Here is a 57,671-nt window from a genome sequence, read left to right as displayed (position 1 = left end):
TGTGTAACCCTCCAAATGTCTATAGATTTTATCCATTGTAATAATGTTTATCATCATCGCTACCTTTGTATTATACACTGTATTGAATACAAGCATAAATGTAAAAATAAATTTTCTTTTGGTTGAAAATAAGGTATCATAGTTGTGAGTATAATTGAGGAGGATTAGGATGAAGATTGCTGTCTTGACAGATTCAACGAGTTATCTATCTCAAACATTAATAGACAAATATAATATCAAAGTTGCACCACTTAGTGTCACATTTGATAGTGGTGAGAATTACGTTGAGAATGCATCCATTTCAACAGACGAATTTTATGAACGTATGAAGACCTCAGCTACAATTCCAACAACGAGTCAACCTGCAATCGGAGATTTTCTGGAGAATTTCGAGCAACTTCGCGAAGAAGGCTATACAGATGTCATTTGTGTATTTCTTTCTTCTGGAATCAGTGGGTGCTATCAAACTGCGACACAAGCAGGTGAAATGGTCTCAGACATTAATGTCCATACGTTTGATTCTAAATTAGCTGCGATGGTTGAAGGTGGATATGTCCTTAAAGCGATAGAAATGATTGAACAAGGCTATGAACCTAAAGCTATCATTGAAGCATTACATGCAATCCGTGAAGTAACAGGTGCAGTACTCATGGTAGATGATTTGAAAAATTTACAAAAAAGTGGTCGAATTACAGGTGCGCAAGCTTGGATTGGAACGATGTTGAAGATGAAGCCAGTGTTAAAGTTCGAAGATGGCAAAATTGTTCCAGATGAAAAAGTAAGAACTAAAAAACGTGCTTTGCGTAAAATGGTTGAAAAAGTGATAAATGAAGTCAAAAATCTAGATGAAGTTACGTTATTTGTAATTGAGGGTGATATTCCTGAAGATTCAGATTGGATTCAACAAGAATTAGAAACTAACTATCCTCAGTACAATATTTATCGTTCTAGCTTTGGACCAGTCATTGCTGCACATTTAGGATCTGGTGGTATTGGTTTAGGGTATATTGGAAGTACCATTCGCACAGATTAAATTAATGAATAAATTAGAGACATGTCACGCCTATTGGGTGTTACATGTCTTTTTTTGGAGGTAAGGCAAATAAAATATTATGGTCGACTTATGTTAGATAAAACGTTACTGACCGATGAAATCATTGATAAGACTTCAACTGGCATTATAAAAAAACATAATCAATGGCAGTGTATGCAATGTCATACGAAAGAACCGCGTCATTTTTATAATTATTATTCAACTATATTAAAAAAAGAAATAGTCTATTGTAGAAATTGTATCAATTTAGGAAGAATGGATAATATAAAGCCAATCTTTATTACAAAATCTAAAAATGTTGCGTCTCAGGGCATATATCAGTTAGATTTCAAACTGTCTGAACAACAAACTTTTGCATCGATAGCAATTCTAAAGGCAATTAAAGATTATGAAACTAAAATTTTATATGCAGTCACTGGTGCTGGAAAAACAGAAATGATATTTGAAGGTATTCATTATGCGCGTAGTAGAGGGGATAATGTCGCGATTGTATCCCCTAGGGTAGATGTTGTGATAGAAATTAGTATGAGGATTAAAAAGGCATTTTCTTCAGATCAGATTGATGTACTTTACCAAGGTCAAACACAGCGCTTTGATGGGCACTTTATCATTTCAACCGTACATCAATTATATCGATTCAAGCATCATTTTGATTTAATTATTGTTGACGAAGTAGATGCATTTCCTTTAGTAATGGATCATTCATTACAAGAAGCGATTACTCATGCATCAAAAGCGACACACTGTCATATATTTATGACGGCTACACCGCCTAGACATTTATTAAAGAAGATGAATCCATCTGATGTCATCACACTACCTGCGAGATATCATAGACAGCCATTACCTGTACCGCGTTTTAAATATTTCAAATTAAAGCAACATAAAATACAATATGCATTGCTGAAGATACTAAAAAAACAAATCTTAACAGAGCGTTATACACTCGTGTTTTTCGATAATATCAATTTAATGAAAACAGCATATCATCGCTATAAAAAGGAAATAACGTCATTAACTTATGTATATAGCGAAGATGCCTTAAGATTTGAAAAAGTCAAAGCTTTAAGAAATGGGGATTACCAAGTCATTTTTACTACAACAATATTAGAAAGAGGATTTACCATGGCCAAATTAGATGTCATCGTCTGTAATAGCCAAATTTTTAATAAGAGTGCGTTAATACAAATCGCTGGTAGAGTTGGAAGAAAGATAGAGGAACCAACAGGGCTCGTATTATTTTTACATGAAGGTATTACTTTGCCTATGTTAAAAGCTCGAAAAGCAATTATAGATATGAATCAGTTAGCACTAAAAAAGAAGTGGATTGATGGCTAGATGTATACAATGTGATGCCAAGTTAACAGAAATGTTCGATGCGCTTAATTTTTATAAAAAGCCTGTAAAGATGTGTGTAAATTGTATAGAACTATGGGAAGAAAACAAAATCGTATTGGAAGGGCGTTGTACAAAATGTCTAAAAAAACTTGATCAAGGGGAGCATAAATGTCTAGATTGTGCGTTCTTAGCAGTTAAATTTCCGTTAATGAATCAATTATATTGTAATTATCAATATAAAGGCGTAGTGAAACAACTGATACATCAATACAAATTGTTAAAAGATGTAGCAATTTGTGAAATTTTGGCAGAACAACTCACACTACCGAAACAGTCTTACGATTTAATTATTCCAATTCCATCTCCTGTAGAAAGAGATATCAATCGCACCTTTAATCCAGTTACTTGTGTGTTAGATAAACAGCAAGTACCATATGAATCTATACTTCAAACTAAGGTGAGGCCTAAACAATCATTATTAGGCAAGCTACATAGAGCGCGACTTGATAATCCATTTGAAGTATCAAAAGATATCAATTTAGAAGATAAAAGTATTTTACTTGTGGATGACATTTATACTACTGGCTTAACGGTTCATCATGCGATTGAAAAAGTATATGTTAGAAAAATCAGAAAATTCGATGTGTTTACGTTTGCACGGTAGACTAAACGTGGTATTATATTAGTAAGCAATATTACCAATATAGAGGTTTTAAAGGAGTCGATGATTATGATCAGATTTGAAATTCACGGAGAGAACCTCACTATTACTGATGCGATTCGCAACTATATTGAGGAGAAAATTGGTAAATTAGAGCGTTATTTTAATGATGTGCCAAATGCAACAGCACACGTTAAAGTGAAAACGTATCAAAACTCAGCTACTAAGATCGAAGTAACAATTCCATTGAAAAATGTTACATTAAGAGCTGAAGAACGTAACGATGATTTGTATGCAGGTATTGATTTAATTAATAACAAACTTGAAAGACAAGTTAGAAAATACAAAACACGTGTAAATCGTAGAAATAGAAATCGTGGTGAGCAAGAAGCGTTTGCTTCACTACCAGAAGAAAAAGAAGCAGTTGAAATTCAAAATGATGAAAATGAAGCGGATAATGAAATCGAAATTATTCGTGCAAAAAATTTCAGTTTGAAACCAATGGATTCTGAAGAAGCAGTGCTTCAAATGGATTTATTAGGACATGATTTCTTCATCTTTACGGATCGTGAAACAGACGGTACTAGTATTGTATATAAAAGAAAAGATGGAAAATATGGTTTGATTGAAACAACTGAATAAGACGTTTGATGTAAGTTAAGTAGCATTTATACTATAGCGTTCACGATGATGTTAAATCGTGGACGCTTAATTTTTGCTATGTTACTATGTAATAATTTGAAAGTGATATAGCTATTTGTGTATATTTTTATTGAACAAGATTATAATCAATTATTTTAAAATAAATAGAAATGTAAGTGGACAAGAAATATAATTTCAATGTAAGACACTTTAGACAAGTCAATAAGTGTAAATTTAAGCTTATAAATGATATCATAAGTTGTTGTAAGCGAAGAGTTAAAAAGCTAAAGGAGCGAACAGAATGGGTTTTTTATCAAAAATTGCAGATGGCAATAAAAAAGAAATAAAACGCCTTGGTAAATTAGCCGACAAGGTCCTCGCACTTGAAGAGGATATGTCGATATTAACTGATGAAGAAATTAAAGCCAAAACAAGCGCATTCCAAGAAAAATTACAGAGCGAAGAAGATATAAAAAAACAAAACAAAATATTGGATGATATTTTACCGGAAGCATTTGCACTAGTACGAGAAGGGTCAAAACGTGTGTTTAATATGATTCCTTACAAAGTGCAAGTTATGGGTGGAATCGCGATTCATGGCGGCGATATTTCCGAAATGAGAACAGGTGAAGGTAAAACGTTGACAGCGACAATGCCCGTATATTTAAATGCGTTAACTGGTCGCGGTGTACATGTCATAACAGTCAATGAATATTTATCAAGTGTTCAGAGTCAAGAAATGGCTGAACTGTATGAATTTTTAGGACTTTCTGTAGGTTTAAATTTAAATAGTAAAACAACTACTGAAAAACGTGAAGCATATGCGTGTGATATTACGTATTGTACAAATAATGAATTAGGTTTCGATTACTTGCGTGACAACATGGTAAATTATGCAGAAGAACGTGTAATGAGACCATTAAACTTTGCGATTATCGATGAGGTTGACTCCATCTTAATTGATGAAGCACGTACACCTTTAATTATTTCTGGTGAAGCAGAGAAATCGACATCACTTTATACACAAGCAAATGTGTTTGCAAAAATGCTTAAGAGTGAAGATGATTATAATTATGACGAAAAAACAAAAGCGGTACAATTAACTGAACAAGGTATCGATAAAGCAGAGCGCATGTTTAAAATTGATAATTTATATGATGTAAATAATGTAGATGTTATCAGTCATATCAATACGGCACTACGTGCGCACGTGACATTACAAAGAGATGTTGACTACATGGTTAATAACGGTGAAGTCCTTATTGTAGACCAATTTACGGGTCGTACAATGCCTGGACGTCGTTTCTCTGAAGGCTTGCACCAAGCGATTGAAGCTAAAGAGGGTGTGAAAATTCAAAATGAATCTAAAACAATGGCCTCAATCACATTCCAAAACTATTTCAGAATGTATAATAAGTTATCTGGTATGACAGGTACAGCGAAGACCGAAGAAGAAGAGTTTAGAAACATTTATAATATGACGGTTACACAAATTCCTACGAACAAACCAGTGCAACGTGTTGATAAACCAGACTTAATTTATATTAGTCAAAAGGGTAAATTTGATGCAGTTGTTCAAGACGTTATTGAAAAACATAAAGCTGGCCAACCGGTATTACTTGGTACAGTTGCAGTTGAAACCAGTGAATACATTTCAAATTTATTGAAGAAAAATGGCGTGCGTCATGATGTTTTAAATGCTAAAAACCATGAACGTGAAGCCGATATTGTTGCAGGTGCTGGTCAACGAGGCGCAGTAACTATAGCTACCAACATGGCTGGTCGTGGTACGGATATCAAACTAGGTGATGGTGTTCAAGAACTTGGTGGTTTAGCTGTTATCGGCACAGAACGTCATGAGTCACGTCGTATTGATGATCAATTACGTGGTCGTTCAGGACGTCAAGGTGATAAAGGGGACAGTCGTTTCTACTTATCACTTCAAGATGAACTGATGGTGCGCTTTGGTTCAGAACGTTTGCAAAACATGATGAACCGTTTAGGTATGGATGATTCCACACCAATTGAATCTAAAATGGTTTCACGTGCGGTTGAATCTGCGCAAAAACGTGTTGAGGGTAATAACTTCGACGCACGTAAACGTGTACTTGAATATGATGATGTTTTACGTAAACAACGTGAAATTATTTATGGTGAACGTAATAGTATCATCGATAGTGATGAAAGTGGTGGTTTAGTTAATGACATGCTACGCTCAACACTTGAAAGAAGCGTGAACTACTATGTAAATGAAGAAGCGGACGATCCAGATTATAAACCATTCATTAACTATGTAGACGATGTATTCTTAAATGAAGGCGATATAAAAGTTGAAGATATTAAAGGTAAAGACAACGAGGATATCTTCGAATTCGTTTGGAATAAAGTTGAAATTGCATTAAAAGACCAAAAAGAAAAAATTGGAACACAATTTGATGAATTTGAACGAATGATTTTACTTCGTTCTATAGATACGCATTGGACAGATCATATTGATACGATGGATCAATTAAGACAAGGTATTCATCTGCGTTCTTATGGTCAACAAAATCCTTTACGCGATTATCAAAATGAAGGTCATCAACTTTTCGATACGATGATGCAAAATATCGAAGAAGATGTTAGTAAGTATATCTTGAAATCGGTTGTTTCAGTAGAAGATGATCTTGAAAGAGATAAAACAACAGACTTTGGTAAAGCAGAGCACGTTTCAGCCGAAGATGGTAAAGAAAAAGCTAAAGCAGAACCTTATGTGAAAGATGAACATATTGGTAGAAATGACCCTTGCCCTTGTGGAAGCGGGAAAAAATATAAAAACTGTCACGGTGCATAGTTCATAGTGACAGGTTATAAAACCGGAAGTTTTGATGAGCAGTCATTAACTTTCGGTTTTATTTTGTAATTAAGTTTGGTTAGGTATTTATTTGAATTAGATAAAGTTGTAATTAAACCGCAAACTTCTGTAGAATAGAGTTATTAACTTCAAATAAATGAAATACGTTATAGTTTATTATTTCATTCAAATAATCATAGGAGAGATGCATGATGGAATTGTCAGAGATAAAACGTAATATAGATACGTATAATGAAAAACTAGAACAACTTAGGGGGTCTCTTTGACTTAGAAGCAAAAGAGACGAACATACAAGAATATGAAGAAATGATGACCGATCCAACATTTTGGGATAACCAAGAAAAGGCTCAGGACGTTATTGATAAGAATAATGCTTTAAAATCAGTAGTGAATGCATATAGAACATTAGAGTCTGAACTTGAAGATATGGATACTACGAGAGCTTTGTTACTCGAAGAAGATGATGAAACGATGAAGCAAGATTTAGAGCAAAGCGTTCAAGATTTTAAAAATGAATTAGATCAGTTCGAGTTACAATTATTACTTGATGGGCCTTATGACGCGAATAATGCCATTATGGAATTACATCCAGGTGCAGGCGGCACAGAGTCACAGGATTGGACGAATATGCTCTTGAGAATGTATCAACGTTATTGTGAACAGAAAGGATTCAACGTCGAAATTGCGGACTATTTACCTGGTGATGAAGCAGGTGTTAAAAGTGTGACGCTTATCGTTAAGGGACATAACGCATATGGTTATTTAAAAGCTGAAAAAGGCGTGCATCGTCTTGTGCGTATTTCACCTTTCGATTCATCTGGTCGAAGACATACATCATTTGCATCATGTGATGTTATACCTCAATTCAATAATACTGAGATTGAAATTGATATTAATCCAGATGATATCACAGTCGATACATTTAGAGCTTCTGGTGCTGGTGGGCAACACATTAACAAAACTGAATCAGCGATTAGAATTACACACCATCCAACAGGGATCGTAGTAAATAACCAAAATGAACGTTCACAAATCAAAAACAGAGAAGCAGCAATGAAAACATTGAAATCTAAACTATATCAATTAAAAATTGAAGAGCAAGAACAAGAAATGGCAGAAATTCGTGGTGAGCAAAAAGAAATCGGCTGGGGTAGTCAAATTAGATCTTACGTATTCCATCCTTATGCTATGGTTAAAGATCACCGTACAAACGAAGAAACGGGTAAAGTAGATGCTGTTATGGATGGCAACATTGGTCCATTTATTGAAGCATTCTTACGCAGTCAAATGGATCAACATGAAAATGAAGGTTAAGTAGCCATTAAACAGCTATTTTAATGAAACATAATATAAGAAAGATATATTTAAATATGTAGAGTCAGCGCGCAATCTTATTAAAAGTTCAGATTGTGATCTGGCTCTTTTTGTTTGATAAAGGACAGATAAATATTTAATTAAATATGTAAAATGCAATTTTTAATATTACGAGTAAGTTTTCAAATCTATCATATCAAACATGTTAAATACTTTAATGGCAAGGTTTGTGGCGTTTTTATCGACTTGTAATATAGGTGTTTGAAATATAAAGTTGACTGTTATGTTACAAAACCATAACAATAGAAAATCTTTGTTTTTATTATGCTATAGTATGTTTGATTAAAATTAAGACAGTAAAGGATGAAAACTTAATGAAGAAAGGTTTAACATTTTCTATCACCTCGGCAGCCTTGTTTTTTGGTTTGAACCATGTTGCATCAGCAGACCAAATACACACAGTAAAAGAAGATGCTAATTTGACAGATATAGCACAAACATTTGCAACTACTACGACAGAAATACAAAATTTAAATCACTTACAGAATAGAGACTATGTTCAAGTTGGGGAAACCATCGTATTACCGGATTCTGACATTGTAGAAGTTAAGGATGGAGATACGATTAAAGCAATTGCTGAAAGACATCAAATGACAATGAGTCAATTGTATCAATTGAATCCAAATTTAGGTGAAGTCATTTATCCAGGTCAATTAGTTGCGGTATCAGAAAAAGGTTCAGCGCATCTTAATAACCAATTACAGCAAATATTTAATAGTCATGAAGCAGTTCAACCAACAGCACAAATAAATCATGACGAACACAATACAGCAGAAAATAATACTATGCGTAATGTGCGTACGTCAGGGAATATCACGCCAAATGCAACGCAAACATGGCAGAACAATGATTATTCCGCTTCGGATAGACAGCAAGTTTCGAATACAACTGCAAATGAACAGGTAACTTCAAATTATCAGTATAGCCCAGTGTCACACGCATCTAACGGAAGTAACTATTATGATTGGGGCCAATGTACATATTATGCTTTTGATCGTCGACAACAATTAGGGAAATCAGTTGGAAACTTATGGGGAAATGCGAATAATTGGGCTTCAGCAGCACAGCAAAGTGGCTATCAAGTGAACAATACGCCTGAAGTAGGTGCTATATTCCAAAGTACTGCAGGTAACTATGGTCATGTAGGTGTTGTTGAAAGTAAAAATGCAGATGGTTCAATTGTCGTATCTGAAATGAATTGGCAAGGTGTAGGTCAAAAATCATATAGAACAATCCATAACACAGGCCAATATAATTATATTCACTAAAACAAATCTATCCTTCTATGTAGAAAATGATTTGATTTGAAGTGACGCTATCTAAATAAGAGTTCGGGATATGAGGCAATATCTCGAACTTTTAATGTATAGATAACAAGCAGAGTAGCTTAAATAAACGATTGTAGCAGTCTTTCAATCAGCATCGTTTTTGATGCGTCATCAATCACCAACGTCATAGAAACAAATCCAATATTTTTGTACTACGCCCAGACTATACCTAAATCATTGATAACTATACCGTTGAAATATAACCTATTTTTATTATATGAGTTAAATTAAATGATTATTATTTTTCAATGATATTGATAAGACATTTAACGCGTTGAATGATATTATAAAATCAAGAATAATCAATTTTTAATAAACTAGGAGGCGATGTCATGGGTGTACATCAATATTTTAAACGTTTATCTGATTTGGAAAAATTAATTAGATTGCCGGGTAAATTTAAATATTTTGAGCATAACGTCGCTGCTCATTCATTCAAAGTGACAAAAATCGCTCAATATTTAGGTACTGTAGAGGAATATCATGGTAATGAAGTCGATTGGAAAAGTTTATATGAGAAAGCATTAAATCATGATTTTGCCGAAATATTTACTGGCGATATTAAGACACCGGTGAAATATGCAAGTGGAGAATTGAAAAAATTATTTTCTCAAGTAGAAGAAGAAATGGTAGACCATTTTATAAATGAGGAAATTCCAGAGCCATATCAAGCTATTTATCGTGAGCGATTACAAGAAGGTAAAGATGATTCCTTAGAAGGACAATTGTTGTCGGTTGCTGATAAAATTGACTTATTATATGAAACTTTCGGAGAAATACAAAAACGTAATCCAGAACAGTTATTTTTTGAAATTTATGAAATGTCACTAGAGACAATCATGCAATTTGATCATCTTAGCTCAGTTCAAGATTTTATCGAGAATATCATCCCAGAGATGCTAACAGAGAAATTCATACCAAGATCTGAATTGCGTGAAACAACAATGGCAATTTTAAATAATAGGAATGGGTGAACTCCATGATTTGGTATATATTGGCATCCTTTTTCCCATGTGTTTTTGTTATATTGTTCAGTGTGCTAACAAGAAGCAAATGGGTAGGTACAATATTGACTTTAATTTTAATAGGTGCATCAGTTGAAAAGGGGTTCTTTCATAATGAATGGATCATTTTCATAGATGTCGTTTCATTATTAGCGGGGTATCTTATCATCGACCAATTAGAGTTGCATAAAAAAGATGATGATTGAATAATAAGCATTGAGCAACCTAATTGCTATAATTAAATAAGAGATTTATAATAATATAACTTCAAAAATAAAGAAGTTTTTATGATATAAAATCAAATGGATGCAAACATGGTGACATACTATGTTTGTTTTTTCTTTATAAAAAGAAGTATTAAAACTACGAACAAATGTTTGTTTTTGTATTCATAAATCTGTTAATATATATAACGAGTATAGAACCATTCATCTGAATAAATGATATGTAAAGAATCAATATATGAACGTTTTAAGATAAACAAATTGTAATAGGTTCGAAATAAGAGATATAGACTTAATTAGGAGGCATGTGTCGCCATGGAACATTATCCGTTCAAACTGCATTCTGAATTTGAACCTCAAGGGGATCAGCCAGAAGCAATTCAAAAAATTGTAAATGGTGTTAATGAAGGGAAAAGACACCAAACGCTATTAGGCGCAACTGGTACTGGTAAGACATTTACGATGAGTAATGTAATCAAACAGGTTGGTAAACCAACACTGATTATCGCACATAATAAGACCTTAGCAGGCCAATTATATAGTGAGTTCAAAGAATTTTTTCCTGAAAATAGAGTGGAATACTTTGTAAGTTACTATGACTATTATCAACCAGAAGCCTATGTGCCTTCAACTGACACTTTTATAGAAAAAGACGCTTCAATCAATGATGAGATTGACCAGTTACGACATTCAGCTACCAGTGCGTTGTTTGAGAGAGATGACGTGATTGTGATTGCCAGTGTCAGTTGTATCTACGGTTTGGGTAATCCAGAAGAATACCGTGATTTAGTCGTTAGTATACGTGCTGGCATGGAGATGGATAGAAGTGAATTACTTAAAAAATTAGTGGACGTCCAATATACAAGAAATGATATAGATTTTAGACGCGGTACGTTTAGAGTTAGAGGAGATGTCGTTGAGATTTTCCCTGCATCTAGAGAAGAAATGTGTATCCGTGTAGAATTCTTTGGTGATGAGATTGATCGTATTCGTGAAGTAAATTACTTAACTGGAGAAGTATTAAGAGAACGCGATCATTTTGCAATCTTCCCAGCATCTCACTTCGTAACACGTGAAGAAAAAATGAAATCAGCAATTCAAAGAATTGAGAACGAATTAGAAGAACGTTTAGCTGAATTAAATGCAGAAAATAAATTGTTAGAAGCGCAACGTTTAGAGCAACGTACCAATTATGATTTAGAAATGATGAGAGAAATGGGATTCTGTTCGGGTATAGAAAATTATTCCGTTCACTTAACATTACGTCCTATGGGGTCAACACCTTATACATTACTTGATTATTTCGGAGATGACTGGTTAGTCATGATTGATGAGTCGCACGTAACTTTGCCGCAGATTAGAGGTATGTATAATGGTGACCGTGCTCGTAAACAAGTATTAGTCGACCACGGATTCCGTTTGCCGAGTGCACTAGATAATAGACCTTTAAAATTCGAGGAATTCGAAGAAAAAACGAAACAGTTGGTTTATGTTTCAGCCACACCAGGACCATTTGAACTTGAGCATACAGATGAGATGGTTCAACAAATCATACGTCCAACCGGTCTGTTAGATCCTAAGATTGAAGTGCGCCCTACAGAAAATCAAATTGATGATTTACTTGGTGAGATACAGGATCGAATCGATCGAAATGAGCGTGTACTTGTTACAACGTTGACTAAGAAAATGAGTGAAGATTTAACGACATATTTAAAAGAAGCAGGCATCAAAGTAAATTATCTGCATTCTGAAATTAAAACACTCGAACGTATAGAAATCATTAGAGATTTAAGAATGGGTACGTATGATGTCATTGTTGGAATTAACTTGTTAAGAGAGGGTATTGATATACCAGAAGTGTCTCTTGTTGTTATTTTAGATGCTGACAAAGAAGGATTTTTACGTTCTCAAAGATCACTTGTTCAGACAATTGGACGTGCCGCACGTAATAGTCGCGGGGAAGTTATCATGTATGGAGATAAAATTACTGACTCCATGCGCTATGCGTTAGATGAGACGGAACGTCGTCGTACGATACAAGAAGCATATAATGAAAAATATAACATTACGCCTACTACAATTAATAAAAAAATACATGACGTGATTAGTGCTACTGTTGAAAACGATGAAACAAATGAGCAACAACAAACAGAAGTACCGAAGAAAATGACGAAGAAAGAACGCGAAAAAACAATTGCAAATATAGAAAAAGAAATGAAGCAAGCCGCAAAAGATTTAGATTTCGAAAAAGCCACAGAGCTTAGAGATATGCTATTTGAATTAAAAGCAGAAGGGTGACACAAATGAAGCAACCATCCATTGTAGTTAAAGGGGCACGTGCCCACAATTTAAAAAATGTAGATATTGAAATACCAAAAGATAAATTAATAGTTATGACAGGGCTTTCCGGTTCAGGAAAGTCATCACTTGCTTTCGATACAATATATGCAGAAGGTCAACGCAGATATGTTGAATCTCTCAGTGCCTATGCACGACAATTTTTAGGTCAAATGGATAAACCGGATGTCGATACGATTGAAGGTTTATCACCAGCGATTTCAATTGATCAAAAAACAACTAGTAAAAACCCAAGATCTACTGTGGCGACAGTCACAGAAATTTATGATTATATTCGTTTACTATATGCGCGTATCGGTAAACCTTTTTGCCCTAACCATGGTATTGAAATAGAATCACAAACAGTTCAACAAATGGTTGACCAAGTGATGAAATTAGAAGCACGTTCTAAAATTCAAATCTTAGCACCTGTGGTTTCTCATAGAAAGGGCGCTCAAGAAAAACTGATAGACGATATAACAAAAAAAGGTTATGTACGTGTACGTGTTGATGGAGAAATATTAGATGTCAATGAAGTACCAGCCTTAGATAAAAATAAAAATCATACAATTGAGGTAGTAGTTGACCGTCTTGTTGTCAAAGAGGGTATCGAAACGCGTTTAGCTGACTCCATTGAGACGGCGTTACAATTGTCAGAAGGAACGCTCATTGTCGATATCATTGACGGTGAAGAATTGAAGTTCTCAGAAAATCATGCTTGTCCGATTTGTGGTTTTTCAATTGGTGAGTTAGAGCCACGTATGTTTAGTTTTAATAGTCCGTTTGGTGCTTGCCCTACATGTGATGGATTAGGTCAGAAATTAACGGTTGATTTAGAGTTAGTCGTACCAGATACGAGTAAAACCTTAAATGAAGGTGCAATCGTTGCTTGGGAATCATCGAGTTCGGATTTTTATCCTACGATATTAAAACGCGTGTGCGAAGTGTTTAAAATTAACATGGACAAACCATTTAAAAAATTAACTGACAGACAAAAAGATATTATTTTATACGGATCTAAAGGTAAAGAAATAGACTTCACATTTACGCAACGTAACGGCCAATCTCGTAAACGTACGATGGCGTTTGAAGGTGTTATAAATAATATCAGTAGACGATACCATGATTCTCCTTCTGAATTAGTAAGAGAAATGATGAGTAAGTACATGACTGAGTTACCTTGTGAAACGTGTCATGGTAAACGTTTAAGTCGCGAAGCTTTATCAGTTTATGTAGATGGGAAAAATATTGGTGACGTCGTTGAGCGTTCAATTAAAGACGCATTAGATGCCTATAATCATATTGCGCTTTCAGAACAAGACCAAAAAATTGCCAATCAAATATTGAAAGAAATTAATTCTAGATTAGAATTTTTATATAATGTAGGACTAGAATACTTAACTTTAAATCGTGCATCTGGTTCTTTATCTGGTGGCGAAGCGCAACGTATCCGTCTAGCAACACAAATTGGTTCTAGACTTTCTGGCGTCTTATATGTATTAGATGAACCATCCATAGGTTTACATCAAAGAGATAACGATAGATTAATTAGCACTTTAAAAGAAATGCGTGATTTAGGTAATACGTTAATCGTTGTTGAACACGATGATGATACCATGCGTGCAGCAGACTATTTAGTGGATGTTGGTCCTGGCGCTGGTGAGCATGGTGGTGAGATTGTTGCAAGTGGTACACCTAAACAAGTTATGAGCAACAAACACTCTTTAACCGGACAATATTTAAGCGGCAAAAAACGCATTGAAGTGCCAGAAGCAAGAAGAGACATTACTGATCGCAAAATTATTGTTAAAGGTGCGCGTAGTAATAATTTAAAAGGCATTGATGTAGATTTCCCATTATCAACGATGACTGTTGTATCGGGTGTTTCAGGTTCTGGTAAGAGTACTTTAGTTAATGAAGTGCTTTATAAATCTTTAGCGAAACAAATCAATAAATCTAAAGTGAAACCAGGTGAATATGATGAAATTAATGGTATAGATCAATTAGACCGAATTATAGATATTGATCAATCGCCTATTGGACGTACGCCAAGATCAAATCCAGCTACGTATACTGGGGTTTTTGATAATATTAGAGATATATTTGCACAAACAAATGAATCTAAAGTCAGAGGTTATACCAAAGGTCGTTTTAGTTTTAATGTTAAAGGTGGTCGCTGTGAAGCTTGTAAAGGCGATGGTATCATTAAAATTGAAATGCACTTTTTACCAGATGTCTACGTACCGTGTGAAGTTTGTGGTGGCACGAGATATAATCGTGAAACGCTTGAAGTAACTTATAAAGGGAAAAATATTGCAGAAATCCTAGCGATGACTGCTGAAGAAGCGACGGCATTTTTCGAAAATGTTCCGAAAATTCATCGTAAGTTAAAAACGTTAGTAGATGTTGGTTTAGGTTATGTTACATTAGGTCAACCTGCGACAACGTTATCTGGTGGTGAAGCACAGCGTGTGAAACTTGCATCAGAATTACACAAACGTTCAACAGGACGCTCCATTTATATACTCGACGAACCTACAACAGGTTTACATGTGGATGACATCAGTAGATTACTGAAAGTTTTAAACAAGTTAGTTGAGAATGGTGACACTGTGGTTATTATTGAACATAATTTAGATGTCATTAAAATGGCAGACCATATTATTGATTTAGGTCCAGAAGGTGGCGACGGTGGAGGTACTGTTGTTGCAACGGGTACACCTGAAAAGATTGCAGAAGTAGAAGCAAGTTATACTGGTAAATATTTAAAACCAGTCTTAGAAAGAGACACGGTAAAACAATAGCAATTATATCGTCTCTATTTTCCAACAGCATAACAAAGCTCTTGCGACACCATGTAACATGTGTGAAGCAAGAGCTTTTTTGTGATTGTTAACCTTTGATAACATGTCGCACACATTAAATGTTAAGTTTATCGTTAATTTTAAAATGAATCAGCTTTTAATAAGAAATATCGTATATAATTTATATAAGGCATATATTAAAATATACTTCGTCTGCACTTTTTAATATAGATTATTAGTTCTTTTTGATATGATATGAACATAGTACAAATGCAGAAGAAAGAATGATAGAGGTGAACGCATGTTAACTACACAGAGTTTAGTAGAACGCTTTAAGCTTGAAGTAATCACAGGTGAAGCGGGTTTAAATAAACAAATTAAAAATACTGATATATCAAGACCGGGTTTAGAAATGGCAGGTTATTTCTCTCATTATGCCTCTGACCGTATTCAATTATTAGGAACTACTGAGTTATCTTTCTATAATTTATTGCCTGATGAAGAACGGAAAGGACGTATGAGAAAATTATGTCGTCCAGAAACACCAGCGATTATAGTGACAAGAGATTTAGAACCTCCGGAAGAACTTATAGAAGCTGCGAAAGAACACGAAACGCCATTGATCACGTCCACAATTGCCACAACTCAATTGATGAGTCGTTTGACTACCTTTTTAGAGCATGAACTCGCTAGAACGACTTCATTGCATGGTGTGCTTGTTGATGTTTACGGTGTTGGTGTGTTAATCACAGGCGATTCTGGTATAGGTAAAAGTGAAACAGCGCTGGAATTAATCAAACGCGGTCACAGACTTGTAGCTGATGATAATGTTGAAATCAGAGAAATTAGTAAAGATGAATTAATAGGTCGTGCACCTAAATTAATTGAACATTTGTTAGAAATTAGAGGACTAGGCATTATAAATGTTATGACTTTATTTGGTGCCGGTTCAATTCTGACTGAGAAGCGCCTGCGTTTAAATATTCACTTAGAAAATTGGCATAAAGAAAAACTATACGACCGTGTAGGGCTAAACGAAGAAACATTACGTATTTTAGACACAGAAATAACGAAAAAAACCATTCCAGTAAGACCAGGTCGTAACGTGGCGGTGATTATTGAAGTAGCTGCGATGAACTATAGACTGAATATCATGGGTATCAATACAGCAGAAGAATTTAATGACCGTTTAAATGCGGAAATTTTGCGTAATGGTAATCATAGTGAGGGGAATAATCAATGATGACGTTAAGCTATATCGATCCGATTGCGTTTGAATTAGGACCGATTTCAGTACGTTGGTATGGCATTATTATTGCTATGGGCATACTGCTAGGTTACTTTATTGCACAAGCAAGCGTGAAACGTATTGGATTCCATCAAGACACACTCGTCGATATTATATTTTGGAGTGCCATATTTGGTTTTATTGTTGCTAGAATATATTTCGTTATTTTTCAGTGGCCGTATTATGTACAACATCCAATTGAAATCCCAATGATTTGGCAGGGTGGTATTGCCATACATGGTGGTCTTATTGGTGGATTCGTAACGGGTATTATTATTTGTAAACAAAAAAATATTAATCCATTTCAAATTGGTGATGTGATTGCGCCAAGTATGATTTTAGGACAAGGTATTGGAAGATGGGGAAACTTTATGAACCATGAAGCGCATGGGGGCACAGTTTCTAAATCTTTCCTTGAAAACTTACATATTCCTGACTTTATAATTAATAATATGTATATTGATGGAAAATACTATCAACCAACATTCCTTTATGAGTCTATTTGGGATGTGTTAGGATTTGTTATCTTAATTCTATTAAGAAAACACTTACGTATTGGTGATACCTTCTGTCTCTATTTAATTTGGTATTCCATTGGCAGATTCTTTGTAGAAGGCATGCGTACGGATAGTTTAATGCTTGCAGGTGATATCCGAATTGCCCAATTAATGTCCATTATTTTAATCATAATAGGTGTCGTCATAATGATTGTTAGACGTGTTAAATATGATGCGCCACGTTATAAAGCTGTTGGTCCATTATCATGGCCAAGTAAAGAAGTGAAGTGATAGTCATTTATGCGTAATTTAAAGAAACAACAAGTTCAAGGTAAAAATCCTTTATGGCATATGTATCGTTTTGTCAAAGGAATGAAAATGTTTAAACAAACGTTAATTATTGAAGTTTGCCGTTATTTGCCTAATGTGAAATTAAAACATTGGGCATATCGTAAATTATTGAAAATGGATATCGGGGCTCATACAGCATTCGCTTTCAAAGTAGTTCCTGATTTATTGTATCCTGAATACATCACGATTGGTAAAAATTGTGTGATTGGCTATAATTCAACGATTTTAACACATGAATTTTTAGTAGATGCATTTACTACAGGCCCTGTGAAAATTGGGGATCATACCTTGATTGGTGCAAATGTGACCATCCTACCAGGCGTTACCATTGGTAATCATGTTAAGATTGGTGCGGGTTCTATTGTATCCAAAGATATTCCAGATCATGCATTAGCGTATGGGAATCCCATACTAATAATAAAATAAAGAAACATTTAGGAGGTGACGAAGGATGGCGCATAAAGACAATGTAATACCAATGAAATTAGATAGTCAATTTTATAAAAAATTAGGTGATCAAAAATTTCATCAACAAGAATATAAAAAAGCGGCATCTTACTTCGCTAAAGTGCTTGAAATGTCACCTCAGGATTTTGAAACAAAAGTAAAATATTCGGAGTGTTTAGTTAGTTTAGGTATAGGTAGCAAGGCTGAACATCTTTTTTATGAAAGTATTGCACAAGGTGAAGAAGTTGAAGAAAGTTATTTTCAATTAAGCCAGTTAAATATAACGATGAATGAAGCCAATAAAGCATTTTTATTTGGTATTAACTATGTAACAATATCTGGTGATGAGGATTATAAAGAAGAACTTGAAGAAATGTTTGAAGTCTCATATCATACACCTGAAAAAATAGAGACAGAAAGTAAATTATTTGCGATTCAACTTATTTTCCAATATTTATTTTCACAAGGCCGCTTACCAGAGGCTCGAAATTTTATTTTAAATCAAAGTACTGACATTCAAGAACACCGCGTCGTACGTAATTTATTAGCAATGTGTTATTTATATTTAAACGAATACGAAACTGCTAAAGAAATGTTTGAACGTTTATTAAGCGAGGACAACACAGATGTGCATGCTTTATGTCATTATACATTGTTGCTATATAACACGAATGATAGTGAAAAATATCATCGCTACTTAAAAATATTAAACAAAGTAATGCCGATGAATGAAGATGAGTCATTTAAATTAGGTATCGTGCTCTGTTATTTAAAACAATATGAAGCTTCGCAAAAGATTCTACAACCACTCTATAGAAGAGGAAAGTTCCTTTCGATTCAAATGTATAATGCACTCAGCTATAATCATTATCATTTAGGCAATCTTGAAGAAAGTAAATTCTTTTGGACAAAATTACAAGAAATTTCTAAAGTTGATGTTGGCCATGCACCTTGGGTTATTGAAGAGAGCAAAGCGTATTTTGACCAACAAGTATTGCCGTTATTGTTGAATGATAATAGCCACCATAGATTATATGGCATCTTTTTATTAAACCAATTAAAGGGTCGTGAAGTACTCTTAACCCAAGAAATTTGGGGTGTACTAGAATCTATGAATGATTATGAGAAACTCTATTTGACTTATTTAATTCAAGATTTAAAATTAAATAAATTAGATTTTATTCACAAAGGCATGTTAATGCTTTATGATATTGAGGCATTGAAAAATAATGAAGATTTATTTATAGTATGGATTGATCAAGCAGAAGCGATTATTTCGGAAAAAGTTGACCTAGCAAATGTTAGTGATTATGTTGCTGCATTTGTATATATGTATTTTCGTCATTCTGAAATCAAAGTTACAAAGCAACAAGTTTTAGAGTGGTTTAAAATTTCATCTTACCGTTTAAATAAGACGATAGATTATTTAGTGAGCATATAAGTTTATAAAATGCAAGTAATCATATATACTTCGCATATTGAATTAATAAACAGGAGGCAATTAAAATGGCTGAACAAGTGGATTTTGATATTGCAATTATTGGTGCAGGCCCAGCAGGTATGACTGCAGCAGTTTATGCATCTCGCGCAAACTTAAGTACTGTAATGATAGAACGTGGCATGCCTGGTGGACAAATGGCAAATACGGAAGAAGTTGAAAACTTTCCAGGATTTGAAATGGTAACAGGTCCGGACTTATCTACAAAAATGTTTGAACATGCGAAAAAATTTGGTGCACAATATCAATATGGTGACATTAAATCAATCGAAGATAAAGGCGCATATAAAGAAGTGAACCTAGGAAATAAAGTAATCACTGCACATGCAGTTATTATCTCAACAGGTGCAGAATATAAAAAAATTGGTGTGCCAGGTGAACAAGAACTTGGTGGCCGTGGTGTAAGTTATTGTGCAGTTTGTGATGGTGCATTCTTTAAAGGTAAAAAATTATTTGTTATTGGTGGCGGTGATTCAGCCGTTGAGGAAGGCACATTCCTTACAAAATTTGCGGATAGCGTAACCATTGTACACCGTAGAGATGAATTACGTGCGCAAAAAATATTACAAGATCGCGCATTTAAAAATGAAAAAATTGATTTTATCTGGAGCCACACACTAAAAACAATTAACGACAAAGATGGTAAAGTAGGATCAGTCACATTAGAATCAACAAAAGATGGTTCTGAACAAACATTAGATGCGGATGGTGTATTTATTTATATTGGTATGAAACCACTGACAGTACCTTTCCAAGATTTAGGTATTACAAATGAAGTCGGTTATGTCTTAACGAATGAAGATATGAGTACAAGCATTCCTGGTATTTACGCAGCAGGCGATGTACGTGAAAAAGGTTTACGTCAAATCGTTACTGCAACAGGTGATGGTAGTATTGCAGCACAAAGTGCTATCGCATATATTGAACACATCAAAGATACAATAGAAGCATAATCAATCGTGTGATTGTGTTGTATAATAGAATTTAGTTAAAGCTAGAACATGATGCTCAGACATAACTGAAAGCATTGTGCTCTAGCTTTTTACATAAGGATATATATTTATCTATGTTTATAATTGAAGTCTTATGGTTATAGGAGTTAAATTGCAGCCACAGCTAACTTCAATATTAAAGTGATAATGCTACTACCTAAGACCTTTTTCATGTAAAATGAAATATGATAGCATAAGATTGTTAGACTTATTTGAAGTGAAATGAATCACATCACTTTAAAATATGAACTGTTAACAACGAAGTAACATTTTATGATTAAATAAATCAACGAATGGTGTGAAAAGATGCAACCGGATGAAAAAGAAATAGTAAAAAGTGAATTATTAGTCGTTACAGGTTTATCAGGTGCTGGGAAATCTGTAGTCATTCAAAGTCTAGAAGATATCGGTTATTTCTGTGTAGACAACTTACCGCCGATACTTTTACCTAAATTTGTAGAATTGATGGGGCAAGGTAATCCATCATTACAAAAAGTTGCAATTGCAATCGATTTAAGAGGTAAAGAATTGTTTAAATCATTAATCCACGAAATGGATTTAATTAAAAGTAACTCTGATGTGATTGTGGATATGATGTTCTTGGAAGCATCTAATGAGCGTTTAATTTCTAGATATAAAGAAACAAGACGTGCGCATCCGTTAAATGGAAATGGACAACGTTCATTGATAGAATCGATAAATGAAGAACGTGAGTTATTAACAGAAATTAAAAGTCTAGCGAACTATACGATTGATACGACGCAAATGAAACCAAAAGAATTGCGTAAACGCATTGGTGACTATTTCAATAAGAGCAATGTACAAACATTTAACATTAATGTAACGAGTTTTGGATTTAAGCATGGTATTCAAATGGATGCAGACTTAGTATTCGATGTGAGATTTTTACCGAATCCACACTATGTTGATGAGTTAAGACCACTCACAGGAGAAGATGAAGCGGTTTATAAATATGTTATGAAATGGAAAGAAACAAATATATTTTATGAAAAATTAATAGATTTATTGAAATTTATGGTACCAGGATATAAAAAAGAAGGTAAATCACAACTGGTTATCGCAATCGGTTGTACTGGTGGTCAACACCGTTCAGTCGCATTAGCCAAACGTATCGGAGCAGAACTTAACGAAAGTTTTAATTACAATGTGTATGTGCATCACAGGGATGCACATGTTGAAAGTGGCGTGAAACATAAAGATGAGAAGAATTAAACTTGTACTAATAGGTGGCGGTACAGGCTTATCCGTTTTAGCTCGAGGCCTTAAAGATTACCCAATAGATATTACGACAATTGTCACAGTTGCCGATGATGGTGGGAGCACAGGAAAAATAAGAAATGAAATGGATATACCTGCACCTGGAGATATAAGAAATGTAATTTCTGCATTAAGTGAAACTGAGTCAACTTTAGAACAACTTTTCCAATATCGTTTTAAAGAAAACCAAGTTGAAGGTCATTCGCTTGGCAATTTACTGATTGCCGCGTTAACGAATATTACGGATGATTTTGGACATGCAGTTAAAGAATTAAGTAAGATTTTAAATATTAGAGGTCGTGTTATTCCGTCCACTAATACAAGTGTGCGTTTAAGTGCAGTCATGGAAGACGGAGAAATCGTATATGGCGAGTCTAAGATTCCTAAAAAAAATAAAAAAATCGAACGTGTATTTTTAGAACCTGAAGATGTAAAACCGATGGAAGAAGCAGTTCAAGCGATTGAAGAGGCAGATTTAATTGTTATGGGGCCAGGTTCTTTATATACAAGTGTCATTTCAAATTTATGCGTAAAAGGTATCGCAGATGCATTACTTAAAGTAGATGCCCCTAAATTGTATGTTTCAAATGTAATGACACAGCCAGGTGAAACGAATAATTATTCTGCTGTCGATCATGTCAATGCTATCCATGATCACATGGGTGCGAAATGTATTAACTATGTTATTTGTAGCACGCAAAATTTTCACGGTAATGTATTAGAACGCTATAGAGAAGAAAATGCAGAACCTGTAAAATGCAACACGACAGATATGGAAGCACAGAATATTAAAGTCTTTACACATCCTGATTTAGTAGAAGTGTCTTCAGAAGATTACGTGCGCCATAACACTGAAGTACTTTCAAAAATGATCTATGAAATCGCTATGAGAGAAACGGCGACAATTGAGTTTAATCGAGATAAAGATCATAACGAATAAGCCAGACAATAAACTTATAAGAAGGGACTGATTGAATCATGAGCTTTGCATCAGATATGAAAAATGAACTTACTAGAATTGAAGTAGATGAAAAAAATGCAAAAGCAGAGCTCAGTGCGCTTATTCGAATGAATGGTGCACTCAGTCTATCCAATCAACAGTTTGTTATTAACGTTCAAACCGAAAATGCAACAACAGCAAGACGGATTTATTCGTTAATAAAAAAAGTGTTTAATGTGGAAGTGGAACTACTCGTACGCAAGAAAATGAAATTGAAAAAGAATAATATCTATATTTGTCGTATTAAGGCAAGAGCCAGAGAAATATTAGATGATTTAGGTATTTTAAAAAATGGTGTCTTTACCCATGAAATCGATGAAACTATGATTCATGATGATGAAATGCGTCGCAGTTATTTGAGAGGTGCCTTTCTAGCTGGTGGTTCTGTCAATAATCCAGAAACGTCATCTTATCATTTAGAGGTTTTTTCGTTATATGAAGACCATTCTGAAGGTATCACACAATTAATGAATGCATATGAATTAAATGCAAAACATCTAGAACGTAAGAAAGGCAGCATTGCTTACTTAAAAGAAGCAGAAAAAATATCCGATTTTTTAAGTTTGATAGGTGGTTATCAAGCACTTTTGAAATTTGAAGATGTTCGTATTGTTCGAGATATGAGAAATTCTGTGAATCGATTGGTTAATTGTGAGACAGCCAATTTAAATAAAACTGTAAGCGCAGCCATGAAACATGTAGAAAGTATACATTTAATTGATAAAGAAATTGGTTTAGACAACCTTCCAGATAGATTGCGTGAGATCGCAAAATTAAGAATTGAGCATCAAGAAGTTTCATTAAAAGAATTAGGTGAAATGATGTCCACGGGAAAAATATCTAAATCTGGTGTGAATCATAGATTAAGAAAGTTAAATGAGATGGCTGATAAATTAAGAAGCGGTGAGCCTATCGAACTATAGCACATAAGGTGTATCATCAGTTTTGCATGGTTATCTCTTAATTTGAAAAAGAATTAAGTGTAAATTGAATTTCTTCTCGTCACACATAAAATAAATATGCTAATATAATGAAAAGTATGAATTTCAATTAATGACGCCTCATGGAGGTGTCTTTTTTAATATTTAGGCATTACTTGATGAATATTGAACATATTATTTATAAACCACAATAATAAAATAGTGAAAAGGGAGGGTATTTATGAAAAATTTGATAAACAAGCATTATAAAAACATTATATTCTGTTTAATTGGTACATTCATAAATGCGATTGGCGTAAACTGTTTTTTACTTGGATCAAACCTAGGTGATGGCGGCACAGTAGGGATATCATTATCTCTTATGTATGCATTCGGTTTATCGCCAGCGTGGACCTCATTTATTATCAATACCGTTGTCGTATTTGTAGGGTGGAAATTTTTAAGTAAAACGGTAGCGGTCTACACCGTTATTTCCAACACTGCGTTGTCTCTATTTTTACATTTAACTGAAAATATTAATCTAGGTGTAGATAATTTTGTTATTAATTCTTTATTTGGGGGCGCTGTGATTGGTATCGGTGCAGGGCTAGTAATTTCTACTGGTAGTACACTGGGTGGTACATCAGTCATTGCGAAAATTGTAAATAAATATTCCGAGATCAAAACGTCACAAGGTATTTTTATACTAGATGCGCTCGTTGTTCTTTCATTCTTAATGGTACTACCATTAGAAAATGTGCTGTTTACGATTATTATGTTATTTGTTACGGAACGTGCCACGTCCTTCATTATCGAAGGTTTCAATCCGAAAAAAGCAGTTACAGTGATTTCTAGCAAAAGTGATTTAATTAGTGATAAAATCAATGCGTTTACCGGTAGAGGGTCAACCATATTAACTGGTAAAGGTGGTTATGGAAAGTCAGAAACACATATGTTGTACGTCGTTGTACCGCAATCACAAGTTACAAGAGTCAAGAAACTGGTAAATGAAGTGGATGAAAATGCATTCCTAGTGATTCACGATGTACGTGATGTTTTAGGCAGTACCTTTATAAATATGAATTAAGAGGCAAAAAAAAAACGATATTTCGGTTTCAATACCGAAATATCGTTTCTTTAATGTTAAGTTTAATTAAGTCCCATCAACAATAATTAAAGTTGAATTAGGGCTTTAGAAGTTCACTATTTATCTAATTGATCAATAGCGTATTGCGCTTGTTCGTCCGTGAATCGTTCAATATCTGATGTTAATTTATTGTATATTGCATCGTTTGACATATCCTGTGTATCAGCATAATCTTTAGCTTTTTCGAGAGCATTCTTTTTATAATTCGCTTTTAAATTATCTACTGCGTATTGTGCATCTGATTCTTTAAAACCATCAGCTTCAGACGTTAATTGATTATAGATGCCATCTTTTGACATGTGCATAACGTTCGAATAGGTTTTCGCTTTATTTAATGCAGATTTTTCTTCTCTAGAAGCACTACTGTTGTTTGAATTGTTTGATGAATTATCATTAGTGTCTACGTTGCCTAGGTTTGCAGTACATGCTGAGATGCCTATAATGATAATTACTAACAAAATTAAACAACCGCAACCAGATCCACAACCCCAAAACCAACCTTTACTAATTTTTTCGATTTTTGTTGATTTTGATGCGCTTGGTATTCTATCCACTGCGCATCACTAATTTGCTTGTCTGCCAATGTCTCATTTCCCCTTTGTAAAATAATCTAATCTTTACAAGTGTATCAAATGATTGTAAATTTAAAATGAATTTTGTATTACTAATTATCTTTACGTTTATATATTGTTCAATATAAAAAGCGTGAATTTTGTGTATATATTAAGAATTGATTTTTAAGTATCTCATTTAGATAAGGATGTATTTTTAATAATTAAGATAATTTGGTACTTAATATCATAATCAGTGTGGAAAATTACATTTCTCAGTGTAATCCATTTTTTATTAATAGAATTTTAAAAAATGAAAAAATCAGATCGAGAATCATTTTTTGATGTCTCGGTCTGATTGATTGTACAAGTAGGGGATGACTTAAGTAGGAATATAAAATACATGAGATTGAACTCGTGTGCGCATTATATTGGTTATCTTCCCTTTTTAATTTGAAAAGTATACTTTTATTACTTATTAGTCCCCTCGAAGGGAATCGAACCCCTATCTTAAGAACCGGAATCTTACGTGTTATCCATTACACTACGAGGGGGTAAAGACGCATTAATATAAGTGTACAAATCTTAACGAAAACGGTCAATAAGAATAATTCAACTTTCATAAAATTTTTGAGCGTTATTTTTTGACCATGTTTGACTTTTAGGTTAAAATAAGTTTATCAGTTAGAAATAAGGAGGCAATATTAATGAATTTAATACCTACAGTAATTGAAACAACAAACCGTGGGGAACGTGCATATGACATTTACTCACGTTTATTAAAAGACCGTATTATAATGTTAGGTTCTCAAATCGATGATAATGTAGCAAACTCTATTGTTTCTCAATTATTATTCTTACAAGCACAAGATGCAGAAAAAGATATCTATCTTTATATCAATTCACCAGGTGGTAGTGTAACTGCTGGTTTCGCTATTTACGATACAATCCAACACATCAAACCAGATGTACAAACAATTTGTATCGGTATGGCTGCATCAATGGGGTCATTCTTACTTGCAGCAGGTGCAAAAGGTAAACGTTTTGCATTACCAAACGCTGAAGTAATGATCCACCAACCATTAGGTGGCGCGCAAGGACAAGCGACTGAAATTGAAATTGCTGCTAATCATATTCTTAAAACACGTGCTAAATTAAACCAAATTTTAGCTGAACGTACTGGTCAATCAATTGAAAAAATTGAGCAAGATACAGATCGTGATAATTTCTTATCAGCTGAAGAAGCTAAAGACTATGGTCTTGTTGACCAAGTTATGGTACCAGAATCATAAGATTTAATTTCATTAAAAAAGCCAAGCTACATAATTAGTAGCTTGGCTTTTCTATTTATCTCACATTATGAATTGTTATTAACTTTAAGTCTACGATAGTTGTGCCAAATTAATTTAATGGCTACAAATGTTACACAGATACCACTTATTACCAATATTGATGATATAAATAGCATAGTTAAATTTTGTTCAAAAGCACAGATACCATTAATTAATAATAACAATCCAGCGATAAATAATAAGGCATGTGTTAATCGATCTGTCTTCATGATTCATTTCGCTTCCTATTCACTTAATGTACTAAATCTTCGAGTGCGATTTTTAAATCAGGGTATTTAAATTTGAAATGAGTTGCTTGTAATTTATTAGGTATTACTTTTTGTGTATCGAGCACAACAGTCGACATTTGACCTAAAGCTAATCTAATGGCTAACGATGGGACCCATGTATGATGAGGGCGATGAGAAACGCGTGCAAGTGTATACCCAAACATGTTTTGATGTTCTACAATCGGTGCAGTAAAGTTAAATACACCTCGTGCACTTTCCGTATTGATAGTATGGAGCAAGGCTCTCACTAAATCATCTATATGAATCCAAGAATACCATTGTCTTCCTGAACCTAATTTTCCACCAAGATAAAAGTCATAAGGCAATTTCATCATTGGTAGTGCGCCGCCATCATTAGACAAGACCATTCCAAACCGACCAATAACGACACGCGTACCAAGCGTTTCAAATTGGCGAGCCATTCTTTCCCATTGATATACGACTTCCGATAAAAAATCAAAAGGAAGTGTTTTATATAATTCAGTATACGTACGATATAAGTCTGGTTTATAGTAACCAACAGCACTCGCATTGAATAATACTTCTGGTTTATGTTTACGATTTTGAAATAATTCGAATAAAGCTTGTGTAGCTTGTATACGACTTAGCATAATGGTTTGTTTATAGGATTTAGTCCATCGTTTATTTAAACTAGCACCTGCAAGGTTAATGACGATATCGATATCAGGTATTTCATTTTCCCAATTTGATTGAGACCAATTGACGTAGGAAATCTTAGGGTGTGATGAAGTCATATCCTGTCTAGTTAAAATCGTTATATGCGCATCACTTTGTATGATAGCTTTAACTAATTGCGATCCTATCATACCTGTACCACCTGTAATTAAATAATGTTTCATTTTATCACCTCATAATTTAGTAATGCCTAATGTTGGAATGATTAGAGAGAATCAATCGAATCACATTTGAAGGTCATAATTTTTTCATTGTTTGTTCAATAATATGTCATTTACTCGTATTAAGAACTATTTAAAATAAAGAGCATTCATTTTATAATTGAGATACCTTCGATATTAATTAATCATCTCTTAATTATTTCGAGTATACCCCATAATATACTAACGAAGGTAAAATTTTGACTCCCTTTAGTAGTGGCCTGTACGCATTGCGTATAGGCCTATATTTATATGTTAACGCAATTTGCTTTGTGTAACTATCTTTTTACATTTAAGTCAAAACATTTTATAAGGATATGAAGGTCGTTATGCCCTATAAAGTAAGTATAGAAATTATTCCAGTGGCTATGAATAACAAAATAATAATCATCATAAAGAAGGGGAAGCGCTTTTTATCTCGGTCTTTTGATTCGTAATGATCGTTATCGATCATAATTTGACGCAGACCTCTTTTTTGAGATGATTTTTGCTCCACTAATTCATCAAATGGATCATGCTTTTTCAATTTTAGAACACATCCTGTTATATTAATGTTATAGCTTATTCATATTAATAATAAAAATTTACAAAAGTATTGAAAACGAAGATTACTATAGATCAATATTAAACTATAGTATTAAATTTTAAGTTATATATGTATTTTACTATACATATGTCGTTAAGATAACATCTAGGTTAAAAAATAGTTAATGAGTTTAATTAATAAATGAAATAGTGTAAAATATACATTTGTTATTGAAAGCATGCGCATAAATGAAAACAAATGTTATGATATAAATTGAAGTGAGGGGAGCATATGCCAAACCATAATCCGAACAACAAGAAAATGAGTGGTTTTGCGAAAATTGTAAGTGGATTAATCGTATTATTATTAGTAGGTGGATTAATTTTTGCTATTTTTGCATTTGTAGATCATTCAAACAAAGCGAATGAACGTTTAGCAGATCAGAAACAAGAAGAAAAAGATAAGAAAGAAAAACAGAAGACAAAAGAAGAAAAAGACAAAAAAGATAAAGAGAAATCTACACAAGAGTCTCAACAAACACAACAAACGCAGCAAACAGTTCAAACGCAACAACAAACACAGCAAACGCAACAGACGCAGCAAACACAACAGCCAGCAACGACTGAGCCTCGTACAACAGAAGAAAAATCACCTGAAAAAACGAAAGAAGCTACCACAGAAGAAAAAACAACTGAAGAACGTTCTACTGAAGAAAAAACACGTGAGCCTTCAACAGAAGAAAAAACAACCGAGGAGAAAACTTCTGAACCTTCAACGGAAGAAAAAACATCTGAACCATCGACTGAAGAGAAAAAACCAGAACCATCAACTCAACAAAGAAGTTCTCAAAATAATACACAAGAAAGATCAGCACAAAGCAACAATAATGGTTCAAGTACCAATGAACGCTCAAGCGAGTCATCTTCAGAAGATGACTAAATATAATTAATAGGACTGCGAAATCGATGTTAATCATATGATTTCAAGGTCCTATTTTTATAGCGTTAAAAACACGTGTTATACGGTTTGTTTTATAGTATTTAAGCACACAGACTAAAATAAGAAATTTAATAAGAAAGTAATGAGTGAGGATAATAGTATGAGTGTGATACAACCGCTAAGACAACCAAAAGGTCCACAGCCACATCCTATGTTTTTAGAATAGTGAAATGTTTGATTTGAATGCGAATGATCTGGTTGTTTAGGATTTTTGAAATAATCTTCATCTTTATAACGTCGATCGTTTGGATCAATGACTTCTGGATGATCGTTCTGTGACATGTATTTTCCTCCCAATTGATAATCTATACTTTTATTTTATAGATTAAAGATAATAGAAGCAATGATTCTACAAGTGTATTTAAGCCGCTATCATAAGTGGGTGGTTACTAATTTTTAAGAATCGGAAAATATAATGATTTATGATTAGTAAATGATTAATCGGGTAATACAACAATGCAAGACATTTTAGAGGAACGAATAGAATATATAAAGGTAATAAGTAAAAATTAAGAGAAGTGTATTTCTCTTGCAATTTCAAATCGATAGTAGTATTATTGCAAATATAAGAGGTTATATTTTTTTGTCCCGCTAGGGACGTAAAAAGTCAACCTATGGTTGGAACTTGACCCTTTATAATGAAACGGAGGAGGATAGTAGTGAATGATTTGATAAAAGTTCAACAAAAACTTGTGCCAGAACTTGTTGAAAAAATGTATCGACGTTTTTCAATTCTCACTACTATTGCTAAGCACCAACCCGTAGGTAGACGTAGCTTAAGTGAATATATGGATTTAACTGAACGTGTATTACGTACAGAAACAGACACATTGAAGCAACAAGAACTAATCAAGGTTAAGCCAACAGGCATGGAAATCACTGAAGAAGGTGAAGCAACTGTTCGTCAGCTAAATAGTTATTTTAATGTTTTTTCTGATGACCATCATCTTTCACAGTTGATTAAGGAACAATATGACATTAAAGACGTCTATGTGATACCAGGTGATTCTGAAACTGATAAAGCAGTAAAAATCGAACTATCACGACAGGCAGGACAGTTGGTTGAAGATGTTCTTTATGATCATGCCATTGTAGCAGTCACTGGTGGGTCTACGATGGCCTACGTGAGTGAGGCAATGCATAAACAGCCACATGATGTTTTCTTTGTTCCAGCAAGAGGCGGACTGGGTGAAAATGTTGTATATCAAGCAAATACCATTGCAGCGAGTATGGCACAACAAACGAATGGTGATTATACGACATTATATGTCCCAGATAATGTGAGTGAAACGACATACAATACACTTATGTTAGAGCCTTCAGTTATTCACACCCTAGAAAAAATTAGAGAATCCAATATTACAATCCACGGCATTGGTGATGCGCTGAAGATGGCGCGAAGACGTCAATCACCAAACGAAGTTATAGAAAAACTTCAACATCACAATGCCTCGGGAGAAGCATTTGGATATTATTTCGATGATCAAGGCGATATCGTCCATAAAGTGAAAACAATTGGACTACAATTAGAAGACCTTGAATCGAAAAAGTTTATATTTGCTGTAGCTGGGGGTAAATCTAAAGGAGAAGCAATTAAAGCTTACCTTTCTATTGCTCCAAAAAACACTGTATTAATTACAGACGAAGGTGCAGCAAGTGCAATCGTAAATAACAGTAATAAAAAGTGATTACACTTTTTAAATATCATTTTTAAAGGAGGCCATTTTAATGGCAGTAAAAGTAGCAATTAATGGTTTTGGTAGAATTGGTCGTTTAGCATTCAGAAGAATTCAAAACGTTGACGGAATCGACGTAGTAGCAGTAAACGATTTAACAGATGACGAAATGTTAGCTCATTTATTAAAATATGATACTATGCAAGGACGCTTCACAGGAGAAGTTGAAGTAGAAAAAGACGGTTTCCGCGTAAACGGACAAGAAGTAAAATCATTCTCTGAGCCTGAACCAAGTAAATTACCTTGGAAAGACTTAGACATCGATGTTGTATTAGAATGTACTGGTTTCTTCGCTGATAAAGAAAAAGCAGAAGCACACATCAATGCAGGTGCTAAAAAAGTATTAATCTCTGCACCAGCTACAGGCGATTTAAAAACAATCGTTTATAATACAAACCACCAAGAATTAGACGGTTCAGAAACTGTTGTTTCAGGTGCTTCATGTACTACTAACTCATTAGCTCCTGTTGCTAAAGTGTTAAATGATGACTTCGGTTTAGTAGAAGGTTTCATGACTACTATACACGCATACACTGGTGACCAAAGCACACAAGATGCACCACACAGAAAAGGCGACAAACGTCGTGCGCGTGCAGCTGCTGAAAACATCATCCCTAACTCAACTGGTGCTGCTAAAGCAATTGGCTTAGTAATTCCTGAAATTGATGGTAAATTAGATGGAGGAGCGCAACGTGTTCCTGTTGCAACTGGTTCATTAACTGAATTAACAGTTGTTTTAGAAAAAAATGTAAGCATTGAAGATGTAAATGCTGCAATGAAAAATGCTTCAAACGAATCATTCGGTTACACAGAAGACGAAATCGTATCTTCAGACGTAATCGGTATGACTTATGGTTCATTATTTGATGCAACACAAACTCGTGTAATGACTGTTGGCGACCGTCAATTAGTTAAAGTAGCAGCTTGGTACGATAACGAAATGTCTTACACTTCACAATTAGTACGTACATTAGAACACTTAGCAACTCAAGCTAAATAATTTGATGTAAAAATGAATTTAACAACTTTAATGTGCTGTTAAATTTAAACAATAAGCTTAGGAGTAAGCGGGGAGCACAACGCTTCTCCGCTTATTTTAATTTGTTGTTCCATTTAGAGGAGGAAGCTTACATGGCTAAAAAAATTGTAACTGACTTAGAATTAAAAGGTAAAACTGTACTTGTTCGCGCAGATTTTAACGTGCCGATGAAAGATGGAGAAATCACTGACGACAACCGTATCGTTCAAGCTTTACCAACAATTAAATACATCATTGAACAAGGTGGAAAAGTTGTATTATTTTCACATCTAGGTAAAGTGAAAGAAGAAAGTGATAAAGCAGCATTAACTTTAAAACCTGTTGCTAATGCATTAACAGAAAAATTAGGTGAAGAAGTTACTTTTGTACCTGAAACACGTGGAGAAACACTAGAACAATCTGTCAAAGATCTTAATGAAGGCGATGTTTTACTAGTTGAAAATACACGTTTTGAAGATGTAGACGGCAAAAAAGAATCTAAAAATGATCCTGAATTAGGAAAATACTGGGCTTCACTTGGCGATGTATTTGTAAATGATGCATTTGGTACTGCGCATCGTGAGCACGCTTCAAATGTGGGTATTGCATCTAATTTAGAAACAGTTGCAGGATTCTTAATGGAAAAAGAAATTAAATATATCGGTGGCGTAGTTGAAAACCCTGATAAACCTGTAGTTGCAATTCTAGGTGGTGCCAAAGTTTCTGACAAAATTGGCGTTATCACAAACTTATTGAAGATTGCTGACAAAGTACTGATCGGTGGCGGCATGTCATATACGTTCTTTAAAGCACAAGGTAAAGAAATTGGTTTATCTTTATTAGAAAAAGATAAAGTTGATTTTGCAAAAGAATTATTAGACCGTGCAGGCGATCAAATCGTCTTACCAGTTGATTGTAAAGTTGCAAAAGAATTCTCAAATGACGCTGAAATCACTGAGGTTTCTGTTGATGATATCCCAGCAGACCAAGAAGCTATGGATATTGGACCAAAATCAGTTGAATTATTTAAAGAACAATTACAAGGTGCGCATACGGTAGTATGGAATGGACCAATGGGCGTATTTGAATTAAGTAATTTTGCTAAAGGTACAATCGGCGTTTGTGAAGCAATCGCTGAATTAAAAGACGCTAATACAATTATTGGTGGTGGAGATTCAGCAGCTGCAGCTATTTCATTAGGTTATGGTGATGACTTCAGTCACATTTCTACTGGTGGCGGTGCATCATTAGAATACCTTGAAGGTAAAGAACTACCAGGTGTAGTAGCAATCGCAAACAAATAAGCGCACGACTAAAAACAGCTATCCATGATTATCAGTGGCAACACATTTAATCATAAATTACTAATAGGAGTGTAATATAATGAGAAAACCAATTATCGCAGGTAACTGGAAGATGAATAAAACAGTTAAAGAAGCAAAAGATTTTATCAATGAATTACCAACATTACCTGATACAAAAGAAGTAGAATCAGTAATTTGTGCACCAACAATTCAATTAGATGCATTAGTTACTTTAGTAAATGATGGTAAAGCACAAGGCTTACAAATCGGTGCTCAAAATGCTTACTTTGAAGATAACGGCGCATTCACTGGTGAAACATCTCCAGTTGCATTAGCAGACCTAGGCGTTAAATATGTCGTTATCGGACATTCTGAACGTCGTGAAATCTTCCATGAAACAGATGAAGAAATTAACAAAAAAGCACACGCTATTTTCAATCACGGTATGACACCAATCGTTTGTGTAGGTGAAACAGATGAAGAGCGTGAAAGTGGTAAAGCTAATGAAGTTGTTGGCAACCAAGTTAAAAAAGCTGTAGAGGGTTTATCTGAAGCACAATTACAACAACTTGTGATTGCTTACGAACCAATCTGGGCAATCGGTACTGGTAAATCATCAACTGCTAAAGATGCAAATGAAATGTGTGCATTTGTAAGACAAACAGTTGCAGAATTATCAAGTCAAACTGTAGCTGACGCAACACGTATTCAATATGGTGGTAGTGTGAAACCTAACAACATTAAAGAATACATGGCAGAATCAGACATTGATGGTGCACTTGTAGGCGGCGCATCACTTAAAGTGGATGATTTTGTACAATTGTTAGAAGGTGCAAAATAATATGGCTAAACAACCAACTGCATTAATTATTTTAGATGGTTTTGCAAACAGAGAGAGCGAACACGGTAATGCTGTGAAACTAGCTAATAAACCTAACTTTGATCGTTATTACAGTAAGTATCCAACTACTCAAATCGAAGCTAGTGGTTTAGATGTTGGACTTCCAGAAGGTCAAATGGGTAATTCAGAAGTTGGGCATATGAACATTGGCGCTGGACGTGTCGTTTATCAAAGTTTAACGCGTATCAATAAATCTATTGAAGACGGCGATTTCTTTGAAAATGATGTATTAAACAATGCAATCAATCATGTTAAGAAAAATGATTCAGTGCTACATGTTTTTGGTTTATTATCAGATGGTGGCGTACACAGCCATTACAAACACCTTTTCGCGTTATTAGATTTAGCTAAAAAACAAGGTTTAGAAAAAGTATATGTTCATGCCTTTTTAGATGGACGTGACGTTGATCAAAAATCAGCATTAAAATATATTGAAGAAACTGAAGCGAAGTTTAAAGAACTAGGTATTGGTCAATTCGCATCTGTATCAGGTCGTTATTACGCAATGGATCGTGACAAACGTTGGGACAGAGAAGAAAAAGCATACAATGCTATCCGCAATTTTGGTGGAACAACATTCGAATCTGCTAAAGCAGGTGTCAAAGCGAATTACGATAAAGATTTAACAGATGAATTTGTTGAACCATTTATCGTCCAAGACCAAAACGAAGGTGTCAATGATGGCGATGCAGTCATCTTTTATAACTTCCGTCCTGACAGAGCTGGACAACTTTCTGAAATATTTACTGATAAAGCATTCGAAGGCTTTAAAGTAGAACAAATCAACGACTTATTTTATGCAACGTTTACTAAATATAATGATAACGTGAATGCAGATATTGTTTTTGAAAAAGTTGATTTAACGAATACAATCGGTGAAGTTGCACAAGATAACGGACTTAAACAATTACGTATTGCTGAAACAGAAAAATTCCCTCACGTGACTTATTTCATGAGTGGTGGTCGTAATGAAGAATTTGAAGGTGAACGTCGTCGTTTAATCGATTCACCTAAAGTCGCAACCTATGACCTTAAACCTGAAATGAGCGCATATGAAGTTAAAGATGCTTTAATTGAAGAATTAAATAAAGGTGACTTAGATTTAATTCTTTTAAACTTTGCTAACCCAGACATGGTTGGACACAGTGGTATGTTAGAACCAACAATTAAAGCAATTGAAGCCGTGGACGAATGTCTAGGCGAAGTTGTTGATAAAATTACTGAAATGGGCGGTCATGCAATCATTACTGCCGATCACGGTAATTCAGACATGGTCCTTACAGATGATGATCAACCAATGACTACGCATACGACAAACCCAGTTCCAGTCATTGTGACAAAAGATGGCGTTACTTTACGTGAAACGGGTCGTCTTGGTGATTTAGCACCAACATTATTAGATTTATTAAATGTAGATCAACCAGAAGATATGACTGGTGAATCACTCATTAATCACTAATCAAAGTTTGATCGCTTTGAGCAAGATTGAGAAGCTAACGATTTCGAAATTGAGATATTTTCATTAAAATGGTTAGTTGCTTATAAACAACACAAGAGAATTAAATTACTTTGTATTTATAGTATTTAAAGCTATAATGAAGATGAAATTTAATATTTCTAAACTACTTATTTATAAAGGAGATTATAAACATGCCAATTATTACAGATGTTTACGCTCGCGAAGTCCTTGACTCTCGTGGTAACCCAACAGTTGAAGTAGAAGTATTAACAGAAAGTGGTGCATTCGGACGTGCATTAGTACCATCAGGTGCTTCTACTGGTGAACATGAAGCAGTAGAATTACGTGACGGAGATAAATCACGTTACTTAGGTAAAGGTGTAACGAAAGCAGTTGACAACGTTAACGAAATTATTGCACCAGAGCTTATTGAAGGTGAATTTTCAGTATTAGAACAAGTTTCAATCGATAAAATGATGATCCAATTAGACGGTACTGAAAACAAAGGTAAATTAGGTGCTAACGCTATTCTTGGTGTTTCTATTGCAGTAGCTCGTGCAGCAGCTGATTTATTAGGACAACCACTTTACAAATACTTAGGTGGATTTAATGGTAAACAATTACCAGTACCAATGATGAACATCGTTAACGGCGGTTCTCACTCTGATGCTCCTATCGCATTCCAAGAATTTATGGTGTTGCCAGTAGGCGCTGAATCATTCAAAGAATCATTACGTTGGGGAGCAGAAATCTTCCACAACTTAAAATCAATCCTTAAAAATCGTGGTTTAGAAACAGCAGTAGGTGACGAAGGTGGTTTCGCTCCTAAATTCGAAGGTACTGAAGATGCTGTTGAAACAATCTTAGAAGCTATTAAAGCCGTTGGTTTAGAGCCAGGTAAAGATGTATTCTTAGGCTTCGACTGTGCTTCTTCTGAATTCTTTGAAGATGGTGTATACAACTACGCTAAATTCGAAGGTGAAAATGGTGCGAAACGTTCAGCTGAAGAACAAGTTGATTACCTTGAAGAATTAGTTAACAAATACCCAATTATCACTATCGAAGACGGTATGGACGAAAATGACTGGGATGGTTGGAAAGTATTAACTGATCGTATCGGTGATAAAGTACAATTAGTTGGTGACGATTTGTTCGTTACAAACACAGTTAAATTATCTGAAGGTATTGAAAAAGGTATCGGTAACTCAATCTTAATCAAAGTTAACCAAATCGGTACATTAACTGAAACATTTGACGCTATCGAAATGGCTCAAAAAGCTGGCTACACAGCAGTTGTATCTCACCGTTCTGGTGAAACAGAAGATACTACAATTTCTGACATTGCAGTTGCTACAAATGCAGGTCAAATTAAAACAGGTTCATTATCAAGAACTGACCGTATTGCGAAATATAACCAATTATTACGCATTGAAGATGAATTATACGAAACTGGCAAGTTCGACGGACTTAAATCTTTCTATAACTTATCTAAATAATACAGCATAAAAAATTTAAGAGTTCACGCGCTAAACGCAGATTATTGAGGATCTGTGTTAAACTGCCAACAAAGTCTCCGATTTTGTTGGCAGTTTTTTTGTGCTCTTTTTTGTACTCGCTTTTCTTGGATACAGATACGGCCCGTAGTCTTCGGCTAGTGTTTTCATGCTCGAGTCGATCCAAATTACTGCCTAATAAGTTAATAAATAAATTAAAAAGTAATGGTTCTTATCGTTTATTCTGTGGTACTTAGACTTTTATATTTGAAGTATCATATTGCTGTTCTAATAGGCAATCCATAGAGCCACTGCCCACAGTCCGACTTGCTCATTTTAAAAAGTATAAATTTATTGAGACAAATACATAAATCATACGAAGCGAATGAACTCGGCGTGTTACTTTATAATGATGATTAACTTAAATTGTTCATCTTTTACAATTAAACTGATATAATTAAAGATGTAAAATAAAGAAGGAGTCTTAACGAATTATGGAAGTAAAACCTAAGTCTAAAGAAATTAAAACGGCTCATCTGATTGCATATAGTTCAGTCATCATTGCGATTCTTTATGTTATACATTTATTCGTAGTTTTAGATGATAGTGTTATTAAACAACTATTATCAAATAGCGGACAGACAACATCTGAAAATGCTGTGGGTACAATTAAAAATAGTTTCCAATTTACAGGAATAATGTATATTTTTGCGAATTTAGCAGGTGTCTTCGCAATCTGGAACAGACATACCTATTTATGGTGGTTTATGTTTGCGGTATTCGTATCACAAATATTGTATAATTTAATTAACATTAGTGCAGTTTATGGCGCGATATTAGATATCAAATCTAGCGTGAATATCATTCCTTTAACACTGGTACTCGTTTTATCATTTGTGTTAGCTGTTTATATGTTAATTGTTTCGATTAAACGTAAAAGCACGTTCAATAGATAGAAGTTTGCTAAAGACGACAAACGTATGATATAATGCGTTTCGTATATAATGAATGGAGGACAATTTTCATGCATACATTAATAATGGTACTTTTGATTTTAGATTGTATTGCATTAGTAACTGTTGTATTACTCCAAGAAGGTAAAAGTAATGGACTTTCAGGCGCAATTAGTGGTGGCGCCGAGCAGTTATTTGGTAAACAAAAGCAACGCGGTATTGATTTATTCTTGCATAGATTAACAATTGTATTGTCTGTCATTTTCTTCTTGTTAATGTTAGGCATAAGTTATTTTGGTTTATAAGGTCCGACAATGTTAAAGTCGGGCTTTTTTATTTATAATAGTTAATATAGCTTTTAAAAATAATTGAGATAAATAAAAGATGAATTTAAATAAACGACACGTACTAAAGCATAAGCGAAAGGATTGAAACACAATGCAGATTAAACTTCCAGAACCATTCTTCTTTGAAGAAGGTAATAGAGCTGTGTTACTGTTACATGGCTTTACAGGGAATTCCTCAGATGTGAGACAATTAGGGCGTTACTTGCAGAAGAAAGGCTACACATCGTATGCACCACAATATGAAGGACATGCAGCACCACCTGAAGAAATATTAAGTTCAAGTCCATTTGTATGGTTTAAAGATGCACTAGATGGCTATGATTTCTTAGTAGACAAAGGTTATGATGAAATCGTTGTTGCAGGATTGTCACTTGGTGGATGTTATGCGTTGAAATTAAGCTTAAACAGAGATGTAAAGGGTATTATAACAATGTGTTCACCTATGTACATTAAGACGGAAGGGTCTATGTTTAACGGTGTTCTAGAATATGCGCGTAATTTTAAAAAGTATGAAGGTAAAGATGAAGCTACCATTGAAAAAGAAATGACAAACTTTAAACCTACAGACACTTTAAAAGAGTTACAAGGACAAATACAGGATGTCAGAGATCACATAGATGAAGTAATGGATCCATTATTAGTTGTCCAAGCAGAACAAGATCAAATGATTAATACAGATTCTGCAAATGTTATATACAATGAGAGCGAATCTGATGAAAAAGATATCAAATGGTATGCGAATTCAGGACATGTCATTACAATTGATAAAGAAAAAGAATTAGTATTCGAAGACGTATACAATTTCTTAGAATCATTAGATTGGTCGAATTAAAAATTTAGAAGTATTTAAAAATAGAAAGGAGGGGCATAATGAATTTAAAGCAATCCATTGAAGAAATAATTAAACAACCAGATTATGAACCCATGTCTGTGTCTGATTTTCAAGATGCATTAGGTTTAAATAGTGCCGACTCATTTAGAGATTTAATCAAGGTGCTTGTTGAATTAGAACAAACAGGTTTGATTCAACGTACAAAAACAGATAGATATCAACGTAAAGCATCTAACAATGCCAAACAATCCAAATTAATCAAAGGTAAGTTAAGTCAAAATAAAAAAGGTTTTGCTTTCTTACGTCCTGAAGAAGAGGATATGGATGACATTTTCATCCCACCAACGAAAATCAATAGAGCCATGGATGGTGATACTGTCCTTGTGGAAGTACATCAATCTAAAGGTGAACACAAAGGGAAATTAGAAGGCGAAGTTAAGACGATTGAAACACATTCAGTCACACAAGTCGTTGGTACTTATAGTGAAGCACGTCACTTCGGCTTTGTATTACCAGATGATAAACGTATTATGCAAGACATCTTTATTCCTAAAGGTCAAAATTTAGGTGCAGTAGATGGACATAAAGTACTCGTACAAATTACGAAATACGCAGATGGTACAGATAATCCTGAAGGTATCGTATCGGCAATTTTAGGCCATAAGAATGACCCAGGTGTAGATATTCTATCTATCATCTATCAACATGGTATCGAAATTGAATTCCCTGACAATGTGCTCGCAGAAGCTGAAGCAGTACCAGATCATATCGAGCCATCACAAATTGAAGGTCGTCGCGATTTGCGCGATGAACTAACGATTACCATTGATGGTGCAGATGCTAAAGACTTAGATGACGCGATTAGTGTTAAAAAGTTAAGCAATGGTCATACACAATTAACAGTCAGTATAGCTGATGTAAGTTACTATGTAACTGAAGATTCAGCGCTTGATAAAGAAGCATACAGTCGTGCAACAAGTGTCTACTTAGTAGACCGAGTGATACCGATGATTCCACACCGTCTAAGTAATGGTATATGTTCATTAAACCCGCAAGTGGACCGACTTACATTAAGTTGCCAAATGGAAATAGATGAACGTGGCGATGTTGTTGGCCATGAAATCTTTGATAGTGTGATTCATTCTAATTATCGTATGACATACGATGAAGTAAATGAAATTATTACTGATCAAAATACGGAAACACGTAATCAATATAGTGAAATCACACCGATGTTAGATTTAGCGCAAGATTTATCTCAGCGCTTAATCCATATGAGAAGACGTCGTGGTGAAATCGATTTTGATATTAATGAGGCTAAAGTACTTGTTAATGAAGAAGGTATCCCAACGGATGTAGAAATGAGACAACGTGGTGAAGGCGAACGCTTAATTGAATCATTTATGTTAGCGGCTAATGAAACTATCGCGGAACATTTTGATCGTTTAGAAGTACCATTTATCTATCGTGTCCATGAACAACCTAAATCAGAGCGCTTACGTCAATTCTTTGATTTCGTGACTAATTTTGGATTAATGATTAAAGGTACAGGTGAAGATATTCACCCGTCTACTTTACAAAAAATTCAACAAGAAGTTGAAGGTCAACCAGAACAAATGGTGATTTCAACGATGATGTTACGTTCAATGCAACAAGCACGTTATGATGATGTGAACTTAGGACACTTTGGCTTATCAGCTGAATACTATACACATTTCACGTCACCTATACGTAGATATCCCGATTTAATTGTTCATAGATTAATTCGCAAATATATTATTGAACAATCCATGGACAGAAAAGAAAGAAATAAATGGGAAGCATTGTTACCTGAAATTGCTGAACATACGTCTCAAAGAGAACGTAGAGCAATCGAAGCAGAACGTGATACAGATGAATTGAAAAAAGCAGAATACATGGTGCAACATATTGGCGAAGAATTCGAAGGGATTATTAGTTCAGTTGCGAATTTCGGTATGTTTATTGAATTACCAAACACAATTGAAGGTATGGTGCATGTATCTAACATGACGGATGATTATTACCATTTTGATGAACGTCAAATGGCAATGATAGGTGAACGCCAAGCGAAAGTATTCCGCATCGGTGATCCTGTTCAAATTAAAGTCATTAACGTAGATGTTGATGAACGTATGATTGATTTCCAAATCGTCGGTATGCCAACACCAAATAGAGATCGCGGTCAAAGACCATCACGTGGTAAGACAATCCAAGCCAAACCACGTGGCAATTCATCAGATAAATCTAAAGATGATAAAAATGGTAAAGGCGGACGTGGACGTACTAAACAGAAACAACGTAAAGGTAAAAACAAACGTCAAAGCGACCAAAGTAAAGGCAACACAAAGCATAAACCATTTTATAAAGATAAAAATGTAAAAAATAAAGCACGTAAGAAGAAAAAATAACTCAACGAAGAGGTGAAACTCAATGCCAAAGAAAAAATCACCAGGAACACTAGCAGAAAATCGTAAAGCCAGACATGATTATAATATAGAAGATACGATTGAAGCGGGCATTGTGTTACAAGGAACAGAAATCAAGTCAATTCGTCGTGGTAGTGCAAACCTTAAAGATAGTTATGCGCAAGTGAATCGTGGCGAGATGTTTCTAAACAATATGCACATTGCGCCGTATGAAGAAGGTAACAGATTCAACCATGATCCACGACGTTCACGTAAGCTCTTACTACACAAACGTGAAATAGCGAAGTTAGGTGAGCGTACACGTGAAGTTGGCTACTCTATCGTACCTTTGAAACTCTATCTCAAACATGGGCACTGTAAGGTCTTACTTGGCGTTGCACGTGGTAAGAAAAAATACGACAAACGTCAAGCATTAAAAGAAAAAGCAGTACAACGTGATGTAGCTAGAGAGATGAAAGCCTGTTATTAAGCGGATATATTGCCAAAGATATGAATCTTTGGTAATATAATATGTGCTTTCTGAAAAAGCGCTGTAACAGATACAGCCTACCAGAAAGTACATTTAATATTATTCAGGGGGCGTTTTTGGATTCGACAGGGGTTCCATGAGCTAGTTAAGCGTGTCGGAGGGCTGTCTCCGTCACTAACACACACAGTTATAATAACTGGCAAAGAAAACAATAATTTCGCAGTAGCTGCGTAATAGCACTCTGCATCGCCTAACAGCATCTCCTATGTGCTGTTAACGCGATTCAACCTTTAGTAGGATACGCTAGGCACTGCCGTTTGAAGTCTGCCTAGAAGAGATGAATCAAACTAGCATAATGACGGATGTCTATCACCTCCCATTATGCGAAACTCATTGATAGACTACGCACGTAGAAGTGCTAGTATCAGAACCTCTGGACGCGGGTTCGAATCCCGCCGTCTCCACTATATAGTCTGCAACCCATGTGGTTGTAGGCTTTTTTATTTTTGGGTACACAAATAACAACTATTTTAAGATCAGTGAAAATTTATGATATATATGTATAATTTGGACGTAAGAGGGCAATTAAGACGATTGATAAGTTACAGGTAGATTTATATAAAGTGCATCATCATTAGTGTGTAGAACGCAATAAACAGCGTCAAAAAGAGAGTGAAGTTAAAATACAACAGATTATAAAGCTCACGTGGTGGGATGATAAGAAGTATACAGATGAAGTGATTGCTGATGTAATAGGTGTGAGTGAGTTAACATTAAGACATGCTAGAGAGGTTATATTAAAACGTGTTGCAAAGGCAGTAGAATATGTATGAAGTATGATAAAGCTACTGTTAAAGAATTTATATTAAACTACCACAAGACAATAGAGAATAACGATACACGTGATGAAGAAGTTGGTATTGATGAATTCTTTAATGTAAGTGATCAACCAGTAAATAACGTGATAGATAATAACAATTTTGAAGATGCGATATTTTTCAATGAATTAGAAACTATAGTAGAAAGAGTAGGGACGGATAAAGAGTTTTGTTTGTTCCTACTACTTTGTAAAGGCGTTAGTTATGAAAAGATAGGAAGTATATTTGATGTGAGGCACAACGAGTTAGGCAGATGTTTAATGCGTTGTTGGATAAGTTGGAATGAAAAAAGGGCTATTTTAAAGCCCTTTTTAAGTTACTATCTTTCATTAATTATGAAGTAAATGAATATAGTGATTATTATTAGCATAATCAAAGTACCAATAAATGGTACAGAGCTTAAAGATAATGTTGCAATGATAAAACCAATAGAAATTAATATTTGAAAAATCGCCGTAAGTGAAAAATCGCCCTTTAATATCAAATATGAGAAAAAAATAGTGGCACATAGTAATACTAAAGTAATAAAAATAAGACCTAAGATGCTTAAAGTTCCACTAAGATAACCGTCAACAAATAAATTTTTAACTTTTACTTTTGCACCATATTGAGAAACAAATGAATCAACAGTAGATTTCAAAGTAAAAAATAAAAAGACTGAAATAATCAGTGTAATAAAGTTCCAAGCACTTTTTTTAATATCTTCTAAAATTTCATCCAAGTAAATCCCTCCAAATATTTTTATAAATAATTTATCATAATACTCTAAAAATAAAATGTTATAATTCCTAAATGTTGTATTTTTTATTCTTAAATGTAATGTTTATTTATTAAAAAAACGATTGGGATATTAAAATGCACAAATATATGTTTGTTTAAAATCCAATCAAAAAAAAGAATTTTTGCAGCAATTCCTAGATCTATTATTTTATGGAGTATTATAGAGGGGAAGTAAAAATTAATATAAAATCATTAGAGCACAGGCACTTATGTGCTCGCCCTATTTTTTTATGGTATAATGTATTTACATATGAATCGCTAGCCTTTTCTCAAATATCTTTTTATATCCACCACCCACACATGTCACTGGGTGGTTATTTGATGATTTTATACGTAGGTAGTACGAAATGTTAAAAAATCTACAAAAATATCAAATTAAATGTTATGATTAAACCCCTACTACTGTCTCCTAAAAATTAAAAAAGGAGATTTAATATGATAAATATTATTTCAGCAATTGGATCACTAGGAACTTTTATTATGGCGTTATTTTATTTTGTATCGGTATCAGTTCAACTTTATCAAATGAAAATTAGTTTTATACCAGCTCTAGGGTTTAATCAAATCCTTTTAGAAAAAGATGAAAATAAAAATTTGAATTTAAGAAATACGACTTCAAATTCTGAAGAACACGAAGATTATTTAAAGTTATATAACCTTGGTGGAGGAGCTGCTAAAAACATAACTGTTGAAGTTATGTTAGGTAAAGATAACGTAATTCAAAAGAAATATATAAATATGTTACCTAGCAAAGAAAGCTATATGTTACCTATTAATAAAACTGTATTTGATGAATTGGATGATACTATTCAAAATAACGGTTACGAATCAGATATGAATATTAGGCTTACATATTATCACAATGTGAGTAGAAAGAAACAAGAAATATTATTAAAAGGTCATATTGATAGTTTTAATACTTATGAATATAAAGAGATATATGAACTACAATTTATATAACTTTTATAGCTATGATTTGTTTCCAATAAGAAAATTGGGGTATTTAACTATCAAGCGACGTGGAACGCTTAACAAACTGTAATAAATTAGCCTATCTGATTAGATAGGCTGTTTTTTTTATTTATTTAAAAACTCGTTGAGTATTGGATTATTATTTTCTTTTTCAACAACCACTGATAGATCCTCGGTTACTTCTTCTTTTATATCTATTACTTTTTCTTCTATTAAACTTTCGACTCGATTAGTTACTTCTTTTGTATTCCAACCCATTTTTTCAATTTCTTTTTTATAATCCATATGTATTCTCCTAGATTGTCTGATTTTATCTAACGATTAATTATAATTGGTTATAAGAAAAATAGATATTAAGTTGATTTATACGAACAAATGTTCTAAAATATTTATGAGGTGATTATATGATTCCAAATTTAGATTGGAATAAAAACTTTCAAGAATTTCAAGAAATATTAAATTCTGGTATTAATCCAGAGTGGTTGTACAATGCCAAAGCGAATATGATTTTAAATCCTGCATACACAGGAGAAGGTAAACAATTTTTCTTCACAAAAGATATTATAAAAGCTAGTAAAACGATTCCATTTTTTTGAGGTGATTATATGAAAGTAATAAATCCAAATGGACCAGATGAATATAAATACACAAGTGACTATCGAGAAATACCTAGCGAATACCTTAATCCATGTATACCCAAAGGACGTGGAATTGTTAAGTGGCAACCCTTTGTTATATATACTATCTTTTTAAAAAAGCTATTATATCCAATAAATTCACATAATTTATATGTACATTATGTATATTTATATTTAATACATAAACTTATATTTTCTCTCAAAAGAATAATAAATCAATTTACTCTTTTGAGTTTACATTGTAATACTAAGGTGATTTAAATGAAAGCAGTTACTTATCAAGGTCATAAAAATATGGAAGTGCGTGAAGTACATGATCCAATAATAGAAGAATCAACGGATGCAATTATAAAAATAACAGCTTCAGGTATATGTGGTTCTGATTTACATCTTTACCATCAAGGTGATTTATTTATGGATCCTGATTTTGTTATTGGACATGAGCCAATGGGAATTGTAGAAGAAGTAGGAAAAGAGGTTAAAACCTTAAAAAAGGGAGATAGAGTAGTTATACCTTTTAACATAGGTTGTGGCGATTGTTTCTATTGTAATAATGAAATGGAGTCTCAGTGTGATAATTCTAATCCATCACCGGCAAGTTGGAAAATGAATAATGGTGGACTCTTCGGTTTTGGCAATGCTATGCATGGAAACCACTGGGCAGCCAAGCAAAGTATTTAAGAGTTCCATTTGCTGACTTTTCATCCTTCAAGGTTCCAGATAGTGATTTGAAAGACGAACAAGTATTATTTTTATCTGATGTGGTCCCAACAGCTTATTGGAGTGTTGAACATGCAGGCGTAAAATCTGGAGATACCGTTATTGTTCTCGGTTGTGGCCCAATCGGTTTAATGGCACAAAAATTTGCCAAATTACAAGGAGCTGAACGTGTAATTGCCATTGAATCTCTTTTGTCTAATCGTCATTGCTACAGGAAGATTCTTAATTTCTTTTACTTTTGGTTTGGGTAATTGTAATAACTGTTCGCAACTTTCTTGCTGGTTAACATCTTGTTTGTGATTGCTGTTCAAGATATAGAAAAACGTGCAAAAGAATTAGACGAAATGGGTGCTGATTATATTGCAGTACACACCGATTATAATTTACAAGCACAAGGACAATCACCATTAGAGAACTTACGCAATGTTAAATCTGTAATTAAAAATTCTAAGGTAGCGGTGGCTGGTGGTATCAAACTCGATACTATCGAAAGTATAGTTTCTTAAAATCCAGATTTAGTTATTGTGATCGGAGGTATTGCTAATACTGATGATCCAAAAGCACCAGAAAACAATGTAGAGATGCTATTGAAGGTAGATAATTATGACAGAATTTAATAATTTTGATCTTACTGTTAAGGAGTTAGAAAGCACATTTTCACACCTTGAAGACAATGATTACCAATCTTTTGAAGAATCAGTAACACAAGCGCCTCGTGTTTTTGTTGCTGATAAAGGCCGTTCTGGATTTATTGCTAATAGTTTTGCTATGCGATTAAACCCATTAGGTAAACTGTCCTACGTTGTAGGAGAAACTACAACACCATCTATTAGCAGTAATGATTTATTATCCTTTCGAGATCAGGTTCAACTGAGCATCTGCGTTTACTTGCAGAAAAAGCAAATTCAATCGGCGCGCAAGTAGCGCTTATTACTACGAAATCAGATTCAAAAATTGGTCAACTATCCGACTTATCGGTAATTCTACCTGCAGGAACAAAACATGACGTAGAAGGTTCAATGCAGCCACTTGGAAGCTTGTTTGAATAATCTTCTCTAATGTTTTTAGATAGTGTGGTTTTATGATTAATGTCTGAAGATGACATTGATGAAACTACGATACAACAAAATCATGCCAACTTAGAATAAAATTTTTATGGATAGTGAAATAATACATTGAACTTTTTATATTATTTCACATAACAAAAAGAACCTTAACTATGAGTTATGGTTCTTTTTGTTATAGTATATCACACGCTATGTAACTCTAAACTTTATATTAATTTATCTAAAACCATCATTTCATCATAATTTATAGATTTACTAACTTGAAGAGCTATATTTTCACTTACTTCTCCTGACTCAATAAGTTGATTAAGAACATTTCTTTGTTCGTTCAATGCAGTTAATTTAATGCGATATACAATTACATGGTTATGATCTTTATAATTAATTAAGTTGGAATTTGCTAATGTTAAACTATCATTTCGCATTAAATAACTATCACAAACTTGCATGACTTCCAATTCATTATCATTTGTCATCTCATTAGACAAACGTTTAGCGATATTATAATAAATTATTCTCATTATATTTGCTGTTTTTTCCGAGATTTCTCCTTTATTTAAATTTCGTTTATTTTTTGACTGGTCTGTAAACTGCATCAACTATACATATCCTTAAAAAATAAATTATTAGTTTAATTGTACTGCACTTAAAGAATAAATATGACATTAAAATGTTATTTTTAATAATTTATATTTACCGATACCTATTACTTATTTTATGTTAAGGTTTAGATATAATGAATTATTTTTAAAGGGAGAATCATAAGGATAATTATGGTGAGCGTTTTTAAAGGAGGCATCTTATGAAAACGATCGGAAAACATTTTTTGAATTTTCTTTATTTCTTTTTATCTTATTTCTGTTTTCTATATTTGTTTGAATTAATTTTTGGTCAAAAAGAGATTTTCTTTCAAACATTACATGCAGCCTTAATATTTGCATCTTTAATGACATTTTTCAGTATGTTTATTAAAAATAATAATGCGATTTTAAATATTTATAATTTGTTTTCCAAAAGGGAGAATAGGAAGTAGAGAGATTAGAATTAATTAACTTTTTATATAAAGGCACTATTAAAAATAGAGAAAAATATTACTATAAAATATCTAGAAATCTATAAGCATATACAAAAGTCTAGGTAAATAAATTCATTTTATTCACAAAACTTAACTTCTTTGGTATTATAAGAAAAAATAAATAAATATGCTGAATATTTGTCCCCGGATAAATGTTCTAAAGGCATTATCTTTATTCTACTAGGGCGCATCTTTGATGTGATGAATAAGGGTAATGCCTTTTTATTTTGAGGAGGAAACTTAAATGAAATTAATAGTAAAAGAAACAGACCAATTGTCAGTAACCGAATTAATGAATATTTTTCAAGAGAGGGTAAAAGTGTTTGTGGTCGAACAAAATTGTCCATATCAAGAAATTGATGAATTTGATATTAACGCAAAACATGTACTTTTAAAAGATGATAATACAATAGTGGCGTATACAAGAATTATTGAACAAGAAAAAGGTATTAGTTTTGGAAGAGTTTTAGTTACAAAAAAATTCCGTGGAAAAGATTATGGAAGAAAAATTGTTCAAGAAACGATACATTATATAAATAGATATAGTTCAGGAAAACAAATTCACATATCAGCTCAAGCATATTTAAAAGAATTTTATGAATCATTTGGTTTCAAAGCAGTTTCTGAAATATATTTGGAAGATGATATACCACACATAGATATGTTATTAAATATAGAAAGCTCATTTTAATGTTCATTATCTACATAAATTTGGTTATAAAGCATTTAAAAGTCTTAATATGCCAGATGTATTGATTTACAACGTGAGTAATAAATCAGTTGAAAAGATAAAATTATAATAAGATATGAATTTCATTTGCATTTTATTGCTATTGAGTTTGAGTTGAAAAATTAGAAATTTCGATTCATTTATAAATAATTTGGAAACATATTGATATTTGTTTAATTGCTAATGTGATCTCTATCTCACAAAATCGTTTTTAGGTTTACATCAACTAAGTTATATTGTACTATTGTCTAGCACACCCTAGGGTGTAGTCGGATAGAGTAGGTCTAATATACGCCCTAGGGTGTATATTCAGACTATTCTCAGACATAGCCACCCAATCATGGGTGGTTATTTTTTTGTAGAAAAATAAATTTTTTTTCATTTTGAACCAACCTTTTGGTTGCGAATGAAATAGGTGGATTTAGTTTAAATAAGCATTACATTTGAAAAAATACTAGTACGCAAAAGCCCACCTAGATGAATAGGCTGGCTTTTAAAATAAAATCAGTTACATATACTAATTATAATTAATAGAACTGAACGAATTTTTTCCAATTATATGAAACTATCATACTGATACTCATAACTAATAAAGTTAATACAAATTCAGATGCCATATAACCTTCTTTTAAATGAACGGTAAACAAAGCACCTAGCATAATTATTATAAAACCACTAGCAATATAATTAGTTAGAATACCAAAGAATAATAAGATACCTCCAATAAGTTCAAACAGTCCTAAGACAATGCCAAAGAACGCAGGGAAACCAAGGCCATCCATCATAGCCATAGGTTCACTGAAGCCACCTAAGACTTTTTGGCCGCCGTGTACTATAAAAACAATCCCTAACATTAATCTTATGAGTAAGATTCCAAACTTCATTATTTCACCACCTTTCAATAAATATTTAGGTAATTCATTTCCTTTTAGTTTGTTATATATAACATAAATAATTAATCTCATAGTTCATAAGAAATTGAGGTAAAAATGTAAAACGTTAACGTTAAATTTATTATTGGAATGTTTGTCTATATATTATTGGCATATTTTATGAGATCAGGTATTTCATTTAAATTTTTAATACTATTATTTACATTGTGAGTATCATTTTCGTTGTTTAATCTATATATACTATGCATTCCAGCAAGTCTTGAGGCCTCATAATCATTTTTAAAACTATCACCAATGAACACACATTCACATAGAGCTACTTTCAAATTTTCCGCAGCTTTTTCAAAAATTAGAGGATTTGGCTTTTTGATATTTTCTTTTTCAGAAACTAAAATTATATCCATGTATGGTTCAATATCTAATGATTTAATATTATTGTATTGAAAAGAATATTTACCATTTGTGATGATACCTAGTTTGAAATTATTTGTTTTAAGTATTTCTAGTGTTTCTTTTAAATTGGGATATGGTACACAATGGTTACAAAAATTATTAATATAATCATCTAGTAGTGTATTGGCATTGATATGTTTAATATCAAAATTTTTGATTAACTCTGCATAAACTTTATCCTTCCACACATAGCCATTATGATCTACTTCAATAAATTTATGCTTAAACGTTATTTTATCAACATGGTTAAAGTAACTATGAAACTTATCATATTGGTAATCAATAAAATTTCTTAAAGAAGATGCTCTGTCTAAAATTGTTCCATCTAAATCAAATAAAATTGCTTTTATCATAATATAAAATCGCCTCAATCATTTTTGGAATATTCAATTAATTTTAATAATGATATCATGAATTTAATGTAATAAATATTATTAGAGAAAGATTGTGATGTATTAAATGAATGGTTTGATAAATCATATAGAAATATATTTAGAAAATTTAGAAGAAACAAGAGAATTCTATGAATGGTTACTAACTAAATTAGGCTATAAACTTTTCCAAGATTGGAAAAAGGAGTTTAGTTTTAAACTTGATAAAATGTATATAGTATTCGTAGAAGTTGAAAATGATTATAGAAGCTATGGTTATCATAGAAAGAGAATTGGATTAAATCATTTAGCATTTAGTGTAGATGAAAAGTCACTTGTAGATCGTATAACAAATGAATTGTTAGATAAAAATTGGGGGATGCTATATAGTGAATCACATCCTTATGCAGGAGGAGAAGGACATTACGCGGTTTATTTTGAAGATCCAAATAGGATAAAACTTGAAATTCAAAGTATAGAGTCTTAATTAAGAGTGAAGTGATTAGCTGGTTGGCTTAAAAGTATGATTTCTATTTAACGTTAATTAATAAAGGTCCATATTAGAATCTTAATCCTAATATGGACCTTATTTTAATAATTTAGCTGATCTGAATTTATTTTAAACAATATCTAACTAATCTTTAAAAGCTTTCAATCAATGCTCTTTATATGTAACACGTAAGTAATCACACTGATCAAAATTAAACTCGGCTTTCAAATCGTTTAATTGAGTTTGTAAGGGTATAGTTTTAAGTTTAGCTATTCTATAACCATTTATTAATAGTAATGGTGCTGTTTCTGAATGGTTTTGAATATCTAATTTGATATTTTCATAATTAGTGTATATCCATTCAACTTTATTCTTATTACGTTTCAAATCTTCTGTGTCTAATTCTAGATATTTTCTATCATCGTAATTGAACTCATCCATCATTGTTCTCCTTTTAATATCTTTTCTGCAATCATTAAAGATAATAAGTCATTTTGTCTGATAGCTTCTAATTTTAAATGAAATAGAGAAGTTACATATTTATCTGAACTTCTAGGCACTTGATTCATTGTTTTAGAGAGATAATCTAACCATTCAATTTTGTCTTTGTAATCAAGATTACTTAACGCAAAATGCTTCTGTTGTCCATGTCGAAACAGTCTTGTAGTATATTTACCTGCCAATTTATCACGTGTTTCTTTATCTTTATAAATTTTACTACTATAAATAGCTTTGTATATTTCAGATATTGTAGAAAAGTATGATTTAGGCTTACTTTTGTTTGTAGATAAGTGATTTTTATTAGAAAAATCATTAACGACAATATAATATTCGTAATCTGTTTTAATTGAATATTTTTTTGAATTCATTAAAAACTCTATTGTAAATAGTTGATCTTCAGCGGTCTTAGCATTTGTTTTAAACATGAATTTTTGTTTTACGATTACACTACGTTTGAACATTTTTAGCACTGAAAGTGTATAAAATAAGCTGTTTTCTATAATATCTGCTTGTGGAATATTTCCTTTTTCAAATGCTGCTTTAGATACGCCTCTACCTTTGCCCTGAACGCCATATTTGCCAATAATCAAATCACTATTATGTTTGAGGCCATAATGATATAAATCACTAAGCGTATTGGGATGAAGTAAGTCATCGGAATCTAAGAAAAATATGTATTCTGCTTTACTCATTTTTATACCATGATTTCTTGGAATACTTGCATTACCACTATTTTTTCTTAATTGTTTAAACTTAATAAGTTCTGGATATTTCACTAAATAATGTCTAATTATTTCCACTGTTTTATTATCATTTGAATGATCATCAATAATGATAAATTCAAAATCACTTTTATCCATGGTTTGTTGTAATACAGAGTGAATTGTATGCTCTAGCTTACTTCCATTATTGTAAGTAGGCATAATGATACTAACTTTTTTAATAATAAAACCTCCTTTAAAATATAGCTACTTGTATTTTATGTATTTAAAGAAAGAGAATAATATGATGATTAATTGGTAATATAGCGCCCAAAATACATGGAATAAATATGCTGCATTAAAATATAATTAAATATTATCATTTATTTATTGTATTTTGTTTGTGTGTAAAACTAAATTCGTGAACAAAAAAGTAACTTTAAATAATTATTTTATTTATAGAGAAATGCTTATTTTTTGAAAATTTGAGTAATAAAGGTGACTTAACACGATAAATGTTTTCTAATATCAATAAAATGGGTATGGTGTATGTATCAAAATGGAGGAGTTATATACTGATGGAAAAATTAAATCAAGTAATGTTATATGTCGATGATCAAACAAAAGCGGTAGAATTTTGGGTAGATACAATGGGATTTGTAGTAATTTCAGAAGAAGAGTTGGCAGAGGGGATTTAAAGCTATTGAAGTTGCACCTAATACATCTGTCGAAACGTCTCTTTCAATTATTGAAAAAGAATTTATGAATCAATATAGTCCAGAAGTGAACCTTGGTACACCATCATTAATGTTCAAGGAGAAAGATTTCGATGCGTTGTACGAGAAATTAAAGGAAAAAGGCTTAACTGGTCATGAAATTATTGAAATGTCATGCGTACGTGTCTTTAACTTCCAAGATGGGCAGGGAAATTATTTTGCGGTTAGTGATTAATTGCGGAAAATAAGTAGAAGTCGAACTGTATCAAATTAAGATGTTTTTAAAAAGGGGTTATTTAGTAAATAACCATTGTTATTTTCAATAATCTAAAGGGCATAAAATGTTGTAGACTGAGACGTATATTGACGTTTCGGTCTGTTTTTTATGTGCTTGGTAAACTACTTTTACATATATTAAGTGATTGTTTGTGATTTGAATTTAAGATAAGTTTTAATTTGATGGTTTATCATATTCATTTTAGTGAAAAATAAAATGAATGTCTTATAAAGTTGATGAAAGGAATTTATATGTTTCGTTATATAGTTAAAAGTTTTATATTTATATTGTTAATGACGTTAGGCGTCATTTTTAATAGTCATGTCAATAGTGTTTCAGCAGCAACGCAGTATACACAGGATGAAGCAATACAACATGTTGAATCTCTTAATGGTCAAGGCTGGGATTATGATGATGCTTATGGTTGGCAGTGTTTTGATTTAGTCAATGAGCAGTGGGACTATTTATACGGTCATGGCCTAAAAGGTGATTATGCTAAAGATATTCCTGAAGAAAATAATTTTATCGGTGAAGCGCAAGTTTATGAAAACACTGAAGATTTTAAAGCAACTGCGGGTGATATCGTTGTATTTAATGACGCATATGGTAATGGTGCAGGGCACACTGCAATTGTGACTAATGGGAATTACGACGGTAATTACACTCAATTTCAATCCTTAGATCAAAATTGGGAAGGCGGCGGCATGGATAAAACGGAAGTAGCCCATAAAGTCACTCATGATTATGAACCAGAAATGATATTTATTAGACCTGAATATAGTCAATAAATTATTGAAATGACACATCTAATGATAGATGTGTTTTTTTGTGTGAAAAAAGATATTTAAAAGCGTCTGCATTGGCAATAATCATCTCAACTATAAGTTTAAATTGAGGTCGAAGGAAATTTAAAATAAAGATCGCATTGTGTCGTTAAATTTCACTATTTTTAAATGTGCTAACGATATAATAACTTACTTATGAGTTGGCGATTTTAATTAATAAGGTATTTTCGATATAATACAATAATGACTAAAGAAAATATGATGACAAATTGCTCTTTTTGAAAGGAGTCTTATGCCTTACTTATACTTATTAATCGCAATTATCACTGAAATTACGGGTACAGTTTCACTTAAATCATCAGTTGGGTTTAGTAAGCTGTTTCCAAGTATTACCGCAATCATTTCTTTTATTATATGTTTTTACTTCTTTAGTTTAGCTATGAAGTATTTGCCTTTGAGTATTAGCTATGCGACTTGGGCAGGTTTAGGCTTGGTATTGAGTACGATTTTATCAGTAGTTATTTTTAAAGAAACACTCAATATGATAGGTTTAATTTCAATGATTTTTATTACGTTAGGTATTGTGCTACTTAATACTGTTGGCACTACAAAGTAAGTTTTATTACATAAAACATAGACATTAATTTTTATTAAAACAGTAATCATAACGAGGATCGCTGTTTTTTATTTGAAATACATAAAATATAGGATAATGAATTTAATAAAAGCTTTAGGGTAGTATGAATAGTATTATTCCTGACCGTGAATATGAGTTCGAAATTTTAACCTTTGAATATAAAATCTTAGGAGGTCTTAATATGTTTGTGACGATATCTTTAATATTTATTATAGTAGGAATATTACAATTTTTAATTATACTATTAGATATATTTAAAAATCCACAACGTCAAATGATGATTATGAATATTGTGTGGCCATTAACCGGCTTGTACTTTCCGATTTTAGGATTAATCGCTTATTATCGTTTAGGCAAAGAAAAAGAAGTTGATCACATGTCAAACCAGCATGATCATCACCATGACACGATGCATCATCATGAACATCATAGTAATAAGCCATTTTGGAAAAGTGTCGTTGTTTCTACAACACACTGTAGTGCTGGTTGCTCATTTGGGGACTTAATTGGTGCGCCTGTTGTTTTCTTTACGGGGTTATTGTTTTTTAATAATCAAATGGTGACAGAGTTTATTATCGAATTTATATTAGCCTATATCTTCGGTTTAATGTTCCAATACTTCCACATGGAAATTAAACATGACCATCCAGGTAGAGATTTAGTAGACGCAATCAAAGCCGATACGCTATCGTTAATTGCTTTTGAAATTGGTATGTTTGGTTTTATGATTATTATGCATCTCTTTGTTAGTCCAACTTACATGCAGCCTAATCATGTTGAATATTGGTTCTTAATGCAAATTGCGATGTTAATCGGATTTATGACAAGTTATCCAATCAATTGGTATTTAGTTAAAAAGGGTATAAAACATGCAATGTAAATTTTATCTTATTAAAAATTTAAGTGTAGTTGCAAAAAAGAAATGAGAAGTTAACGCAAAGAAATGAAGCTGTTAAATATGAAAGGTAGAAAATATTTTATCTTATTCATGTTTTAAGTATGACTCATTATTTATCGATATCAACAGGGGGTTCGTATACTATGAGTACACATGAATGTAAAGGGTTTTTTAAAGCTGCGGGAGCTAATATTTATTTTGAATCGAAAGGTCATGGTGAAAATATATTATTACTGCATGCTGGAATTGCAGATTCGCGCATGTGGGATAAAGAATTCCATTTACTATCAGAAAAATATCGAGTAGTTAGATTTGATCTTCCTGGCTTTGGCTTTAGTGATTTTACTGAAGGGAATTATGCTCATAGTAATATTATTAATGAACTACTGACACATTTGGACATCAAAACAACTCATATTTTAGCTGCTTCATTTAGTGGAAAATTAGCTATTGATTTTATTTAGAAAATCCGGAAAAGTGTCTGAGCTTAGCATTATTGTCACCAGCTTTAGGTGGATGGAAAGGTTCATCTTTTCTCCAAAAATATGAGGAAGATAAAGAACGATTATTACAAGAAGGAAAAATTGAAGAAACAGCAAAGTTAAACTATAAAACTTGGATACCAAGAAATAGGGATGCAGAACTTATCAACGCAGATGTAAAACAATTAGTGGTTGATATGCAGTTGAAATTTTTAATTAAACCTGAAGCAAAAAATTCCTGTGAGGAAATAAAAAACGAAGATCATATTTTACAGTTAAAAAATATACGAATTCCTGTATTAATTATTAATGGTGAGTATGATGTTGAAGATTTTCATGATATTTCGGAGGTAATGATTAAAGAAATACCATATGTAAAAAAGATTACAATGCCTAATACAGCACATTTAGCTAACTTAGAATCGCCAAAGCAATTTTTAAATTTAATTTCAGACTTCTTTTTAGATAATGCTAATTAATTTTGAAAATAGCATTTAATATGATTTTGTTTATATACTTATTCAAAATCACCTAAGTATTTACTTTAATATTGAATGACAAGCGAAAAAGGATATATTGATAACATTTTGAACCACTATATTATTAAGGCGACAATAGATAAATAAAGATATTCAATCTACAACAGTTTAAAAAAGAGAGAGTTCCTCCAATTATAATGGACGAACTCTCTTTTTATATTTTGAACTTATTGAAATTTGATTTGGTTTTGTGTCCCTTTTGCTTATGGTCATTAGTATGGTTTTATAACACAACTATCCCTAGTATAAATATATATTTTAATCCGAATAGAGCTTTCCGCTATCTAGATCTCTGCTTTTCGTTCATCAACATTGGTAGATAGTAGCTTTAAATAACGTTCTACATTGTTAGATGGCGTGTCTTTCGGAAATGAATGTGTAAATATATGACCTTTAATTGTTTCAACTGTATATCTTATGTCGATAGCGCCAATTTCATAGTTAATAATTTTCATAGAAATCCCCTTAAAATTGCATT

The 57,671-nt window shown here is 33.0% G+C and carries 58 protein-coding genes, 1 tRNA gene, 1 other RNA gene and 6 pseudogenes (1 of these 66 cut by a window edge); 50 read left to right on the top strand and 16 right to left on the bottom strand.

The features are described 5' to 3' along the window. Position 1: a 1-nt sliver of a YigZ family protein gene (locus tag ACP7BT_RS05355; RefSeq protein ID WP_041079705.1), read on the bottom strand. 641 nt of this gene lie to the left of the window's left edge; a 1-nt sliver of its 642-nt coding sequence is all that appears in the window; only part of the start codon is in view: it crosses the left edge, with 1 base visible at position 1; the stop codon falls past the left edge of the window. Between the two features lie 168 nt (positions 2–169). Between ACP7BT_RS05355 and fakB1 the strand changes: the two genes are divergently transcribed. The 20 genes from fakB1 to ACP7BT_RS05255 all read left to right on the top strand — a co-directional run bounded on the left by fakB1 (position 170) and on the right by ACP7BT_RS05255 (position 24,978). After that, positions 170–1,033 carry a fatty acid kinase binding subunit FakB1 gene (gene fakB1, locus ACP7BT_RS05350; protein ID WP_002483910.1) on the top strand — a complete coding sequence of 288 codons (864 nt, stop codon included), beginning with the start codon at positions 170–172 and terminating at the stop codon, positions 1,031–1,033. A gap of 90 nt (positions 1,034–1,123) precedes the next feature. Further along, positions 1,124–2,392: a DNA/RNA helicase gene (locus tag ACP7BT_RS05345; RefSeq protein WP_037538959.1), complete on the top strand. Its 1,269-nt coding sequence runs from the start codon at positions 1,124–1,126 to the stop codon at positions 2,390–2,392. Further along, entirely contained in the window at positions 2,385–3,056 is a 672-nt protein-coding gene (locus ACP7BT_RS05340) for a ComF family protein (RefSeq protein WP_002483908.1), read from the top strand. The genes ACP7BT_RS05345 and ACP7BT_RS05340 overlap by 8 nt, the downstream gene beginning before the upstream one ends. A 66-nt stretch (positions 3,057–3,122) precedes the next feature. Beyond that, positions 3,123–3,695 (top strand): ribosome hibernation-promoting factor, HPF/YfiA family, encoded by a 573-nt coding sequence (hpf, locus tag ACP7BT_RS05335; RefSeq protein WP_037538957.1) that lies wholly within the window; start codon positions 3,123–3,125, stop codon positions 3,693–3,695. Between the two features lie 301 nt (positions 3,696–3,996). Further along, positions 3,997–6,528 carry a preprotein translocase subunit SecA gene (gene secA / locus ACP7BT_RS05330; protein WP_002483906.1) on the top strand — a complete coding sequence of 844 codons (2,532 nt, stop codon included), beginning with the start codon at positions 3,997–3,999 and terminating at the stop codon, positions 6,526–6,528. A gap of 212 nt (positions 6,529–6,740) precedes the next feature. Next, a protein-coding gene (prfB, locus tag ACP7BT_RS05325; RefSeq protein ID WP_210124672.1) for a peptide chain release factor 2 occupies positions 6,741–7,863 on the top strand; the annotation gives its coding sequence in 2 pieces (ribosomal slippage) (positions 6,741–6,812 and positions 6,814–7,863; 1,122 coding nt in all). 374 nt (positions 7,864–8,237) lie between these two features. Further along, entirely contained in the window at positions 8,238–9,191 is a 954-nt protein-coding gene (locus tag ACP7BT_RS05320) for a COG3942 and LysM peptidoglycan-binding domain-containing protein (protein WP_002483904.1), read from the top strand. Positions 9,192–9,583: 392 nt separating this feature from the next. Next, positions 9,584–10,225, top strand: coding sequence for a YfbR-like 5'-deoxynucleotidase (locus ACP7BT_RS05315; RefSeq protein ID WP_002483903.1), 642 nt, complete (start codon positions 9,584–9,586; stop codon positions 10,223–10,225). Between the two features lie 5 nt (positions 10,226–10,230). Beyond that, positions 10,231–10,461 (top strand): CsbA family protein, encoded by a 231-nt coding sequence (locus ACP7BT_RS05310; RefSeq protein WP_037538954.1) that lies wholly within the window; start codon positions 10,231–10,233, stop codon positions 10,459–10,461. 333 nt (positions 10,462–10,794) lie between these two features. Beyond that, a complete protein-coding gene (gene uvrB, locus ACP7BT_RS05305; protein ID WP_002483901.1) occupies positions 10,795–12,777 on the top strand; it encodes an excinuclease ABC subunit UvrB in 1,983 nt (660 codons plus the stop codon). Positions 12,778–12,782: 5 nt separating this feature from the next. Next, complete coding sequence (gene uvrA / locus ACP7BT_RS05300) at positions 12,783–15,620, top strand: excinuclease ABC subunit UvrA (protein ID WP_041079703.1); 2,838 nt, start codon at positions 12,783–12,785, stop codon at positions 15,618–15,620. Positions 15,621–15,921: 301 nt separating this feature from the next. Next, positions 15,922–16,863: an HPr(Ser) kinase/phosphatase gene (gene hprK / locus ACP7BT_RS05295; RefSeq protein ID WP_002483899.1), complete on the top strand. Its 942-nt coding sequence runs from the start codon at positions 15,922–15,924 to the stop codon at positions 16,861–16,863. Continuing rightward, entirely contained in the window at positions 16,860–17,696 is an 837-nt protein-coding gene (gene lgt / locus ACP7BT_RS05290) for a prolipoprotein diacylglyceryl transferase (protein WP_002483898.1), read from the top strand. Before hprK ends, lgt begins: the two co-directional genes overlap by 4 nt. Before the next feature lie 9 nt (positions 17,697–17,705). After that, positions 17,706–18,182 carry an acyltransferase gene (locus ACP7BT_RS05285; RefSeq protein WP_002483897.1) on the top strand — a complete coding sequence of 159 codons (477 nt, stop codon included), beginning with the start codon at positions 17,706–17,708 and terminating at the stop codon, positions 18,180–18,182. A gap of 25 nt (positions 18,183–18,207) precedes the next feature. After that, positions 18,208–19,644, top strand: coding sequence for a tetratricopeptide repeat protein (locus ACP7BT_RS05280; RefSeq protein WP_002483896.1), 1,437 nt, complete (start codon positions 18,208–18,210; stop codon positions 19,642–19,644). 65 nt (positions 19,645–19,709) lie between these two features. Continuing rightward, positions 19,710–20,654 carry a thioredoxin-disulfide reductase gene (trxB, locus tag ACP7BT_RS05275; protein ID WP_002483895.1) on the top strand — a complete coding sequence of 315 codons (945 nt, stop codon included), beginning with the start codon at positions 19,710–19,712 and terminating at the stop codon, positions 20,652–20,654. Between the two features lie 345 nt (positions 20,655–20,999). Next, positions 21,000–21,926, top strand: a complete 927-nt coding sequence (rapZ, locus tag ACP7BT_RS05270) for an RNase adapter RapZ (RefSeq protein ID WP_002483894.1) — start codon at positions 21,000–21,002, stop codon at positions 21,924–21,926. Next, positions 21,913–22,911, top strand: a complete 999-nt coding sequence (locus ACP7BT_RS05265) for a gluconeogenesis factor YvcK family protein (RefSeq protein ID WP_041079702.1) — start codon at positions 21,913–21,915, stop codon at positions 22,909–22,911. The genes rapZ and ACP7BT_RS05265 overlap by 14 nt, the downstream gene beginning before the upstream one ends. A 38-nt stretch (positions 22,912–22,949) precedes the next feature. Further along, positions 22,950–23,894: a DNA-binding protein WhiA gene (whiA, locus tag ACP7BT_RS05260; protein ID WP_002483892.1), complete on the top strand. Its 945-nt coding sequence runs from the start codon at positions 22,950–22,952 to the stop codon at positions 23,892–23,894. Positions 23,895–24,132: 238 nt separating this feature from the next. Further along, on the top strand, positions 24,133–24,978 hold the full coding sequence (locus ACP7BT_RS05255) for a YitT family protein (protein WP_002483891.1): 846 nt from the start codon (positions 24,133–24,135) through the stop codon (positions 24,976–24,978). 116 nt (positions 24,979–25,094) lie between these two features. On the opposite strand, the gene ACP7BT_RS05250 is transcribed toward ACP7BT_RS05255, so the two are convergent. From ACP7BT_RS05250 to ACP7BT_RS05240, 3 genes are all read right to left on the bottom strand, one after another. Further along, complete coding sequence (locus ACP7BT_RS05250; protein WP_309474016.1) at positions 25,095–25,496, bottom strand: Ltp family lipoprotein; 402 nt, start codon at positions 25,494–25,496, stop codon at positions 25,095–25,097. A gap of 2 nt (positions 25,497–25,498) precedes the next feature. Then, positions 25,499–25,621, bottom strand: a complete 123-nt coding sequence (locus ACP7BT_RS05245) for a hypothetical protein (RefSeq protein WP_306505247.1) — start codon at positions 25,619–25,621, stop codon at positions 25,499–25,501. Between the two features lie 450 nt (positions 25,622–26,071). Then, positions 26,072–26,143: transfer RNA gene (locus tag ACP7BT_RS05240), tRNA-Arg, on the bottom strand. 153 nt (positions 26,144–26,296) lie between these two features. Here ACP7BT_RS05240 and clpP point away from each other — a divergent pair. Continuing rightward, a complete protein-coding gene (clpP, locus tag ACP7BT_RS05235) occupies positions 26,297–26,881 on the top strand; it encodes an ATP-dependent Clp endopeptidase proteolytic subunit ClpP (RefSeq protein ID WP_002483889.1) in 585 nt (194 codons plus the stop codon). 65 nt (positions 26,882–26,946) lie between these two features. On the opposite strand, the gene ACP7BT_RS05230 is transcribed toward clpP, so the two are convergent. From ACP7BT_RS05230 to ACP7BT_RS05220, 3 genes are all read right to left on the bottom strand, one after another. After that, entirely contained in the window at positions 26,947–27,150 is a 204-nt protein-coding gene (locus ACP7BT_RS05230) for a hypothetical protein (RefSeq protein WP_041079701.1), read from the bottom strand. Positions 27,151–27,173: 23 nt separating this feature from the next. After that, positions 27,174–28,070 (bottom strand): TIGR01777 family oxidoreductase, encoded by an 897-nt coding sequence (locus ACP7BT_RS05225; protein ID WP_041079700.1) that lies wholly within the window; start codon positions 28,068–28,070, stop codon positions 27,174–27,176. Between the two features lie 370 nt (positions 28,071–28,440). Further along, positions 28,441–28,632, bottom strand: a complete 192-nt coding sequence (locus ACP7BT_RS05220) for a hypothetical protein (protein WP_041079699.1) — start codon at positions 28,630–28,632, stop codon at positions 28,441–28,443. 291 nt (positions 28,633–28,923) lie between these two features. Between ACP7BT_RS05220 and ACP7BT_RS05215 the strand changes: the two genes are divergently transcribed. Further along, complete coding sequence (locus tag ACP7BT_RS05215) at positions 28,924–29,571, top strand: DUF4887 domain-containing protein (protein ID WP_041079698.1); 648 nt, start codon at positions 28,924–28,926, stop codon at positions 29,569–29,571. A gap of 114 nt (positions 29,572–29,685) precedes the next feature. Here the strand turns inward: ACP7BT_RS05215 and ACP7BT_RS05210 are convergent, their stop codons facing one another. Next, positions 29,686–29,913 carry a hypothetical protein gene (locus tag ACP7BT_RS05210; protein ID WP_041079697.1) on the bottom strand — a complete coding sequence of 76 codons (228 nt, stop codon included), beginning with the start codon at positions 29,911–29,913 and terminating at the stop codon, positions 29,686–29,688. A gap of 377 nt (positions 29,914–30,290) precedes the next feature. Between ACP7BT_RS05210 and ACP7BT_RS05205 the strand changes: the two genes are divergently transcribed. The 13 genes from ACP7BT_RS05205 to ACP7BT_RS05145 all read left to right on the top strand — a co-directional run bounded on the left by ACP7BT_RS05205 (position 30,291) and on the right by ACP7BT_RS05145 (position 43,812). After that, positions 30,291–31,319 carry a sugar-binding transcriptional regulator gene (locus tag ACP7BT_RS05205; protein WP_041079696.1) on the top strand — a complete coding sequence of 343 codons (1,029 nt, stop codon included), beginning with the start codon at positions 30,291–30,293 and terminating at the stop codon, positions 31,317–31,319. A gap of 40 nt (positions 31,320–31,359) precedes the next feature. Further along, entirely contained in the window at positions 31,360–32,367 is a 1,008-nt protein-coding gene (gap, locus tag ACP7BT_RS05200; protein ID WP_011303589.1) for a type I glyceraldehyde-3-phosphate dehydrogenase, read from the top strand. Between the two features lie 131 nt (positions 32,368–32,498). After that, positions 32,499–33,689: a phosphoglycerate kinase gene (locus ACP7BT_RS05195; protein ID WP_011303588.1), complete on the top strand. Its 1,191-nt coding sequence runs from the start codon at positions 32,499–32,501 to the stop codon at positions 33,687–33,689. Between the two features lie 79 nt (positions 33,690–33,768). After that, the gene (tpiA, locus tag ACP7BT_RS05190) at positions 33,769–34,530 is read left to right on the top strand and encodes a triose-phosphate isomerase (protein WP_041079695.1); all 762 of its coding nucleotides are present in this window, start codon (positions 33,769–33,771) and stop codon (positions 34,528–34,530) included. A 1-nt stretch (position 34,531) separates the two neighbouring features. After that, positions 34,532–36,049 carry a 2,3-bisphosphoglycerate-independent phosphoglycerate mutase gene (gpmI, locus tag ACP7BT_RS05185; RefSeq protein WP_041079694.1) on the top strand — a complete coding sequence of 506 codons (1,518 nt, stop codon included), beginning with the start codon at positions 34,532–34,534 and terminating at the stop codon, positions 36,047–36,049. Positions 36,050–36,240: 191 nt separating this feature from the next. Beyond that, positions 36,241–37,545, top strand: coding sequence for a surface-displayed alpha-enolase (gene eno, locus ACP7BT_RS05180; protein ID WP_011303585.1), 1,305 nt, complete (start codon positions 36,241–36,243; stop codon positions 37,543–37,545). A 491-nt stretch (positions 37,546–38,036) separates the two neighbouring features. Continuing rightward, positions 38,037–38,498 (top strand): hypothetical protein, encoded by a 462-nt coding sequence (locus ACP7BT_RS05175; RefSeq protein ID WP_041079693.1) that lies wholly within the window; start codon positions 38,037–38,039, stop codon positions 38,496–38,498. A 68-nt stretch (positions 38,499–38,566) separates the two neighbouring features. Beyond that, complete coding sequence (gene secG, locus ACP7BT_RS05170; RefSeq protein WP_011303582.1) at positions 38,567–38,800, top strand: preprotein translocase subunit SecG; 234 nt, start codon at positions 38,567–38,569, stop codon at positions 38,798–38,800. Positions 38,801–38,933: 133 nt separating this feature from the next. Then, positions 38,934–39,674, top strand: coding sequence for an alpha/beta hydrolase (locus ACP7BT_RS05165; protein WP_041079692.1), 741 nt, complete (start codon positions 38,934–38,936; stop codon positions 39,672–39,674). 38 nt (positions 39,675–39,712) lie between these two features. Then, positions 39,713–42,103, top strand: coding sequence for a ribonuclease R (gene rnr / locus ACP7BT_RS05160; protein ID WP_426303746.1), 2,391 nt, complete (start codon positions 39,713–39,715; stop codon positions 42,101–42,103). A gap of 22 nt (positions 42,104–42,125) precedes the next feature. Beyond that, entirely contained in the window at positions 42,126–42,590 is a 465-nt protein-coding gene (smpB, locus tag ACP7BT_RS05155) for an SsrA-binding protein SmpB (RefSeq protein WP_426303745.1), read from the top strand. Between the two features lie 106 nt (positions 42,591–42,696). Beyond that, positions 42,697–43,057, top strand: a transfer-messenger RNA (tmRNA) gene (gene ssrA / locus ACP7BT_RS05150). A gap of 362 nt (positions 43,058–43,419) precedes the next feature. After that, positions 43,420–43,812 (top strand): sigma-70 family RNA polymerase sigma factor, encoded by a 393-nt coding sequence (locus ACP7BT_RS05145; RefSeq protein ID WP_309474015.1) that lies wholly within the window; start codon positions 43,420–43,422, stop codon positions 43,810–43,812. On the opposite strand, the gene ACP7BT_RS05140 is transcribed toward ACP7BT_RS05145, so the two are convergent. Beyond that, positions 43,788–44,189: a hypothetical protein gene (locus ACP7BT_RS05140; RefSeq protein ID WP_041079672.1), complete on the bottom strand. Its 402-nt coding sequence runs from the start codon at positions 44,187–44,189 to the stop codon at positions 43,788–43,790. The two genes, ACP7BT_RS05145 and ACP7BT_RS05140, sit on opposite strands and share 25 nt — an antisense overlap. 494 nt (positions 44,190–44,683) lie before the next feature. Here ACP7BT_RS05140 and ACP7BT_RS05135 point away from each other — a divergent pair, with 494 nt between their 5' ends. Continuing rightward, positions 44,684–45,208, top strand: coding sequence for a hypothetical protein (locus ACP7BT_RS05135; RefSeq protein ID WP_041079671.1), 525 nt, complete (start codon positions 44,684–44,686; stop codon positions 45,206–45,208). 117 nt (positions 45,209–45,325) lie between these two features. Here the strand turns inward: ACP7BT_RS05135 and ACP7BT_RS05130 are convergent, their stop codons facing one another. After that, positions 45,326–45,505 (bottom strand): hypothetical protein, encoded by a 180-nt coding sequence (locus ACP7BT_RS05130; protein ID WP_041079670.1) that lies wholly within the window; start codon positions 45,503–45,505, stop codon positions 45,326–45,328. Between the two features lie 119 nt (positions 45,506–45,624). Here ACP7BT_RS05130 and ACP7BT_RS05125 point away from each other — a divergent pair, with 119 nt between their 5' ends. The 5 genes and pseudogenes from ACP7BT_RS05125 to hxlB all read left to right on the top strand — a co-directional run bounded on the left by ACP7BT_RS05125 (position 45,625) and on the right by hxlB (position 47,726). Further along, a complete protein-coding gene (locus tag ACP7BT_RS05125; protein ID WP_002455580.1) occupies positions 45,625–45,816 on the top strand; it encodes a hypothetical protein in 192 nt (63 codons plus the stop codon). A gap of 9 nt (positions 45,817–45,825) precedes the next feature. Beyond that, a pseudogene (locus tag ACP7BT_RS05120) lies at positions 45,826–45,951 on the top strand (YolD-like family protein); the annotation flags it as partial. 168 nt (positions 45,952–46,119) lie between these two features. Then, positions 46,120–46,769: pseudogene (locus tag ACP7BT_RS05115) on the top strand (alcohol dehydrogenase catalytic domain-containing protein); the annotation flags it as partial. 105 nt (positions 46,770–46,874) lie between these two features. Then, a pseudogene (locus tag ACP7BT_RS05110) lies at positions 46,875–47,179 on the top strand (3-hexulose-6-phosphate synthase); the annotation flags it as partial. 2 nt (positions 47,180–47,181) lie between these two features. Further along, positions 47,182–47,726 (top strand): annotated as a pseudogene (gene hxlB, locus ACP7BT_RS05105) (6-phospho-3-hexuloisomerase). Positions 47,727–47,851: 125 nt separating this feature from the next. Here hxlB and ACP7BT_RS05100 read toward each other — a convergent pair. After that, a complete protein-coding gene (locus tag ACP7BT_RS05100; RefSeq protein ID WP_041079665.1) occupies positions 47,852–48,241 on the bottom strand; it encodes a hypothetical protein in 390 nt (129 codons plus the stop codon). Positions 48,242–48,447: 206 nt separating this feature from the next. Between ACP7BT_RS05100 and ACP7BT_RS05095 the strand changes: the two genes are divergently transcribed. Together ACP7BT_RS05095 and ACP7BT_RS05090 are read left to right on the top strand one after the other, a co-directional pair. Further along, positions 48,448–48,678: a hypothetical protein gene (locus ACP7BT_RS05095; RefSeq protein ID WP_041079664.1), complete on the top strand. Its 231-nt coding sequence runs from the start codon at positions 48,448–48,450 to the stop codon at positions 48,676–48,678. A gap of 286 nt (positions 48,679–48,964) precedes the next feature. Then, positions 48,965–49,411 carry a GNAT family N-acetyltransferase gene (locus tag ACP7BT_RS05090; RefSeq protein WP_041079662.1) on the top strand — a complete coding sequence of 149 codons (447 nt, stop codon included), beginning with the start codon at positions 48,965–48,967 and terminating at the stop codon, positions 49,409–49,411. A 566-nt stretch (positions 49,412–49,977) separates the two neighbouring features. On the opposite strand, the gene ACP7BT_RS05085 is transcribed toward ACP7BT_RS05090, so the two are convergent. Both ACP7BT_RS05085 and ACP7BT_RS05080 read right to left on the bottom strand, forming a co-directional pair. Continuing rightward, a complete protein-coding gene (locus ACP7BT_RS05085) occupies positions 49,978–50,334 on the bottom strand; it encodes a DoxX family protein (protein WP_041079660.1) in 357 nt (118 codons plus the stop codon). A gap of 146 nt (positions 50,335–50,480) precedes the next feature. Further along, the gene (locus tag ACP7BT_RS05080) at positions 50,481–51,149 is read right to left on the bottom strand and encodes an HAD family hydrolase (RefSeq protein WP_041079658.1); all 669 of its coding nucleotides are present in this window, start codon (positions 51,147–51,149) and stop codon (positions 50,481–50,483) included. Positions 51,150–51,255: 106 nt separating this feature from the next. On the opposite strand from ACP7BT_RS05080, the gene ACP7BT_RS05075 reads away from it, so the two are divergent. Then, positions 51,256–51,654 (top strand): VOC family protein, encoded by a 399-nt coding sequence (locus ACP7BT_RS05075; RefSeq protein ID WP_041079656.1) that lies wholly within the window; start codon positions 51,256–51,258, stop codon positions 51,652–51,654. Positions 51,655–51,822: 168 nt separating this feature from the next. On the opposite strand, the gene ACP7BT_RS05070 is transcribed toward ACP7BT_RS05075, so the two are convergent. Then, positions 51,823–52,098: a hypothetical protein gene (locus tag ACP7BT_RS05070; protein WP_041079654.1), complete on the bottom strand. Its 276-nt coding sequence runs from the start codon at positions 52,096–52,098 to the stop codon at positions 51,823–51,825. Then, on the bottom strand, positions 52,098–53,102 hold the full coding sequence (locus ACP7BT_RS05065) for a glycosyltransferase family 2 protein (RefSeq protein WP_041079652.1): 1,005 nt from the start codon (positions 53,100–53,102) through the stop codon (positions 52,098–52,100). The genes ACP7BT_RS05070 and ACP7BT_RS05065 overlap by 1 nt, the downstream gene beginning before the upstream one ends. A 335-nt stretch (positions 53,103–53,437) precedes the next feature. Here ACP7BT_RS05065 and ACP7BT_RS05060 point away from each other — a divergent pair. The 6 genes and pseudogenes from ACP7BT_RS05060 to ACP7BT_RS05035 all read left to right on the top strand — a co-directional run bounded on the left by ACP7BT_RS05060 (position 53,438) and on the right by ACP7BT_RS05035 (position 57,133). Next, a pseudogene (locus ACP7BT_RS05060) lies at positions 53,438–53,810 on the top strand (VOC family protein). A gap of 434 nt (positions 53,811–54,244) precedes the next feature. Then, positions 54,245–54,640 (top strand): annotated as a pseudogene (locus ACP7BT_RS05055) (CHAP domain-containing protein); the annotation flags it as partial. A gap of 289 nt (positions 54,641–54,929) precedes the next feature. Beyond that, positions 54,930–55,253 carry a DMT family transporter gene (locus ACP7BT_RS05050; RefSeq protein WP_069821837.1) on the top strand — a complete coding sequence of 108 codons (324 nt, stop codon included), beginning with the start codon at positions 54,930–54,932 and terminating at the stop codon, positions 55,251–55,253. 202 nt (positions 55,254–55,455) lie between these two features. Further along, positions 55,456–56,154, top strand: coding sequence for a DUF4396 domain-containing protein (locus tag ACP7BT_RS05045; protein ID WP_228481163.1), 699 nt, complete (start codon positions 55,456–55,458; stop codon positions 56,152–56,154). A 161-nt stretch (positions 56,155–56,315) separates the two neighbouring features. Next, positions 56,316–56,636: an alpha/beta fold hydrolase gene (locus ACP7BT_RS05040; protein WP_198065267.1), complete on the top strand. Its 321-nt coding sequence runs from the start codon at positions 56,316–56,318 to the stop codon at positions 56,634–56,636. A 32-nt stretch (positions 56,637–56,668) separates the two neighbouring features. Then, positions 56,669–57,133, top strand: coding sequence for an alpha/beta fold hydrolase (locus ACP7BT_RS05035; RefSeq protein ID WP_198065266.1), 465 nt, complete (start codon positions 56,669–56,671; stop codon positions 57,131–57,133). Between the two features lie 344 nt (positions 57,134–57,477). Here the strand turns inward: ACP7BT_RS05035 and ACP7BT_RS05030 are convergent, their stop codons facing one another. Next, entirely contained in the window at positions 57,478–57,648 is a 171-nt protein-coding gene (locus ACP7BT_RS05030; protein ID WP_002483874.1) for a hypothetical protein, read from the bottom strand. Positions 57,649–57,671 lie beyond the last annotated feature (23 nt).

The organism is Staphylococcus sp. Y174-1, assembly GCF_049897865.1.
GTDB lineage: Bacteria > Bacillota > Bacilli > Staphylococcales > Staphylococcaceae > Staphylococcus > Staphylococcus saprophyticus.
Note: the sequence above shows the minus strand (reverse complement) of the source record. Positions and strands in the feature narration are given on the sequence as shown.

Bases quoted from the DNA above. Each gene is read 5' to 3' on its own strand.
- fakB1 (WP_002483910.1), top strand. From the start codon at position 170: ATGAAGATTGCTGTCTTGACAGATTCAACGAGTTATCTATCTCAAACA.
- ACP7BT_RS05345 (WP_037538959.1), top strand. From the start codon at position 1,124: ATGTTAGATAAAACGTTACTGACCGATGAAATCATTGATAAGACTTCA.
- ACP7BT_RS05340 (WP_002483908.1), top strand. From the start codon at position 2,385: ATGGCTAGATGTATACAATGTGATGCCAAGTTAACAGAAATGTTCGAT.
- hpf (WP_037538957.1), top strand. From the start codon at position 3,123: ATGATCAGATTTGAAATTCACGGAGAGAACCTCACTATTACTGATGCG.
- secA (WP_002483906.1), top strand. From the start codon at position 3,997: ATGGGTTTTTTATCAAAAATTGCAGATGGCAATAAAAAAGAAATAAAA.
- ACP7BT_RS05320 (WP_002483904.1), top strand. From the start codon at position 8,238: ATGAAGAAAGGTTTAACATTTTCTATCACCTCGGCAGCCTTGTTTTTT.
- ACP7BT_RS05315 (WP_002483903.1), top strand. From the start codon at position 9,584: ATGGGTGTACATCAATATTTTAAACGTTTATCTGATTTGGAAAAATTA.
- ACP7BT_RS05310 (WP_037538954.1), top strand. From the start codon at position 10,231: ATGATTTGGTATATATTGGCATCCTTTTTCCCATGTGTTTTTGTTATA.
- uvrB (WP_002483901.1), top strand. From the start codon at position 10,795: ATGGAACATTATCCGTTCAAACTGCATTCTGAATTTGAACCTCAAGGG.
- uvrA (WP_041079703.1), top strand. From the start codon at position 12,783: ATGAAGCAACCATCCATTGTAGTTAAAGGGGCACGTGCCCACAATTTA.
- hprK (WP_002483899.1), top strand. From the start codon at position 15,922: ATGTTAACTACACAGAGTTTAGTAGAACGCTTTAAGCTTGAAGTAATC.
- lgt (WP_002483898.1), top strand. From the start codon at position 16,860: ATGATGACGTTAAGCTATATCGATCCGATTGCGTTTGAATTAGGACCG.
- ACP7BT_RS05285 (WP_002483897.1), top strand. From the start codon at position 17,706: ATGCGTAATTTAAAGAAACAACAAGTTCAAGGTAAAAATCCTTTATGG.
- ACP7BT_RS05280 (WP_002483896.1), top strand. From the start codon at position 18,208: ATGGCGCATAAAGACAATGTAATACCAATGAAATTAGATAGTCAATTT.
- trxB (WP_002483895.1), top strand. From the start codon at position 19,710: ATGGCTGAACAAGTGGATTTTGATATTGCAATTATTGGTGCAGGCCCA.
- rapZ (WP_002483894.1), top strand. From the start codon at position 21,000: ATGCAACCGGATGAAAAAGAAATAGTAAAAAGTGAATTATTAGTCGTT.
- ACP7BT_RS05265 (WP_041079702.1), top strand. From the start codon at position 21,913: ATGAGAAGAATTAAACTTGTACTAATAGGTGGCGGTACAGGCTTATCC.
- whiA (WP_002483892.1), top strand. From the start codon at position 22,950: ATGAGCTTTGCATCAGATATGAAAAATGAACTTACTAGAATTGAAGTA.
- ACP7BT_RS05255 (WP_002483891.1), top strand. From the start codon at position 24,133: ATGAAAAATTTGATAAACAAGCATTATAAAAACATTATATTCTGTTTA.
- clpP (WP_002483889.1), top strand. From the start codon at position 26,297: ATGAATTTAATACCTACAGTAATTGAAACAACAAACCGTGGGGAACGT.
- ACP7BT_RS05230 (WP_041079701.1), bottom strand. From the start codon at position 27,150: ATGAAGACAGATCGATTAACACATGCCTTATTATTTATCGCTGGATTG.
- ACP7BT_RS05225 (WP_041079700.1), bottom strand. From the start codon at position 28,070: ATGAAACATTATTTAATTACAGGTGGTACAGGTATGATAGGATCGCAA.
- ACP7BT_RS05215 (WP_041079698.1), top strand. From the start codon at position 28,924: ATGCCAAACCATAATCCGAACAACAAGAAAATGAGTGGTTTTGCGAAA.
- ACP7BT_RS05210 (WP_041079697.1), bottom strand. From the start codon at position 29,913: ATGTCACAGAACGATCATCCAGAAGTCATTGATCCAAACGATCGACGT.
- gap (WP_011303589.1), top strand. From the start codon at position 31,360: ATGGCAGTAAAAGTAGCAATTAATGGTTTTGGTAGAATTGGTCGTTTA.
- ACP7BT_RS05195 (WP_011303588.1), top strand. From the start codon at position 32,499: ATGGCTAAAAAAATTGTAACTGACTTAGAATTAAAAGGTAAAACTGTA.
- tpiA (WP_041079695.1), top strand. From the start codon at position 33,769: ATGAGAAAACCAATTATCGCAGGTAACTGGAAGATGAATAAAACAGTT.
- gpmI (WP_041079694.1), top strand. From the start codon at position 34,532: ATGGCTAAACAACCAACTGCATTAATTATTTTAGATGGTTTTGCAAAC.
- eno (WP_011303585.1), top strand. From the start codon at position 36,241: ATGCCAATTATTACAGATGTTTACGCTCGCGAAGTCCTTGACTCTCGT.
- ACP7BT_RS05175 (WP_041079693.1), top strand. From the start codon at position 38,037: ATGGAAGTAAAACCTAAGTCTAAAGAAATTAAAACGGCTCATCTGATT.
- secG (WP_011303582.1), top strand. From the start codon at position 38,567: ATGCATACATTAATAATGGTACTTTTGATTTTAGATTGTATTGCATTA.
- ACP7BT_RS05165 (WP_041079692.1), top strand. From the start codon at position 38,934: ATGCAGATTAAACTTCCAGAACCATTCTTCTTTGAAGAAGGTAATAGA.
- rnr (WP_426303746.1), top strand. From the start codon at position 39,713: ATGAATTTAAAGCAATCCATTGAAGAAATAATTAAACAACCAGATTAT.
- smpB (WP_426303745.1), top strand. From the start codon at position 42,126: ATGCCAAAGAAAAAATCACCAGGAACACTAGCAGAAAATCGTAAAGCC.
- ACP7BT_RS05145 (WP_309474015.1), top strand. From the start codon at position 43,420: ATGAAGTATGATAAAGCTACTGTTAAAGAATTTATATTAAACTACCAC.
- ACP7BT_RS05135 (WP_041079671.1), top strand. From the start codon at position 44,684: ATGATAAATATTATTTCAGCAATTGGATCACTAGGAACTTTTATTATG.
- ACP7BT_RS05130 (WP_041079670.1), bottom strand. From the start codon at position 45,505: ATGGATTATAAAAAAGAAATTGAAAAAATGGGTTGGAATACAAAAGAA.
- ACP7BT_RS05125 (WP_002455580.1), top strand. From the start codon at position 45,625: ATGATTCCAAATTTAGATTGGAATAAAAACTTTCAAGAATTTCAAGAA.
- ACP7BT_RS05100 (WP_041079665.1), bottom strand. From the start codon at position 48,241: ATGCAGTTTACAGACCAGTCAAAAAATAAACGAAATTTAAATAAAGGA.
- ACP7BT_RS05095 (WP_041079664.1), top strand. From the start codon at position 48,448: ATGAAAACGATCGGAAAACATTTTTTGAATTTTCTTTATTTCTTTTTA.
- ACP7BT_RS05090 (WP_041079662.1), top strand. From the start codon at position 48,965: ATGAAATTAATAGTAAAAGAAACAGACCAATTGTCAGTAACCGAATTA.
- ACP7BT_RS05085 (WP_041079660.1), bottom strand. From the start codon at position 50,334: ATGAAGTTTGGAATCTTACTCATAAGATTAATGTTAGGGATTGTTTTT.
- ACP7BT_RS05080 (WP_041079658.1), bottom strand. From the start codon at position 51,149: ATGATAAAAGCAATTTTATTTGATTTAGATGGAACAATTTTAGACAGA.
- ACP7BT_RS05075 (WP_041079656.1), top strand. From the start codon at position 51,256: ATGAATGGTTTGATAAATCATATAGAAATATATTTAGAAAATTTAGAA.
- ACP7BT_RS05070 (WP_041079654.1), bottom strand. From the start codon at position 52,098: ATGGATGAGTTCAATTACGATGATAGAAAATATCTAGAATTAGACACA.
- ACP7BT_RS05050 (WP_069821837.1), top strand. From the start codon at position 54,930: ATGCCTTACTTATACTTATTAATCGCAATTATCACTGAAATTACGGGT.
- ACP7BT_RS05045 (WP_228481163.1), top strand. From the start codon at position 55,456: ATGTTTGTGACGATATCTTTAATATTTATTATAGTAGGAATATTACAA.
- ACP7BT_RS05040 (WP_198065267.1), top strand. From the start codon at position 56,316: ATGAGTACACATGAATGTAAAGGGTTTTTTAAAGCTGCGGGAGCTAAT.
- ACP7BT_RS05030 (WP_002483874.1), bottom strand. From the start codon at position 57,648: ATGAAAATTATTAACTATGAAATTGGCGCTATCGACATAAGATATACA.